General features: G+C 53.8%; 42 protein-coding genes, 1 pseudogene and 1 riboswitch. Of the genes and pseudogenes, 22 read left to right on the top strand and 21 right to left on the bottom strand.

Annotated features, from left to right (window positions below):
- Positions 1-210 precede the first annotated feature (210 nt).
- Positions 211-1,026, top strand: coding sequence for a 23S rRNA (guanine(745)-N(1))-methyltransferase (rlmA, locus tag ACSZO4_RS09105; protein WP_437888594.1), 816 nt, complete (start codon positions 211-213; stop codon positions 1,024-1,026).
- On the opposite strand, the gene mntP is transcribed toward rlmA, so the two are convergent.
- The 5 genes from mntP to manX form a co-directional block, all read right to left on the bottom strand.
- Entirely contained in the window at positions 1,023-1,589 is a 567-nt protein-coding gene (gene mntP / locus ACSZO4_RS09110; RefSeq protein WP_437888596.1) for a manganese efflux pump MntP, read from the bottom strand. The genes rlmA and mntP overlap by 4 nt on opposite strands.
- A 6-nt stretch (positions 1,590-1,595) precedes the next feature.
- Positions 1,596-1,771: riboswitch (yybP-ykoY riboswitch) on the bottom strand.
- Between the two features lie 200 nt (positions 1,772-1,971).
- Positions 1,972-2,427, bottom strand: a complete 456-nt coding sequence (locus tag ACSZO4_RS09115; RefSeq protein WP_437888598.1) for a DUF986 family protein — start codon at positions 2,425-2,427, stop codon at positions 1,972-1,974.
- Between the two features lie 54 nt (positions 2,428-2,481).
- Complete coding sequence (locus ACSZO4_RS09120; RefSeq protein ID WP_437888600.1) at positions 2,482-3,333, bottom strand: PTS mannose transporter subunit IID; 852 nt, start codon at positions 3,331-3,333, stop codon at positions 2,482-2,484.
- A gap of 12 nt (positions 3,334-3,345) precedes the next feature.
- Complete coding sequence (locus ACSZO4_RS09125) at positions 3,346-4,143, bottom strand: PTS mannose/fructose/sorbose transporter subunit IIC (protein ID WP_437888602.1); 798 nt, start codon at positions 4,141-4,143, stop codon at positions 3,346-3,348.
- Between the two features lie 60 nt (positions 4,144-4,203).
- Positions 4,204-5,163, bottom strand: a complete 960-nt coding sequence (manX, locus tag ACSZO4_RS09130; RefSeq protein ID WP_437888604.1) for a PTS mannose transporter subunit IIAB — start codon at positions 5,161-5,163, stop codon at positions 4,204-4,206.
- A gap of 441 nt (positions 5,164-5,604) precedes the next feature.
- Between manX and yoaE the strand changes: the two genes are divergently transcribed.
- Positions 5,605-7,164: a CNNM family cation transport protein YoaE gene (gene yoaE / locus ACSZO4_RS09135; protein WP_437888606.1), complete on the top strand. Its 1,560-nt coding sequence runs from the start codon at positions 5,605-5,607 to the stop codon at positions 7,162-7,164.
- Between the two features lie 2 nt (positions 7,165-7,166).
- Here the strand turns inward: yoaE and ACSZO4_RS09140 are convergent.
- The 4 genes and pseudogenes from ACSZO4_RS09140 to pabB form a co-directional block, all read right to left on the bottom strand.
- Positions 7,167-8,763: pseudogene (locus ACSZO4_RS09140) on the bottom strand (EAL domain-containing protein).
- Between the two features lie 132 nt (positions 8,764-8,895).
- Positions 8,896-10,260 carry an L-serine ammonia-lyase gene (gene sdaA / locus ACSZO4_RS09145; protein ID WP_437888608.1) on the bottom strand — a complete coding sequence of 455 codons (1,365 nt, stop codon included), beginning with the start codon at positions 10,258-10,260 and terminating at the stop codon, positions 8,896-8,898.
- 181 nt (positions 10,261-10,441) lie between these two features.
- The gene (locus tag ACSZO4_RS09150) at positions 10,442-11,020 is read right to left on the bottom strand and encodes a CoA pyrophosphatase (protein ID WP_437888610.1); all 579 of its coding nucleotides are present in this window, start codon (positions 11,018-11,020) and stop codon (positions 10,442-10,444) included.
- Between the two features lie 5 nt (positions 11,021-11,025).
- Positions 11,026-12,387 carry an aminodeoxychorismate synthase component 1 gene (pabB, locus tag ACSZO4_RS09155; protein WP_437888612.1) on the bottom strand — a complete coding sequence of 454 codons (1,362 nt, stop codon included), beginning with the start codon at positions 12,385-12,387 and terminating at the stop codon, positions 11,026-11,028.
- 91 nt (positions 12,388-12,478) lie between these two features.
- Between pabB and ACSZO4_RS09160 the strand changes: the two genes are divergently transcribed.
- Both ACSZO4_RS09160 and ACSZO4_RS09165 read left to right on the top strand, forming a co-directional pair.
- Positions 12,479-12,664 carry a YoaH family protein gene (locus ACSZO4_RS09160; RefSeq protein WP_437888614.1) on the top strand — a complete coding sequence of 62 codons (186 nt, stop codon included), beginning with the start codon at positions 12,479-12,481 and terminating at the stop codon, positions 12,662-12,664.
- Positions 12,651-13,220, top strand: a complete 570-nt coding sequence (locus tag ACSZO4_RS09165; protein WP_437888615.1) for a DUF7716 domain-containing protein — start codon at positions 12,651-12,653, stop codon at positions 13,218-13,220. The genes ACSZO4_RS09160 and ACSZO4_RS09165 overlap by 14 nt, the downstream gene beginning before the upstream one ends.
- A gap of 35 nt (positions 13,221-13,255) precedes the next feature.
- On the opposite strand, the gene ACSZO4_RS09170 is transcribed toward ACSZO4_RS09165, so the two are convergent.
- Positions 13,256-13,600: a RidA family protein gene (locus ACSZO4_RS09170; protein WP_437888616.1), complete on the bottom strand. Its 345-nt coding sequence runs from the start codon at positions 13,598-13,600 to the stop codon at positions 13,256-13,258.
- 110 nt (positions 13,601-13,710) lie between these two features.
- Between ACSZO4_RS09170 and ACSZO4_RS09175 the strand changes: the two genes are divergently transcribed.
- The 5 genes from ACSZO4_RS09175 to rnd all read left to right on the top strand — a co-directional run bounded on the left by ACSZO4_RS09175 (position 13,711) and on the right by rnd (position 20,085).
- On the top strand, positions 13,711-15,621 hold the full coding sequence (locus ACSZO4_RS09175; protein ID WP_437888617.1) for an ATP-dependent DNA helicase: 1,911 nt from the start codon (positions 13,711-13,713) through the stop codon (positions 15,619-15,621).
- A gap of 59 nt (positions 15,622-15,680) precedes the next feature.
- The gene (gene tsaB, locus ACSZO4_RS09180) at positions 15,681-16,376 is read left to right on the top strand and encodes a tRNA (adenosine(37)-N6)-threonylcarbamoyltransferase complex dimerization subunit type 1 TsaB (RefSeq protein WP_437888618.1); all 696 of its coding nucleotides are present in this window, start codon (positions 15,681-15,683) and stop codon (positions 16,374-16,376) included.
- A 37-nt stretch (positions 16,377-16,413) separates the two neighbouring features.
- A complete protein-coding gene (locus ACSZO4_RS09185; protein WP_437888619.1) occupies positions 16,414-16,995 on the top strand; it encodes a Slp family lipoprotein in 582 nt (193 codons plus the stop codon).
- A gap of 205 nt (positions 16,996-17,200) precedes the next feature.
- The gene (fadD, locus tag ACSZO4_RS09190) at positions 17,201-18,886 is read left to right on the top strand and encodes a long-chain-fatty-acid--CoA ligase FadD (protein ID WP_437888643.1); all 1,686 of its coding nucleotides are present in this window, start codon (positions 17,201-17,203) and stop codon (positions 18,884-18,886) included.
- 71 nt (positions 18,887-18,957) lie between these two features.
- A complete protein-coding gene (rnd, locus tag ACSZO4_RS09195) occupies positions 18,958-20,085 on the top strand; it encodes a ribonuclease D (RefSeq protein WP_437888620.1) in 1,128 nt (375 codons plus the stop codon).
- Positions 20,086-20,184: 99 nt separating this feature from the next.
- On the opposite strand, the gene minE is transcribed toward rnd, so the two are convergent.
- The 3 genes from minE to minC are packed head-to-tail and all read right to left on the bottom strand — an operon-like array spanning position 20,185 to position 21,985.
- Positions 20,185-20,451 carry a cell division topological specificity factor MinE gene (gene minE / locus ACSZO4_RS09200; protein ID WP_437431572.1) on the bottom strand — a complete coding sequence of 89 codons (267 nt, stop codon included), beginning with the start codon at positions 20,449-20,451 and terminating at the stop codon, positions 20,185-20,187.
- A 3-nt stretch (positions 20,452-20,454) separates the two neighbouring features.
- Entirely contained in the window at positions 20,455-21,267 is an 813-nt protein-coding gene (gene minD, locus ACSZO4_RS09205) for a septum site-determining protein MinD (protein WP_437888621.1), read from the bottom strand.
- Positions 21,268-21,289: 22 nt separating this feature from the next.
- Complete coding sequence (gene minC, locus ACSZO4_RS09210; RefSeq protein WP_437888622.1) at positions 21,290-21,985, bottom strand: septum site-determining protein MinC; 696 nt, start codon at positions 21,983-21,985, stop codon at positions 21,290-21,292.
- A 123-nt stretch (positions 21,986-22,108) separates the two neighbouring features.
- Between minC and ACSZO4_RS09215 the strand changes: the two genes are divergently transcribed.
- The 5 genes from ACSZO4_RS09215 (at position 22,109) to ACSZO4_RS09235 (ending at position 25,079) form a co-directional block, all read left to right on the top strand.
- On the top strand, positions 22,109-22,375 hold the full coding sequence (locus ACSZO4_RS09215) for a YcgL domain-containing protein (protein ID WP_437888623.1): 267 nt from the start codon (positions 22,109-22,111) through the stop codon (positions 22,373-22,375).
- 151 nt (positions 22,376-22,526) lie between these two features.
- The gene (locus ACSZO4_RS09220) at positions 22,527-23,186 is read left to right on the top strand and encodes a fumarylacetoacetate hydrolase family protein (protein ID WP_437888624.1); all 660 of its coding nucleotides are present in this window, start codon (positions 22,527-22,529) and stop codon (positions 23,184-23,186) included.
- Between the two features lie 93 nt (positions 23,187-23,279).
- Positions 23,280-23,726 (top strand): YcgN family cysteine cluster protein, encoded by a 447-nt coding sequence (locus tag ACSZO4_RS09225; protein WP_437888625.1) that lies wholly within the window; start codon positions 23,280-23,282, stop codon positions 23,724-23,726.
- A 396-nt stretch (positions 23,727-24,122) separates the two neighbouring features.
- On the top strand, positions 24,123-24,449 hold the full coding sequence (locus ACSZO4_RS09230) for a hypothetical protein (RefSeq protein ID WP_437888626.1): 327 nt from the start codon (positions 24,123-24,125) through the stop codon (positions 24,447-24,449).
- 249 nt (positions 24,450-24,698) lie between these two features.
- Positions 24,699-25,079 carry a hypothetical protein gene (locus ACSZO4_RS09235; protein WP_437888627.1) on the top strand — a complete coding sequence of 127 codons (381 nt, stop codon included), beginning with the start codon at positions 24,699-24,701 and terminating at the stop codon, positions 25,077-25,079.
- Positions 25,080-25,372: 293 nt separating this feature from the next.
- Here the strand turns inward: ACSZO4_RS09235 and ACSZO4_RS09240 are convergent, their stop codons facing one another.
- A complete protein-coding gene (locus tag ACSZO4_RS09240; protein ID WP_437888628.1) occupies positions 25,373-25,714 on the bottom strand; it encodes a DUF1971 domain-containing protein in 342 nt (113 codons plus the stop codon).
- A 222-nt stretch (positions 25,715-25,936) separates the two neighbouring features.
- On the opposite strand from ACSZO4_RS09240, the gene ACSZO4_RS09245 reads away from it, so the two are divergent.
- Genes ACSZO4_RS09245 through ACSZO4_RS09255 form a run of 3 tightly spaced genes read left to right on the top strand, consistent with a single transcriptional unit; the run spans position 25,937 to position 28,886 of the window.
- Positions 25,937-26,698, top strand: coding sequence for an SDR family oxidoreductase (locus tag ACSZO4_RS09245; RefSeq protein ID WP_437888629.1), 762 nt, complete (start codon positions 25,937-25,939; stop codon positions 26,696-26,698).
- A 40-nt stretch (positions 26,699-26,738) separates the two neighbouring features.
- The gene (locus tag ACSZO4_RS09250; protein WP_437888630.1) at positions 26,739-27,935 is read left to right on the top strand and encodes an MFS transporter; all 1,197 of its coding nucleotides are present in this window, start codon (positions 26,739-26,741) and stop codon (positions 27,933-27,935) included.
- 15 nt (positions 27,936-27,950) lie between these two features.
- On the top strand, positions 27,951-28,886 hold the full coding sequence (locus ACSZO4_RS09255) for a GlxA family transcriptional regulator (protein ID WP_437888631.1): 936 nt from the start codon (positions 27,951-27,953) through the stop codon (positions 28,884-28,886).
- A 90-nt stretch (positions 28,887-28,976) separates the two neighbouring features.
- Here ACSZO4_RS09255 and dsbB read toward each other — a convergent pair whose 3' ends face one another.
- A complete protein-coding gene (dsbB, locus tag ACSZO4_RS09260; RefSeq protein ID WP_437888632.1) occupies positions 28,977-29,507 on the bottom strand; it encodes a disulfide bond formation protein DsbB in 531 nt (176 codons plus the stop codon).
- Between the two features lie 356 nt (positions 29,508-29,863).
- On the opposite strand from dsbB, the gene fadR reads away from it, so the two are divergent.
- Positions 29,864-30,583, top strand: coding sequence for a fatty acid metabolism transcriptional regulator FadR (fadR, locus tag ACSZO4_RS09265; protein WP_437888633.1), 720 nt, complete (start codon positions 29,864-29,866; stop codon positions 30,581-30,583).
- 49 nt (positions 30,584-30,632) lie between these two features.
- Here fadR and ACSZO4_RS09270 read toward each other — a convergent pair whose 3' ends face one another.
- Together ACSZO4_RS09270 and ACSZO4_RS09275 are read right to left on the bottom strand one after the other, a co-directional pair.
- Positions 30,633-32,165: a SpoVR family protein gene (locus ACSZO4_RS09270; protein ID WP_437888634.1), complete on the bottom strand. Its 1,533-nt coding sequence runs from the start codon at positions 32,163-32,165 to the stop codon at positions 30,633-30,635.
- 42 nt (positions 32,166-32,207) lie between these two features.
- Positions 32,208-32,429: a hypothetical protein gene (locus ACSZO4_RS09275; protein ID WP_437888635.1), complete on the bottom strand. Its 222-nt coding sequence runs from the start codon at positions 32,427-32,429 to the stop codon at positions 32,208-32,210.
- 11 nt (positions 32,430-32,440) lie between these two features.
- Here ACSZO4_RS09275 and ACSZO4_RS09280 point away from each other — a divergent pair, with 11 nt between their 5' ends.
- Entirely contained in the window at positions 32,441-33,781 is a 1,341-nt protein-coding gene (locus ACSZO4_RS09280; RefSeq protein WP_437888644.1) for a D-amino acid dehydrogenase, read from the top strand.
- 14 nt (positions 33,782-33,795) lie between these two features.
- Positions 33,796-34,866, top strand: coding sequence for a catabolic alanine racemase DadX (gene dadX / locus ACSZO4_RS09285; protein WP_437888636.1), 1,071 nt, complete (start codon positions 33,796-33,798; stop codon positions 34,864-34,866).
- Between the two features lie 15 nt (positions 34,867-34,881).
- Here dadX and ACSZO4_RS09290 read toward each other — a convergent pair whose 3' ends face one another.
- Together ACSZO4_RS09290 and ldcA are read right to left on the bottom strand one after the other, a co-directional pair.
- Positions 34,882-36,615, bottom strand: a complete 1,734-nt coding sequence (locus tag ACSZO4_RS09290) for a potassium/proton antiporter (protein ID WP_437888637.1) — start codon at positions 36,613-36,615, stop codon at positions 34,882-34,884.
- Between the two features lie 141 nt (positions 36,616-36,756).
- On the bottom strand, positions 36,757-37,668 hold the full coding sequence (ldcA, locus tag ACSZO4_RS09295) for a muramoyltetrapeptide carboxypeptidase (RefSeq protein ID WP_437888638.1): 912 nt from the start codon (positions 37,666-37,668) through the stop codon (positions 36,757-36,759).
- A gap of 98 nt (positions 37,669-37,766) precedes the next feature.
- Here ldcA and emtA point away from each other — a divergent pair, with 98 nt between their 5' ends.
- The gene (gene emtA / locus ACSZO4_RS09300) at positions 37,767-38,378 is read left to right on the top strand and encodes a membrane-bound lytic murein transglycosylase EmtA (protein ID WP_437888639.1); all 612 of its coding nucleotides are present in this window, start codon (positions 37,767-37,769) and stop codon (positions 38,376-38,378) included.
- Here emtA and ycgR read toward each other — a convergent pair whose 3' ends face one another.
- The gene (gene ycgR / locus ACSZO4_RS09305) at positions 38,379-39,110 is read right to left on the bottom strand and encodes a flagellar brake protein YcgR (protein ID WP_437888640.1); all 732 of its coding nucleotides are present in this window, start codon (positions 39,108-39,110) and stop codon (positions 38,379-38,381) included. It lies immediately after the preceding gene.
- A gap of 212 nt (positions 39,111-39,322) precedes the next feature.
- Between ycgR and ACSZO4_RS09310 the strand changes: the two genes are divergently transcribed.
- Positions 39,323-39,577 (top strand): GlsB/YeaQ/YmgE family stress response membrane protein, encoded by a 255-nt coding sequence (locus ACSZO4_RS09310; protein WP_437888641.1) that lies wholly within the window; start codon positions 39,323-39,325, stop codon positions 39,575-39,577.
- A gap of 69 nt (positions 39,578-39,646) precedes the next feature.
- Here the strand turns inward: ACSZO4_RS09310 and ACSZO4_RS09315 are convergent, their stop codons facing one another.
- Positions 39,647-41,338 (bottom strand): alpha,alpha-trehalase, encoded by a 1,692-nt coding sequence (locus ACSZO4_RS09315; RefSeq protein ID WP_437888642.1) that lies wholly within the window; start codon positions 41,336-41,338, stop codon positions 39,647-39,649.
- Positions 41,339-41,805 lie beyond the last annotated feature (467 nt).

Genomic DNA, 41,805 nt, shown 5'->3' on the forward strand with positions numbered 1-41,805 from the left:
AATCTGAACCAGATTTAATCTGACAGACACCTGTATAAATAACCGGTAACTGTCAGATCAGGTCTGAGCTAGTACAGGTGAAACGCAGTGCCGCTCCGCTTAAGTGAACGGCATTACGCACTTGTGCGGGGCTTTTTAATTTCTGCTTCGCATTCCCCGGGGCGACGAATGGCGGTACACTTTCGCCCTTTATCGAGTTCCGGAGTTGTTATGCCCTTCAGTTGCCCGCTTTGTCACGCGCCATTGAGTCGCTCTGAACGTAGTTTTTCCTGTAGCAATCGCCATCAGTTCGATATTGCGAAGGAAGGGTATGTCAATTTACTGCCCGTTCAGCATAAACGTTCCCGCGATCCTGGTGACAGCGCTGAGATGATGCAGGCGCGCCGCGCGTTTCTCGACGCAGGGCATTATCAGCCCTTACGTGACGCCATTGCGGAAAAACTACGTGCCTCATTGCCGGTGGATGCGGATGCCATTCTCGACATTGGCTGTGGGGAAGGGTACTACACCCGTGCTTTTGCTGATGTGACGGCAAGCACCGGTGCCCGGACCCTTGGGCTGGATGTCTCCAAAGCGGCGATCCGTGCGGCCGCTAAGCGCTATCCGCAGGTCATGTTTTGTGTCGCCTCCAGCCACCGTTTACCTTTCCAGGAAAACAGTATCGATGCCATCGTGCGCATCTATGCGCCCTGTAAAGCTGAAGAGTTAATGCGGGTGGTCAAACCGGGTGGAATGGTTATCACCGCCGCACCAGGGCCGCGTCATCTGCTGGAATTAAAGGGACTAATCTATAAAGAGGCGCAGTTGCATGCGCCTGACAGCGGTGAGATAAGCGGTTTTCAGGTTATCGAACAGCAATCTCTTGCTTATGAGATGAATTTGACCGGCAAAGAGGCGGTGGCATTGCTACAAATGACCCCGTTTGCCTGGCGGGCGAAACCTGAAGTGTGGGAAGCGCTCGTAGCGAAAGAGCGCTTCAGCTGCCAGACAGACTTTACTCTGCACTGTCTGCGCCGTGCCGACTAAGGGGCGAAATGCCCCCACAGGATCTGCACGCCAATACCGATAAGCACCACGCCGCCAAGGATTTCGGCACGCTTACCCAATAGCGGGCCGATAAAGCGACCAAGCATCATACCCAGCGTTGACATAATAAGCGTGGCGCAACCAATCGCCAGGGCCGTGGTCAGGATGTTGACCTGCAGGAAGGCAAGGCCAACACCGACGGCCATTGCATCCAGGCTGGTAGCGACAGCGGTGGTAACCAGTAACCAGAAGCCATGACGACGCGGGGCGTCTTGCGGATCGTCACCCTCGCCACGAAAGCCTTCCAGTACCATTCTTCCACCGAGGAAAACGAGTAATACAAAGGCAATCCAGTGATTCCACTCGAGCACGAACTGGCTGGCCAGCATGCCCATTCCCCAGCCGATAAGCGGAGTTAAGGTTTCGATAACGCCAAAGATAAGACCGATACGCAGGGCTTCGGAGAATCTGGGTTTATGAAGAGTCGCGCCTTTGCCTATTGATGCGGCAAACGCATCCATCGACATGCCAAAAGCGAGAAGAATTGTTGCGGATAAATTCATGCGAGCGTCCTGACCGGGAATTCCATATAACACACCACTACCCCCAGCAAACAGTAGTCAGTGTGTCTATGGTCTCGCCTGACTGATTGATTTCAGTCCGTACGTGCCACGTTTTTCAACGAGTATGTTGACACGCACATTTCCAGAAAATAAGAAATTGGCTACTCCCCAACGACGGACGCAACCTTAACATATTTTTAGAATATAAAACAACAACAGAAATTTATAATCCTGTTTACTAATTGATAACGATTTTCATTTAGATTTGTTGGTAAAAATAACGTTAAAAAAGATAAGTACTTTCGTCGTAAATAAGATAGCACAGGCTATAAGTGTGCCTAATAAATATACAGATAACGTTGTTGTGGTTATGGCTATCTATCTAATTTTTAACCATAAATTTATATATTTTCTCAAGATCATCAATATTTTTCACCCGGATAAGCACCCGCCGTTGTTCTAATTGCACAACCAGCACACCATCCTCGGATAAATTCATCTCTTTTATACGGTTATATTCAATCCAGACACTGGAATAGTAAAAGCCCTGAGCTTTAAAGATTATCTTCGGAACCCGGATCCAGAAAAGGTATATTGCCAGCAACGATAGCGCACATAATAACCATGTGGTTAAAGATGTTCCGTTATTAGTGACATTGTTATAAATGAGGATAACCAGCAAACCAACGAAAATGGTGGCATCGACACGACTGCGGCGCAGCAGGGGAAGGGTCAGCAGGGGCTTACCGTTGCGGTGGGGCAGGATCAGTTCATCGTAAATGGCCCAGGCCAGAAGGGCGGTAATAAACAACACCAGTATGCTGTCCGTAAGCGTCATTTTTTCTCCTGAGAATAAAAAACCGGGGCCAGGCCCCGGTTATAGCACAACTGATTACAGGCCTAACAGGCCAACGGCGTAACCTACGATACCGATGACGAAGAAGCCAACGATTATCCACAGCGGGTTAACTTTTTTACGCAGCAGCCACATACAGGCAAAGGTCAGCAGCAGCGGCACCAGCCCCGGCATCAGCTGGTCGAGAATGGTCTGCACGGTGGTGACATTCTCTTTGCCCGTCTGGTCAGTAATGCGGGAAACGACCAGCGGAATATTGACGTGCGTCCACTTGTTAACCAGCGCCCCCATAACAAACAGGCCAAGGATTGACGCCCCCTCAGTCAGTTTTTGCAGGAAACCGCCGCCCATATCTTTAACAATATCGATCCCTTTGCGATAGCCGTAAGCCACGCCGTAGTAGCGGGTCGCCAGACGGACCAGGTTAAACAGTACGAAGAACAGCAGTGGCCCAAGCAGGCTTCCGCTCATCGCGATCCCGGCGCCGAGTGCGGCGAATACCGGACGTACGGTCCCCCAGAAGATAGGGTCGCCGACGCCCGCCAGCGGGCCCATCAAACCGACTTTGATACCGTTAATCGCACCATCGTCAATTTCCGCACCGTTAGCACGCTGCTCTTCCATCGCCAGGGTCACACCCAGGACAGGGGCGGCGACATAAGGATGGGTGTTGAAAAATTCCAGGTGACGTTTGATTGCCTGGCGGCGCGCTTCGTTATTTTCCGGGTACAGGCGTTTAATGGCCGGTACCATAGAGAAGCAGAAGCCCAGCGCTTGCATACGTTCGAAGTTCCAGGATCCCTGAAACAGGTTAGAACGAATGAACACGCCACGAATATCACCCGGAGTGAGTTTTTTCTCAGTGGTAGTTTTAGTCATATCAACCATGTCGTTCACCTGTTAGTCCAGTTCGTTATCAAGATCGTTGGAACCCGCAGCCTGCGCCGGAGCCGCTGAGCGGTTGTATTTCGGGCTAAGCTGGATATAGAGCACCGCCATTACCGTACCGATAACGCCCAGTGCCACGAGGTTGAAGTTGGTGAACGCCGCAGTGACGAAACCCAGGTAGAAGAACGGCATCAGGTAGCCGGCGCGCATCATGTTGATGACCATGGCGTAACCTACCACCACAATCATGCCCCCGGCGATGTTCAGACCGCTGGTGACCACTTCCGGGATCGCGTTCAACATACTCTGCACTTCGCTGGTTCCCACGGAGACCGCCACAATCACAGCCGGAATGGCGATACGCATGGCCTGCAGGAAGAGGGAAGAGACATGGATCCAGGAAAGCGCCGTCAGGTTACCACTTTCTGCCGCTTTATCCGCTGCGTGCTGGAAGCCGACGGTGATGGTACGCACGATAATGGTCAGTACCTGGCCCGCTGCCGCCAGTGGGATGGCCAGCGCAATACCGGCCCCGATACTTTGGTTGCCGCCAATAACCAGAATGGTGGAAATAATTGAAGCCAGTGCGGCATCGGGCGCAACCGCCGCACCGATGTTCATCCAGCCCAGGGCGATCATTTCCAGCGTACCGCCGATAATGATCCCCGTTTTCATATCACCCAGGACAATACCGACCAGCGTACAGGCCACCAGTGGGCGGTGAAACTGAAATTCATCGAGTATCGATTCCATACCGGCGATACAAGCGACGACGAACACCAGCACAATCTGAAGAGTGGTAATCTCCATTGTACTTCTCCTATGCTAAAACAAACGTAATTGTGGAACCGGGTCAATCAGCTGGTGCGATCAGTTCGCCACCTTGCTGATTAAATCCATCATTTTCAGTTTCGGATCGTTTGAAACCTTGCGGACTTCAAGCTCAATATTGCGTTCGTTGAGCTTTTTAAAGGCTTCAATATCTTTCTCATCCACCGAAACGGCATTGTTTACCTGAGTTTTCCCCTGACGATAGGCCATGCCGCCGATGTTGATAGAGGTGATTTTTACCCCTTCTTCAACAATGCGCAGTACATCGGTTGGATTAGTAAACAGCAGCATTATCCGTTCACCGGCATACTTAGGGTTGTTGTAAACACGGATCATTTTGGCGACATCCACCACATGCGCCGTCACGCCCGGCGGGGCGACCTGAGTAAGAAGTGTTTTACGCACGTTGTCAGCAGCAACTTCATCGCTGACCACAATTATGCGCGTCACGTTTGTTTCTTTGGTCCAGCGGGTGGCGACCTGACCATGAATAAGGCGATCGTCAATACGCGCGAGACCAATAGTCATATAGTCGTTCGGTCCCATCGGTTTAGCGGGAGCCGCCGCTTTTGGCGCAACAACAGGCGCAGGCTTTTCAACAGGTTTGGCTTTCAGCGCTTTTACGCCTTCACGTCCTGTCTCTACGGCGACTGCGACCAGTTCATCAAACGTGGGGTTATCATCACGCGCCATCAGCGTTTCGACCAGCATCGGAATATTGACCCCGGCTACCACCTCATAATGCTCTTTGTCGACGACAATGCGACTGGCAGCGTTGAACGGACTGCCACCCCATGTATCAACGAGAAACAGCACGCCCTGATGGGTATCGAGCTTAGCCAGTTGCGCGTTGTACTTCTCAATTAACGTCTCGGCGTTTTCACCGGGAACGAAATCAATCCAGCCTACGTTTTCCTGCTCGCCTAACAACATTTCAGCGGTCTTGAGTAACTGTTCCGCAGCCCAACCATGTGTGCCTATCACAATAGCAATGGTCACTTGCTACCTCCTTCTTCTTGTCGTTAACACATCAATAACAGATGCATTGAGAATCTCTTCTGACGAGCGAATCGATTCAGATAAGGGATGAAAGCGAAGAATCTAATTGTTTCGTGAATTATTTTAGACAGTGAAAAAATAATTTATGTGATGCAGATCCGCAATTTAGCTTTAGCGGGGAGGAAATTTCGGGGCGAAAAATATCTTTGAATTGCAAATTCAGGTAAATCTTTGCCAAAGGTAAAGTCTCTCTGATATGTTTAGCTTCCGTTTAACATTTCAGGAGTATAGGGCTGTAGCCCGCCGTATGGACCGTCACCGACGTCAGTTCACCCTCTGGCAATCTTTTGCCAACCTTTTCCGTTTATCGTCCCCCCTTAATGTCATTATGCCTGTGCGCTCGTGCGCGCTGTCTGGCCTTATTTTGAGCAGGAGCTTGCCATGGAATTCTTAATGGACCCCTCAATATGGGCCGGCTTATTGACGCTGGTCGTTCTGGAAATTGTTCTTGGTATCGATAACCTGGTCTTTATCGCCATCCTTGCGGATAAACTACCGCCAAAACAGCGAGACAAAGCACGTCTGATCGGCCTTTCTCTGGCACTGATCATGCGTCTGGGCCTGCTCTCACTGATTTCGTGGATGGTGACGCTCACCCAGCCCCTTTTCAGCGTCTGGGACTTCACCTTCTCCGGTCGTGATTTGATTATGCTGTTCGGTGGTATTTTCCTGTTGTTCAAGGCGACCACGGAGCTACATGAAAGGCTGGAAAACCGCCAGCACGACGGTGGGCAGGGTAAAGGTTACGCCAGTTTCTGGGGGGTGGTCGTCCAGATCGTGATTCTTGATGCGGTGTTCTCCCTCGATGCGGTCATTACCGCCGTCGGGATGGTCAACCATCTGCCGGTGATGATGGCAGCCGTGGTGATTGCGATGGCGGTGATGTTGCTGGCATCCAAACCTTTAACCCGCTTTGTTAACCAGCATCCGACGGTGGTAGTGCTCTGTCTGAGCTTCCTGTTGATGATTGGTCTGAGTCTGGTGGCCGAAGGTTTTGGTTTCCATATTCCGAAAGGTTACCTGTATGCCGCAATTGGTTTCTCGATAATCATCGAGCTGTTTAACCAGATTGCCCGCCGCAACTTTATTCGCCATCAATCCACGGTGCCGCTGCGTGCACGTACGGCCGACGCCATTTTGCGTTTAATGGGCGGTAAGCGTAACGCCAGCCAGACTCAGGATGCGGAAAGCCCGACAGCCGTACCGGTGCCGGACGGCGCCTTTGCGGAAGAAGAACGCTACATGATCAACGGCGTACTCACCCTGGCTTCCCGCTCGCTGCGCAGCATTATGACGCCGCGTGGTGAAATCAGCTGGGTCGATGCCAGCCTGAGCGTGGATGAAATTCGCCAGCAGCTGCTCTCCTCGCCGCATAGCCTGTTCCCGGTATGTCGTGGCGAACTGGATGAAGTGATTGGTATCGTGCGCGCCAAAGAGATGCTGGTGGCGCTGGAAGCAGGGGCTGATGTGGCCGCCATTGCGGCAATGTCTCCGGCGATTGTGGTACCGGAAACCCTGGATCCCATCAAGCTGCTGGCGGTGTTACGGCGTGCGCGCGGCAGCTTTGTTATCGTCACCAATGAATTTGGTGTGGTGCAGGGGCTGGTCACGCCGCTGGACGTGCTGGAAGCCATTGCCGGTGAGTTCCCGGATGCGGATGAAACGCCGGAAATTATTGCGGACGGCGACGGCTGGTTAGTCAAAGGTGCGACCGACCTGCATGCGCTTCAGCACACGCTGCAACTGGATACGCTGGTCAACGATGAGCAGGACATCGCCACCGTTGCCGGTCTGGTGATTGCAATCAATGGGCAGATCCCGCGTCCGGGCGATGTGCTGGAGCTGAAACCACTGCTTATCACCGTGGTGGAAGCCAATGACTACCGTGTTGACCTGGTGCGTGTTGTTAAAGAGCAGCCGCTTGATGATGAAGAAGAGTAATCTCAAAGCGGCATAAACGGCATTATCAGTCGGTTGCGTCTGACGGGGGGGCGACGTCCATCCCGCCAGCCAGCGAGGAAACTCTTTAATCGGCATCGGTTTTGCGTACAAAAAACCTTGTAAAACATGTACTCCCCGCTGGCGTAGGTGCTCTGCCTGGCGGGGATTCTCAACCCCCTCCGCCACCAGCTCTATATGCAGGCGCTGCCCCAGCGAAATAATCATATCGGTCACCGTTGAGTTGATGGCATCGGTACCAATGGCGGTGGTAAACGACTTATCAATTTTCAGCACATCAGGATGTAACCGCTCCAGCCAGGACAGAGAACTGTTGCCAGTGCCAAAATCATCAATCGCAATTTTGACCCCTTTACGGTGAAGCTCACGCACCATCCGATAATCCATATCCTGCAGGGCGTCCCGTTCCGTCAGTTCAATGGTTAACTGTTGCACGGGATGGGCTTTGAACCAGTAGCGGTTCAGGTCTCTTAGCAACATGCCGCGGCGTAAATGGCTAGGCGCCACGTTAATCCCAATCTGGAACTGACTATCCGCCGGGAACAAGCTCAACTGGCGTTGAGTCTCCACCATCACGTACCGCGTGAGCGGGGCAATAAGATTGTGTTGCTCCGCGATGGGTATAAAAACTTCCGGTGAGATCCACCCCTGGCGGGGGTTATTCCAGCGCAGCAATATCTCAACGCCGACACAGGTATTGTTGCTGGCATCCAGCAGCGGCTGACAGAAAAGCTCAAATTCCCGCGCGGCCATCCCCAGATTAATTTCCCAGGAAAAGCTCATCCGACTGGCCGTTGCCAGCCAGGCGATATAGCCCGTCAGTAAACTTAACAGCAGGGCCAGCGGTACCTGGGAAGGCAAATAGCGCAGTGCAATACTGGTCGCGCCGGGGCTGGTCACGGAAATATTATAGGCAAAATGCTCGGAGGGGCGCTGGAAGTGTTCCTCGCTCTCCTCGGGTGACAAGGATTGGATCTCGCCACTGCCGTAAAGCAAGTAATGTTGCCCAATGTTCAGACCGGCACGGGCGATCAGCGGCGAATCGGGTTCAAGAGTCAGATTGATTAACAGCCCGATATTAATGATTTCGATGATCCCGTTTTGACCATCTGGCGTGGTCGGGAACCAAAAAATCATCACCGGGGTATTCTTGAGCAGTGAGTGGTCGGTGGTGAGCAACAGCAAGGGTTTCGCCGACGGGAGCGCGGGTTGAAGCTGGTTTATGGGGATATCCCGGTAACCAAAAATACTGGAACAGTAGAGGATCCCCTCTTTGATTAAACCAATGGAACGCACCGTCTGCAGGCTGGCCGCCTGTTTTCGCAACACAAAATGGGCATTGGCGCAGGGTTGCCCCACCAGCGGAACAATATCGCCACGTTTTTGTTCAAGAGGTAACAGCAACTTATCGAGGGATTGCACGGCATGGCGCGTAAAAGCGCTGATCCTGTCCTGATTTAAATTGCGCTCCAAAATAAATCGGCTCGCCAGCGTGGCGAAAAACACCGCCAGAGCGATTAATACGCAGAGAATAACCCGCTTGCGCCGATAACCTGAAATAATCCGCTGTGCTGTTTGCATGCCGTGACCGCCTGTAAAGCGACTGGCCCGGGAAAATTGCCAGAACAAAGAAAGTGTAGTGGGGAAATGGTAAAAGCGAGGAGAAAGCACCATAAAATAGCCCTTCCGTTGCAGAAGGGCTGAAAAGAAGTCTTAGTCGCACTGAACCTTGATGGCAAGACCGCCGCGGGAGGTTTCGCGGTATTTCGCGTTCATATCTTTGCCGGTCTCATACATAGTTTCGATAACCTTATCGAGTGAGACACGCGGCGCGCTGGTACGGCGCATTGCCATACGGGAGGCGTTAATCGCCTTCACTGAGGCAATCGCGTTACGTTCGATGCAGGGCACCTGAACCTGGCCTGCCACCGGGTCGCAGGTCAGACCAAGGTTATGCTCCATGCCGATTTCAGCCGCCACGCAGACCTGTTCCGGGCTGGCTCCCAGCAATTCGGCCAGGCCTGCCGCCGCCATCGAACAGGCGACGCCCACTTCACCCTGGCAACCGACTTCCGCACCCGAGATGGACGCGTTCATTTTATACAATGCGCCGATAGCGCCGGCCGCGAGGAAATAGCGAATATAGATATCCGGGCTGACGGATTCGATAAAGTGATCGTAATAGGCCAGTACCGCAGGCACGATCCCGCAGGCGCCATTGGTCGGCGCGGTGACCACGCGCCCGCCGGCGGCATTTTCTTCATTGACCGCCAGGGCAAACATATTCACCCAGTCGACCACGTTCATCGGGTCATTAGAAAGCTTATCGCTGGCGACCAGCAGGCGGCGTAATGCCGAGGCGCGACGAGGTACCCGCAGGGGGCCTGGCAGTACGCCTTCGGTATTCATACCCCGGTCGATACAGGCGCGCATAGTTGCCCAGACCTGGCCGAAGTAAGCTTCAATCTCATGCTTGCTATGCAGCGCCAGCTCGTTCTGCATCACCATCCCGGAGAGAGACAAACCGGTCTGCTGGCAATACTCAAGCATCTCACTGGCGGATTTGAACGGATATGGGACGCTGACGCTTGCAACGGTATCTTTGCCAAAATGCTCTTCATCGACGATAAAACCGCCGCCGATGGAGTAATAGGTTTTACTGTAGATCTCTTTCTCACCGCTCCAGGCGTGAATGCTCATCGCATTTTCATGCAGCGGCAGATTATCGCTATGGAAACGCATACCATCGTTCGGCGGGAAATCTACTTCCTGGCGGCCGGAGGCCAGCAGCAGGCGTCCGCGCGCTTCAACATCGCGAATAAACGCCGGAATGGTGTCAATATCCACGGTGGCAGGCTCATTGCCCGCAAGGCCCATAATAATGGCGATATCGGTGTGGTGACCTTTACCCGTTAATGACAGCGAACCGTAAACGTCCACTGCAACCCGGGTAACGCGCTCCAGCAATCCCTTTTCGACCAGGTCATCGACGAACTGTTTTCCGGCCTTCATCGGGCCAACAGTGTGGGAAGATGACGGACCAATTCCCACTTTGAACATGTCGAATATACTAATCACTTTAACACTCCTGACAGGGCTACTGGGGTTCCGGTAACGATGTAATCACTGCGCATAGTGTAAGAGGGAAGTAATTTCACAGTTGAATTATTCACATGAATTAAACTAATGAATGACACTGATTTTACTAATGCCTGGTGCTGAATCCATTCATGTTATCAATGCGTTGTCTGGGGTTATATCAGGGGCGATAGCCAATCTGTAGCGACAGTTCGCGAATAATGCCAGCCGTCATGCCCCAGACAAAGTAATGCTGATACCAGGAGAGCCATACCCGGTGAGCATTGCCGTGGCGATGCACATCCAGCGGGTGGTAGCGACCCAGACGCAGAGCTTCCGCCAGCGGCATTTCAAACACCGAAGCCACTTCATCTTCGCTGGCATGGTAGTGCAGATCCGCAGGAATAATGCCGACGACCGGCGTCACGCGAAATCCGGTTACGCTGTCTACCGGCGGCAGCACCCCGATCACTTCCACCGCCTGAGGGGGGATCGCCACCTCTTCTTCAGCCTCACGCAGGGCGGCGGCAATCAGTGACGCGTCGGTCGCATCCACCGCACCGCCAGGAAAAGCGACCTGCCCGGCATGTTTGCGCAGTCGCGCCGAGCGTTGGGTTAACAGCAGACCAGGCTCTTTACGGCGCACTACCGGTACGAGCACGGCCGCCTGGCGCGTATTGGCGCTGGTGGCCGTCAGTTGCGGGCGTAAAAGTTGAAAGCGGGAGATAAAATCGTCCAGAGTCAGTGCGGAGTGCGCCATGAAATTTACTTCTCCAGTTGTTGCAGTATGCGGTTAACCTTATCAAAGGTTTCCTGATATTCCGCGTCTTCATCACTGTCAGCGACGATCCCGCCGCCCGCGGAGCAGTATAGTTGACCTTGCCAGGCGGTCAGCGTGCGGATAGTGATACTGGTATCCATATTGCCGCAAAAACTGATGTAGCCGATGCTGCCGCACCAGGCATTGCGCCGCTGCGGCTCCAGTTGGTCAATGATTGCCATGGCCCGAATTTTGGGCGCGCCGGTGATAGACCCGCCCGGAAACGCGGCGCGAAGGACGTCGCTTGCATGCAGTGTGGCCGGTAATTTCGCCGTTACCGTGCTGACGAGGTGGTGTACGGCGTGGAAGGGTTCCACCACAAACAACTCCGGCACCCGCACACTGCCGGGTTCGGCAACACGGCCAATATCATTGCGCATCAGGTCAACGATCATCAGGTTTTCTGCCCTGTCTTTTGGCGATGCCGCCAGTTTCCGGGCCTGCAGGGCGTCTTCCTGCGGATCGGGCAAACGCGGCAGCGTGCCTTTGATTGGCCGAGTCTGAATGATATCGCCAGCGATCTGAATAAAGCGTTCAGGGGAAAGGCTCAAAATGACGCCATCTTCAAGGCGCAAGAACGCGCTGAACGGGGCGCGGTTGGAACGGTTAAGCTGGCAAAATGCCTGCCATTCATCACCTTCATAGGCGGCCTGAAACCGCTGGGCAAGATTGACCTGATAACAGTCGCCACTGTGCAGCCAGGCCTGTACCTGGCGAAATTTCTCCCCGTATTCCTCGCGGGTCATATTGGCCCGCCACGGCGACGTTAAGCGAAACGGCAACCCGCAGGCGGGAGACTGCAGCATCAGCCAGGCGTAGCGCGCATTGACATCTCCCTGGCTTAACAGGGTCACGGTCTGTAGCTGATGGTCAACAATCAGCGCCCAGTCATAAATGCCCACCGCCATATCCGGCAGCGCAATATCCTGACCGGCGACGGTCGGCAGGGTTTCAAAACGACGGCCCAGGTCGTAGCCGAACAGACCCAGCGCGCCGCCCTGGAACGGCAGGTCAGGGTGACTTTCAGTGTGAATGGACATCGCATCCAGCGCTGACTGAAGCAGCATCAGCGGATCGTCGGTGGTGCTGCGTTCCCCTTCGCTGTCGCGCACCCGGGTGATGGCCCCCTCGGTGACGAGGGTAGTGCGCGGATCGGCCACCAGAATATCAAACCGGTTATAAGCATGTTCGGCATGGCCGGAATGTAACAGCATCGCCCATGGCAAAGTCTGGATGCGGGAAAAGTACTCTTCGGCAGCGTCCGGACGCCAGGGTAAATTGATCAAACGTGATGACAAGGTGTGCATTGATTCTGACTCTTTACGTCATACTGCGTGCAATAGTGCATAATGACGGTGCGTGAAATAATTTGCGCGAATAATTTAGCAGGAGTTCCCCATGTTTGCAGGTTTACCTTCCCTTAGTCACGAGCAGCAACAAAAAGCCGTTGAGCGTATTCAGGAGCTGATAACGCAGGGTATGAGCAGTGGGGAGGCCATCAGCCTGGTGGCGAATGAACTGCGCGCCAGCCATACCGGCGAGCGGGTGGTGGCGCGTTTTGACGACGAAGATGAAGACGAGTAACACGGACTGGCAGGCGGGACGCCTTCTCATCACCGATATTGGTCCGCAGAAACTCAAGGTGGTCCACGCCCTCCGAAAAGCGCTGAATTTACCGCTTGCCGGTGCATTGAGCTTTGTCGCCAGCCTGCCGGTTTGTGTGGGCGAGGATTTTCGCCTGCGCTTGCGCCCTCTGGAGCGAGAATTACAGGCCACTGGCGCAACCGTGATTTTTCAGCCGGCAGGCCCGGCGCTTGAAACCCTGCGACTGAATATGCCGATCGGCATCGAAGCGCTCATTGCCTGTGTGAAAGCCGGGCAGGGGACTGAGCTCTACTACAGCCTGTATTCAACACATGACGGGAGCATTCAGGTGGGCGATGTGCTCTATGTTGTCGGCAGCGATGACGATGAAGCCGCTGTCTTGACGGGGGATTACCGCGAATTCGCCTGTATGGGCGAGCATTTTCAGTCGGTGGTCGAACTGGCTGTTCAGCAAAAGCCCGACGCCAGCGACGATGAAATCATTCGCGCACTCAACCATTACCTTGAGCACGACGACTTTCTGGATATGGAATAAATTTCGGCGCGGGATACGCGCCGGGCGGCGTCCTGTCAGACGGCGGCAACAATCTTAATTTCGACCTTATATTTAGGGTTCATTAACCCGGCCTGAACGGTACAGCGTACTGGCGCATGCCCGGCAACCACCCATGCATCCCAGGCTTTGTTCATCGCGGCAAAATCGCTTTTCTCCACCAGGAAGATAGTGACATCGAGGATCCGGGTCTTATCGCTGCCCTGTTTTGCCAGTACGGCATCAATTTGCGCAAGGGTATTGGCGGTCTGCTCGAAGGCATCTGCATCCAGGTTTTCCGGAACGCCGGTGTAATACAGCGTCTGGTTGTGGATGACGGCGTCAGACCAGCGGGCGTCAGCGTCAATGCGGGTAATTGTCATACTTTTTTCCTTATCGTTTTTATCGGGACTGCGGGCAAGACTGCCACAGACTGGCGAAAAACCCAATGCCCTGACATAATCGCTGGCGATTTATCCAGTGTGGGGGCAGTGTGACAGACGATTTTGCAACAGACGGTCAGTTGGCCAAAGCGATACCGGGATTTAAGCCGCGTGAACCGCAGCGTCAGATGGCGCATGCCGTCAGCGAAGCGATTGCGCGGATGGAACCGCTGGTGGTCGAGGCGGGTACCGGGACCGGCAAAACCTATGCCTACCTTGCGCCAGCGCTGCGCGCCGGTAAAAAGGTGATCATCTCTACCGGATCCAAAGCGTTGCAGGATCAGCTCTACAGTCGCGATCTGCCGACGGTGGCAAAAGCGCTGGCCTTTAGCGGGCGCACCGCTCTGCTCAAAGGGCGGTCGAACTATCTGTGCATTGAACGGCTGGAACAACAGGTGCTGGCCGGAGGCGATCTGCCGGTGCAAACCCTGAGCGATGTCATTCTGCTGCGCTCCTGGTCCAACAATACTCAGGATGGCGACATCAGCACCTGCGTAAGCGTAGCCGAGGACTCTGCCGCCTGGCCGCTGGTGACCAGCACCAACGACAACTGTCTGGGCAGCGATTGCCCACTCTACAAAGATTGCTTTGTGGTGAAGGCGCGCAAAAAAGCGATGGATGCCGACGTGGTGGTGGTCAATCATCATCTGTTTCTGGCGGATATGGTGGTGAAGGACAGCGGATTTGGCGAGCTGATCCCCGAAGCTGAAGTAATGATTTTCGATGAAGCCCACCAGCTTCCGGATATTGCCAGCCAGTATTTTGGTCAGTCGCTGTCGAGCAGACAACTGCTGGATCTGGCCAAAGATTTCACCATTGCTTACCGCACGGAATTAAAAGATACCCAGCAGTTGCAAAAATGCGCCGACCGGCTGGCGCAAAGCACTCAGGATTTCCGCCTGCAACTCGGTGAGCCTGGCTATCGCGGCAATCTGCGCGAACTGCTGGCGGATGCCCATATTCAGCGCGCATTGCTGTTGCTGGATGATGCGCTGGAGCTGTGCTACGACGTGGCGAAATTGTCCCTGGGGCGCTCGGCGCTGCTCGATGCGGCTTTTGAACGCGCAACGCTGTATCGCGCCAGACTTAAGCGTCTGAAAGATTATAACCAGCCCGGCTACAGCTACTGGTATGAATGTACTTCCCGCCACTTTACGCTGGCCCTGACGCCGCTGTCGGTGTCGGACAAATTTAAAGAGGTGATGGCGCAGAAAAAAGGGAGCTGGATTTTCACCTCTGCGACCTTATCGGTGAACGACGACCTGCATCACTTCACCGCCCGGCTGGGGATTGAAGAGGCCGGGGCGCTGTTACTGCCCAGTCCTTTTGACTATGCGCGCCAGACCCTGCTCTGCGTGCCGCGCAATCTCCCACAGGCGAATCAACCCGGCGGCGCGCGTCATCTGGCCGCGATGCTAAAACCGATCATCGAGGCTAACAACGGACGCTGTTTTATGCTTTGTACTTCGCATGCGATGATGCGCGATCTGGCCGAGCAGTTCCGCGCCACCATGACATTGCCGGTGTTGCTACAGGGGGAAACCAGTAAAGGGCAACTGCTCCAGCAGTTTGTCAGCGCCGGTAACGCGCTGCTGGTGGCAACCAGCAGTTTCTGGGAAGGGGTGGATGTGCGTGGCGATACCTTATCGCTGGTGATCATCGATAAGCTGCCGTTTACCTCGCCGGAGGATCCGCTGTTAAAAGCGCGGATGGAAGACTGTCGTCTGCGCGGCGGCGATCCCTTTGACGAGGTCCAGTTGCCCGATGCGGTGATCACCCTCAAACAGGGCGTGGGGCGTCTTATTCGTGACGTTGACGATCGCGGGGTACTGGTCATCTGTGACAACCGACTGGTGATGCGTCCTTATGGCGCCGTGTTTCTCTCGAGCCTGCCACCATCGCCCCGTACCCGGGATATTCAACGGGCAGTCGCCTTTCTTGCAGTCAGCGAAGCGGAGTAATTTGCCGCAGACTGTGTTAAGATGCGCGCCATTTTGTTTTACCGGGACTGCTAATACCCATGCGAATTCTGGCTATTGATACCGCCACCGAAGCCTGCTCCGTTGCACTGTACGACAACGGAGCGAACTTTGCTCACTTCGAACTCTGCCCACGCGAACATACCCAACGCATTCTGCCTCTGGTTAATGACGTTCTCACCGAAAGCGGCGTTGCGCTCACCGACCTCGACGCACTGGCGTTCGGGCGCGGACCGGGCAGTTTCACCGGCGTACGTATCGGGATTGGTATCGCGCAAGGACTGGCGCTGGGTGCCGCGCTGCCGATGATTGGCGTTTCAACCCTGGCCACCATGGCGCAGGGCGCATGGCGTCTGACGGGGGCAACACGGGTGCTGGCCGCCATCGATGCCCGCATGGGGGAAGTCTACTGGGCGGAATATCAGCGGGATGAAAACGGCATCTGGCACGGCGAAGAGACCGAAGCGGTACTGAAGCCGGAAGCGGTAGCTGCGCGTCTTGCCGGGCTTGAAGGCCACTGGGCGACGGTGGGGACCGGCTGGGCGGCCTGGCCGGAAATGCTCGCAACGGCGAACGTGGAATTGACGGACGGTAATGTCACCCTTCCTGCAGCTGAAGATATGTTGCCCATAGCGCTGCAACTGCTGGCTGAAGGCCAGGCGGTGGCCGTCGAGCAGTCGGAACCTGTTTATTTGCGTAACGAAGTGGCCTGGAAGAAACTTCCGGGCCGTGAATGAATCTCAGTAGTACGAACTGAGTGTAAGGAGTTGCATCATGGCAAGTCTGAATAGGGCTGTACGTTGGCTGGTGGCCGGTATGACCGTAGTGGCGTTAAGCGGTTGTGTCTCGGTGCCTGACGCGATCAAGGGAACCAGCCCCACGCCGCAGCAGGATCTGGTGCGAGTGATGAACGCCCCCCAGCTGTATGTCGGGCAGGAGTCACGTTTTGGCGGCAAGGTGGTGAAGGTCGCTAACCAGAAAGGCAAGACCCGCCTGGAGATTGCCGCAGTCCCGCTGGACAGCGGCGCACGGCCAATTTTGGGTGAGGCCTCCGTCGGGCGTATTTTTGCCGAAGTAAACGGCTTTATCGACCCGGTGGATTTCCAGAACCAACTGGTGACCGTGGTTGGCCCGATTACCGGCGTCCATGAGGGCAAGGTCGGCGGGGCGCCTTATAAATTCCTCGTCATCAATGTCGAAGGCTACAAACGCTGGCGTATCGCTAAGCAAGTTGTGATGCCGCCCATGCCAATGGATCCCTGGATGATAGGGCCGCATCCCTGGCGGTACGGCTACGGCGGATGGAGCTGGTTTAACCCCGGTCCCGCTCAGGTGCAAAGTGTTGTAACAGAGTAAAGTTCTGTTCCACAAAGCAAACGAAACAGCGGCTGGTCCGCTGTTTCTTTATTTAGCATGACGATAACAAAAATAATTAGTGACGCGCTTCGCAACCTTCAGTTAGCACAATTAATAAACTGGTACGCTGAGTTAATATTATGTTAACAGTTTGTTTATTGCAGGGGTTGTGATGACGTCGAATATCCATTTTAGAGGTGATGCATTGAAGAAGGTCTGGCTAAACCGTTACCCCGGCGATGTGCCTGCGGAAATCAATCCCGATCGTTATCAATCCCTGGTTGAACTTTTTGAACATTCGGCAGCGCGCTATGCCGATCAGCCTGCGTTCGTCAATATGGGGGAGGTGATGACCTTCCGTAAACTGGAAGAACGCAGCCGGGCATTTGCCGCCTACTTACAGCAAGGCCTGGGGCTGAAAAAGGGCGATCGCGTGGCGCTGATGATGCCAAACCTTTTACAATATCCGGTTGCCCTGTTTGGTATTTTGCGGGCCGGGATGATCGTGGTGAACGTCAACCCGCTCTACACCCCGCGCGAGCTGGAACATCAGTTGAATGACAGCGGTGCGGCGGCGATTGTGATTGTCTCCAACTTTGCCCATACCCTGGAAAAAGTGGTGGATAAAACCCAGGTTCGCCACGTGATCCTCACCCGCATGGGGGATCAGCTCTCTCCGGCGAAAGGGACGCTGGTCAACTTCGTGGTGAAATATATCAAACGTCTGGTGCCTAAATATCACCTCCCGGACGCCATCTCCTTCCGCCGCGCGCTGCAAACGGGCTATCGCCAGCAGTACGTTAAGCCTGAGGTTTCGACCGACGATCTTGCATTTTTGCAATATACCGGCGGAACCACCGGGGTGGCGAAAGGGGCGATGCTGACTCACCGCAATATGCTGGCCAACCTCGAACAGGTCAACGCAACCTATGGTCCGTTACTGCATCGCGGTACGGAGCTGGTGGTGACCGCACTGCCGCTTTACCACATTTTTGCCCTGACCATGAACTGCCTGCTGTTTATCGAGCTTGGCGGACAGAATTTACTGATAACCAACCCGCGTGACATTCCGGGGCTGGTAAAAGAGCTGGCAAAATATCCGTTCACTGCGATGACCGGAGTGAACACGCTGTTCAATGCTCTGCTTAACAATGAAGAGTTCCGCAAACTGGATTTCTCGTCTCTACATCTTTCCGCGGGCGGCGGGATGCCGGTGCAACAGGCCGTTGCTGAGCGTTGGGTGAAGCTGACCGGGCAGTATTTGCTGGAGGGCTATGGCCTGACGGAATGTTCCCCGCTGGTGAGCGTCAATCCGCATGATATCGACTACCACAGCGGCAGCATTGGCCTGCCGGTACCTTCAACGGATGTGAAGCTGGTGGATGATGAAGGCAATGAAGTGGCTCACGGCGAACCAGGCGAGCTTTGCGTCAAAGGCCCACAGGTGATGCTGGGTTACTGGCAGCGCCCGGATGCCACCGACGAAATCATCAAAGATGGCTGGTTGTATACCGGCGATATCGCCGTGATGGACGACGAAGGCTTTATGCGCATTGTCGATCGCAAAAAAGATATGATTCTGGTGTCAGGTTTTAACGTGTACCCCAATGAAATCGAAGATGTGGTCATGCAGCATTCGGGGGTTCAGGAAGTGGCCGCCGTCGGCGTGCCGTCTGAAAACAGCGGTGAAATGGTTAAAATCTTCGTGGTGAAAAAAGATGCTGCGCTGACGGAAGAGGCGCTGATCGCGTTTTGTCGCCGCCAGCTCACCGGTTACAAAGTGCCGAAAAAGGTAGAGTTTCGCGCGGAATTGCCAAAATCGAATGTTGGCAAAATATTACGACGAGAATTACGTGACGAAGCCCGCAGCAAAGTGGACAATAAAGACTGAGCTATGCGTGAGTCGCCTGAACGCCGGTTAATCCGGCGTTTTTTATGGGCGCAAACTAAAGAGAAAATGATTTGAATTACCAGATGATCACCACCAACGAAGCACTGGCCGCGCTCTGTGAGACTGCGGGTGCGAAAGATGCTGTCGCCCTGGATACTGAATTTGTTCGCACGCGCACCTACTACCCGCAACTGGGATTGATCCAGCTGTTTGACGGCGAACAACTGGCGTTGATCGATCCGCTGGCCATTACCGACTGGGATCCGTTTCGCCAGTTGCTCGGCGACACGCGGGTGACCAAATTTCTCCATGCCGGAAGTGAAGATCTTGAGGTGTTTCTCAATGCATTTGGCATGCTGCCTCAGCCGATGATTGACACGCAAATCCTCGCGGCATTTTGCGGCCGCCCGCTCTCCTGGGGCTTCGCCTCGATGGTGGAAGAGTTCACCGGCCTTGCGATTGATAAGAGTGAATCCCGTACCGACTGGCTGGCGCGCCCGCTGACAGAACGTCAGTGTGACTATGCGGCAGCGGATGTCTGGTATCTGCTGCCCATTGCCCATAAGTTAATGGCCGAGACCGTGCAGGCGGGCTGGCTGGATGCCGCGCTGGATGAGTGTCGCCTGATGATGCAGCGCCGTCAGGAGATTCTTGCGCCTGAAGATGCCTGGCGTGATATCAGCAATGCCTGGCAACTGCGTACTCGCCAGCTAGGCTGCCTGCGTCTGCTGGCTGACTGGCGTCTGCGTAAAGCGCGTGAGCGTGACCTGGCGGTGAACTTTGTGGTGCGTGAAGAGAACCTGTGGGCCGTGGCGCGGTATATGCCGGGCAGCATGGGCGAGCTCGACAGCATTGGTCTGTCAGGCAGTGAGATCCGCTTCCACGGTAAAACCTTGCTGGCGATGGTCGCCCAGGCGCAGGCATTGCCTGAGGAGTCGCTTCCGGAGCCGCTGGCGAATCTGGTCGATATGCCAGGCTATCGCAAAGCCTTTAAAGATATTAAAACCCTGGTGCAGGGGATTAGCGAAAACAGTGGTTTAAGCGCGGAGTTGCTGGCATCACGTCGGCAGATTAATCAGTTGCTTAACTGGCACTGGAAATTGAAAACCACCGCCAGCCTGCCGGAATTAATTAACGGATGGCGCGGGAAATTGATGGCCGATCCGCTGCAAACATTATTAGCGCAATATCCGCGATAACCCCTGTAAATAAAACCAGGGTTTTCCGTGAAAGATAATAAAAAAGGCAGAAAGATTCTGCCTTTTTTAATTATCGGGCAACCGCTGTTGCCCTGGATGTTATTTTGTCTCTTCCGGTTCCGGAAGGGTGACGTTAAGTTCCAGAATGGAAATATCATCACCTTTTTGCTCAAGCTGGACCGTGACCATTTCCGGATCAATTTGCACATATTTGCAAATCACCTCCAGAATATCGCGTTTCAGCTGCGGTAAATAATGTGGTTCTGCATCGCTACGGCGGCGTTCAGCAACAATAATTTGCAGACGCTCTTTGGCGATGTTGGCGGTGTTCTTTTTTCTTGAGAGAAAAAAGTCGAGTAATGCCATAACTTATCCTCCGAACAGGCGTTTGAGGAAACCTTTCTTCTCTTCTTCGATGAAGCGAAACGGGCGTTCTTCTCCCAACAGGCGATCCACAGTATCGGCGTAGGCTTTGCCGGCATCAGCGGCGGCGTCCAGAATAACTGGCTCTCCCTGGTTGGATGCGCGAAGCACTGACTGATCTTCCGGGATCACGCCAACCAACTTGATGCGCAGGATCTCCAGCACATCTTCCATACTCAGCATATCACCTTTGCTGACGCGCCCTGGATTGTAACGGGTCAACAGCAGGTGCTCTTTAATCGGCTCCTCACCGTTTTCGGCACGGCGGGATTTTGACGCCAGAATACCCAGGATGCGGTCAGAGTCACGCACCGACGAGACTTCCGGGTTGGTGGTGATAATGGCTTCATCGGCGAAATAGAGCGCCATCAATGCACCGGTTTCGATGCCTGCGGGTGAGTCGCAAATAATGAACGCGAAGTCCATTTTGTGCAGCTCATCGAGAACTTTTTCCACGCCTTCACGCGTTAAGGCGTCTTTGTCACGCGTCTGAGAAGCGGGAAGAATATAGAGATTCTCAGTGCGCTTATCTTTGATCAGCGCCTGGTTCAGCGTTGCATCGCCCTGAATAACGTTAACGAAATCATAAACCACACGACGCTCACAGCCCATAATCAGGTCGAGGTTACGCAGGCCAATGTCGAAATCGATAACGACGGTCTTGTTTCCCTTCTGGGCCAAACCGGTCGCGATGGCCGCGCTGGAGGTTGTTTTACCAACGCCCCCTTTACCCGAAGTAACAACAATAATGCGTGCCATAGGAGTTCCTTGTTAAAAGGGCTTAATCTAATGGTTGAATAGTCAAAGCGCTGCCTGCTAAACGTAAGCGGGCCGCTTTGCCATAATAATCGGCCGGGATCCTGTCACTCAGCCAGTATTCCCCTGCGATGGAAACCAGTTCCGCAGCAAGGTGAGTACAAAAAATTTGGGCATCCTGCGCACCGCTGGCACCTGCAAGTGCTCGTCCACGCATCATGCCATAAACATGGATATTTCCGTCGGCAATCAACTCAGCTCCAGCACTGACATGGCTGGTCACTATCAGATCACAGTCTGGCGCATAAATGCGCTGACCGGAACGAACTGGCGTATCAATCAAGCGTGTTTTTGTGACCGGTGTAACAACTGGCGCGGCCACGGCCGCTACGGGCGACGGGCGCGGCGCTTTTTCTTTCCCCTCGGTTAACAGAGGAAGACCCGCGCGTTCAATGTCGGCTTTAAGTTCGCTGTCCTGACAACCGCTGACGCCGACGACTCGCAGTCCGGTCTCCACGATGACTTTTTGCAGTTGCGACCAGTTAACCGGACTATTAAGACCGGAGACATTAATAACGATAGGGGCATGTTTTAAGAAAGCGGGGGCCTGCGCGATTTTGTCTTCTAACGCCTGGCGAATAACCTCGGGCTTTGCATCATGCAAATGAACCACTGATAAGGTAAAACTACTGCCTTTTAGCTCGATGGGCGTGTTTGACATCCTGACCTTACTCATTTTGCTATTATCACTGACAACCGAGTGATATTCCGAAGACTATTAAGCATGTTATAGTCACTATTATATTCAAGCAAGTAACCACCCATTAATTCAGAGTAATTAAGTATGTTTTGTGCGATCTACCGAAGTACCTTGCGTGACGACACTTATCTGTATGTCGAAAAAAAAGACGATTTCAGCCGCGTGCCGGAAGAATTAATGAAAAGCTTTGGCCGTCCACAGCTGGCGATGCTGCTGCCGCTTGATGGTCGCAAAAAACTGGCGAATGCGGATCTGGAAAAAGTGAAAGCCGCGTTAACCGCCCAGGGTTTTTATTTGCAGTTGCCGCCGCCGGAAGATTTGTTGAAACAGCATATTTCTTTAAACAGCTAAAACGGCCTGCCAGCAATGTGGTGGATCGATTCCGCCACATCGTGATTCCTCCTTCTGATATCTACGGTAAGACTTTGGTATTTGACAAACCGTCAGGCGGCGCGGATAGTCATTTTTCTCTCATCTTCAATGCGTTACTTAGGGGAAAACCATGTACCAACATCATAACTGGCAGGGCGCACTGCTGGACTACCCGGTGAGTAAAGTCGTCTGCGTGGGGAGTAACTACGCAAAACATATTAAAGAAATGGGTAGCGCTACGCCGGAAGAGCCGGTGCTGTTTATTAAACCTGAAACGGCATTATGCGACCTGCGGCAACCGCTGGCGTTACCGCAGGATTTTGGCTCTGTCCACCATGAAGTTGAGCTGGCGGTATTGATTGGCGCCACGCTGCGTCAGGCCACCGAAGAGCACGTACTGAAAGCTATCGCGGGCTATGGCGTTGCACTGGATCTGACCTTGCGCGATCTGCAAGGCAAAATGAAAAAAGCCGGGCAACCCTGGGAAAAAGCCAAGGGCTTTGATAACTCCTGCCCGATTTCCGGTTTTATTCCGGCGGCTGAATTTAACAGCGATCCGCAAAATACGCCGCTTGGCCTGACGATTAACGGTGAAGTGCGCCAGCAGGGTTCGACCTCTGACATGATCCACAAAATTGTGCCGCTGATTGCCTATATGAGCCGCTATTTCACCCTCAAAGCCGGTGACGTGGTGCTGACAGGCACCCCGGACGGCGTCGGGCCGCTGCACAGTGGCGATGAGCTGGAAGTGAGCTTTAACGGTCTGTCGCTGACCACCCGCGTACTCTGAATGCGTTTGCCGCTCGAAATGGGCGGCAAAACTTGCATCCCCCTGCCAGACTGGTTATAAGGTGCTCCCTGGTTTTTAATGGCGAACAGACTTATGAACGACACACCTTTCTGGCAAAGCAAAACTCTGGAACAAATGACGGACGCGGAGTGGGAATCGCTGTGTGACGGCTGTGGTCAGTGCTGCCTGCACAAACTGATGGATGAAGACAGCGATGAAATCTACTTCACCAACGTCGCCTGCCGTCAGCTCAATATCAAAACCTGCCAGTGCCGTAACTATGAGCGTCGCTTCGAGTATGAGCCGGACTGCATTAAACTGACCCGCGACAATCTGCCGACCTTCGAATGGCTACCGCCCACCTGCGCATACCGCCTGCTGGCGGAAGGGAATGCATTACCGCTCTGGCATCCTTTGCGTACCGGCTCCAAGGATATGATGCACAAACAGCGCATCACCGTCCGCCATATCGCGGTCAAAGAGTCCGAAGTCCGCGACTGGCAGGATCATATTTTGAATAAGCCTGAATGGGCGCGGTGAGACGTTGGTTTGAACGGTGTTTTGTCTTACTGATTTTGTTCCAGGGGCACTGATGGGGCACCATCTTCGACATTTACTGTTAAAAAGGTACATATGGCGATGCATCTCATCATGACTGTCTGAACCATTTTAGCCATCAGGAAGCGTGGGTTGGCGAAGGATAAAAAATAGATATATACCCAAAAAATTTGAGCCGCATCGCGGCGGCAAGCGAAGATATCTTAGGGAGCATGGATAACGATATGCCGGGGTGGCTAAACGTAGTCAGCAAAGAGGCAGCTTGAAGTATGATGGGGATACCCTCCATGTTATTTAGGTTAGGGAATGGATTTATTATTTTTTCATTAGAGTGGACATTGTTGATATCCTTAAGCCATCAACTCTGGAGATGATTCAGTGAAACAGAAAGTTTTTATTTTTATTTTGGGGATGATAGTTTCGGCTTTGTTGGGTGCGGCTGCCAATTATTTAGGCTATTTAAAATGGTCAACTAAGGTCGCAGCACAAAAAACGGTCTGCATCATAAGTGCGCCGGAGATGGCGATTAAAGAAGCGGAAATAATTCAATTAGAGGCGCTGGGAGAAACGGCTCAACCAGCCAGTGATGGTAAAACGCCCCTGAGAGAATTCAGTAAATGTCTGGAAAAAGTCGATCCGAAAATGAGCGACCTTGAATTCGCGAAAAAAATGTATAAAGAAAGTCAATCAAACCCAGTAAAATAAAGCCATCAGCCCACCAGTCAAAGGTTGGTGGGCGTGGTTAGAATTGTGCAATTGCCTGTTTTTTTTTATATGTTCTTCCTGAAAATAGGAACAGGAAACATATGGATAAATTGAAGCGGCAGCCCGGATACTGACTCCAGTGCCCGATAACAAATATCCACAAAATCCGCGCCTGCCAATAATGGTAGTCACTTCCTGAGCATATAGCAGTGTTAATATGTTTCCGATAACAATCAAAGGAAACAATAAATGAAAAAAGTGCTTATGGTCATGATGATTAGCGTTGCTTTAGCGGGATGTGCCTCAAGTGGTAATCAATCTCTAAAAAAAGAATCTGAAGCAAGCGTAAAGTCTAAAGTTGTTGAAGGTGTTACAACAAAGGCTGAAGTTAAGAAAATTTTTGGCTCACCGGCCAAAACGTCATTCACTGACGGTGGAAAAGAGATCTGGACCTATGAACTGGCAGATGTCTCTTTGGATGCCGTAAGCTATATTCCGGTTGTTAACTGGTTTGGCTCTTCTGCATCTGGCACCAAGAAAGAATTGGTTATTATGTTTGATGGAGATAAAGTCCAGCGTTATTCCATGTCAGAATCTCCTGTCTCAACAAAAACAGGGCTATTCAAGTAAGTATTATCTGTCCTGATTTATATTCGTCATATACCCAAAATATGTCGAGTTGCAGGACAAAAATGCGCTGGTGTTTTTGAACAACACTTTCGCTGGCCCTAACGGGGTGAGGCACTGGCCGGATAATGCGGCAATGCAGTGACAAATTTGAACAGCCGGAGCCTGCCTCTGATGAGGGACATGAATGGCCCTCACAAATCCCCAGTCACTTACTGCAGTAAGTGACTGCGGTGCGCAAATGTAGCTAATGCCCATGCAGTATGACGGGGATAGCTTTAACTGCGTGATATCTATCAACGCGGTTTTGTGTGAAACAACTCGTCGCTGCCGTTATCCTCTTCCACCCAAAAGTTGATATTAAACTGCGCATCATCGCTTAATTCGATGCGGTGCCAGTACTGCGGCGGGCTGGTAGCGAACTGTCCGGCGTTAATCACCACCATCGCTTCATGCTCTGTCGCCTGTTCGTTGGCGAACCCAAAATATGTCACCGTGCCTTCCATCACCACAAGTTGCCCAAACACTCCGGCGGCAGTGTTGTGATGCGACAGCAGCGCTGCCGGGACGGTTGCTTTAGTAAAGAAAGGGGTGGAGCGTTTGACTTTCCAGTTGGCGGGAATGCGTAAGTGCGACATAAATTTCTCCTATAAAGTTGCATTTAATATACATCTTTAAGATTGGGTTTGCCATGACAGCTTTAATCCTTTGATGTCCCAAATCACTACCATTAACGTCATTTAAGACGTCCTGATCTCCATTATGCTCCTGTCATCGCATCACTCAGCGGATGTGCCGACACGCTTTCGGCACAACCTGAATTGAGGATGTCCACTGTCTCTCTTAAGAGGAATAACAGCGTGAAACTAACAGGAAACACGATCTTTATTACTGGCGGTACATCGGGTATTGGCCGCGCGATGGCGGAAAAATTCCAGCAACTGGGTAACAAAGTGATTATCTCTGGCCGACGTAAAGCCTTACTCGACAGCGTCACGGCGGCGAATCCGGGGATGGACTCGGTCCTGCTGGATGTCACCCAGGCGCAGAGCATTAACGCCGCTGCACAAGAGGTCCTTACGCGTTATCCGGCGTTGAATGTGGTTATCAACAATGCGGGGATTATGCCCTTTGATGATGCTGCGGGTGAACTGGATGACGAAATGGCCACCACGCTGCTGAATACCAATTTACTCGGCCCCGTGCGGGTGAGTGCGGCATTTGTCGCCCATCTGAAACAACAACCCGATGCCGTCATTATCAATAACAGCTCCATTCTGGCTTTCCTGCCGCTGGCCAGCAATGCGCTCTATTCCGCGACAAAGGCGGCCATTCACTCTTACACCTTATCCCAACGTTTTTTGCTGCGTGACAAGGGCGTTAAGGTCATTGAAATTGCACCGCCCTGGGTCGATACCGATCTTATCTACAGAAGCGGCGATCCCCGGGCGATGCCGCTGGCGGATTTTATCCAGCAGACCTTCGAGAAGCTGGGGACCGATACTCCGGAAGCTATCGTCGACAGCGTTCTTCCCGCCCGCGCTAATCCCGGCGCGCAGGAACATACGCTGGTGGACGCCTTCAATCAGTCGATGATTGACAGCCCCATACCTGTTGCATAAGAGGCTCAGGGGCAGGCGACTGCCCCTTTGAGAAATGACCATGAAAAATCATCTTTCCCGCTCGCAAAGACATGCGCTCTGGGCCCTGAGTCTGGCCTATTTTGTGCAGGCTACCGGCGCATTGTCGGTTGCGGGCAGTCTCGCCCCTATAGCTGATGAATGGGGATTAAGCGACGGGCAAAGCGCCCGATTGCTGTCCATTTTTGGTCTTACCTTTGCGCTGGGAGCGCCGCTGGCGCAGGTCTTTTTTGGTAAGATTTTTCGCCGGGATCAGGTTCTGGCTGGCATGCTGGTTTTCGGGCTGGGCGCGGTTATCTTCGCCATAGCGCCTGACTACCGGGTGCTGGTTATCTCACGCATCATTATGGGGCTGGGCGCCTCTCTGATCGGGCCGGTGCTGGTGGCCCTCGGTGCTGAGCTGGTGGTGCAGAAGGAGCGGGGGAGTGCGATTGCCATGATTTTGCTGGGCGTCTCTCTTGCCAGCATGGTGGGGATTCCTCTCGCGGCCTGGATTGCCCATGCGTGGGGGGCCCGCATCCTGTTTATCCTCGTTGCAGCCACCAGCGGCATTACGGCTTTGGGCGTGTGGGTCTTTGTCCCTAATATCGTCAAAGGCGTTGATGTCCGCCTCGGCAATATTGTTGACGTTCTGCTTGAGGGGAAATCGCTGGCGGCATTTCTGGTGGTCTTTTTTATCACCTCCGGCGTGTACGACATGTACGCCTTTATTTCGCCGATTATCCGCGATAGCTGGCATGGCGATACCCCTCAGGTTTCGCTGGCCCTGGCGATTATTGGTGCGGCCGGTATTGCCGGGAATCTGTTTGTCGGTCGCGCTGCCCGGCGTTACAGCGCGGAACGGTTGCTGGTTGCCGGGATGACGCTGCTGGTAGCGGATATGTTGATAATCATGCTGTTACCGGGACACCTGGCTCTGCTCTATCTGTTGCTGGTGTTTTGGGCCTTCGCCACCGATCTGTTATGGCCGACGCAACAACGGCGTATTGTCGAGATCTCAGCGCCAGAGACGCGGGGCATTTCACTGGCGCTAACCAGCGCATTTATGTTCTGCGGCATCGGTTTTGGCTCTGCGGTGGCATCGTACCTCTACCCGTTATTTGGCTTTTATGGTGTGATGCTGAGTTCCGTGTTCTTTTTATTGCTGGCGCTGGCGAGCTTAGGGATCTCCGAACGCCTTCGGGGGCGTACCCGCGAGTTTCAGATAGTCAGCCAGTGATGTTATGGAGTGGCTATGCACCGAGTCGGGATAATTATTTCTGACCACTTTCAGATGCTGGCGCTGTCGACTCTGACGGTGCTGGAGTTTGCAAATTATGCGAATGGCAAAACCTTTTACCAACCGCAGGTCTATTCAGAATCTGGCGGCACGGTGCGTTCCTCGCTGGGGATCGGCGTCGAAACGCTGCCATTGGGGCCTGACGCCCTTGCCGATACCTGGCTTGTGGCCGGTGTGGTGTCGCCGGTCCAGGAACCTGCCAGCGATGGCGTAGTGCATTTTTTGCAAACCACTGCGCGCAATGCAAGGCGGGTTGCCGGGATCTGTACCGGCGCTTTTGTACTGGCGCAGGCCGGGTTACTCAATGAAAAACGGGCAACAACCCACTGGGCGCATGCCCGCAGCCTTGCGGTTATGCATCCAACCGTGCAGCTCGCCGAGGACCGTATTTTTATCATCGATGATCGCATCTGGACCTCGGCAGGAATGACCGCAGGGCTTGATATGGTGCTCGGCATGGTGGAAAAGGATCTGGGGGCCGACATTGCGCGGGTTGTCGCCCACCGGCTGGTGATGAGTCAGCGACGTTCCGGCGGGCAGACCCAGCATTCGGAAATTCTGGCGCTGGCTCCGCGTTCCGATCGACTCCAGCGGGCGCTGGAATATGCCCGAAGTCATCTGGGGAAAACGCTGACCGTCGAACTGCTGGCAGAGGCCGTGCATTTGAGCCCCCGTCAGTTAAGTCGCTTGTTTCGTCAGGAAACAGGGAAATCGCCGGCCAAGGCCATTGAGGGGCTGCGTCTGGAGGCCGCAAGGCTGATGATTGAGGAAAGCCGTCTTTCTCTCGACGCCATTGCCCACGAAGCAGGATTCCGTGACGGACGCCATATGCGGGAGGTGTTTATTCGCGGCTATGGTATTCCGCCACAGTCTTTACGCAGCGGGCGTTAGCTCGCTCTTTCATACAGGCATAAAAAAATCCGCCGGTGTTTTTAACACCAGCGGATTTTTATCGGGTAACCACTCAGCCAAAAGTGAGGCTTAACGGCTGAACAGATCGCGTCTTTTCGGTTTGAAAGGCTGGGCAATAAGCACCAGGGCTGCAACCACAAAATAGGCGGCAAAGATACCCAGTAACCACTGCGGCATCTCCAGAGACAGGAACTGCCACTGTTTTTCAGCGCAATCGCCGGAAGCAACAAAGATTTGCGGCAGCCATTTATCCAGCGGCAACCATGTCGGGAAACGGGCTGCGAAGTCGCAGGTCGCAAAAGGAGAGGGGTGTAACTGGATCATTGTATGTTCGTATGCCAGCTGGAATCCGCGCCAGGCGCTGTAAAGCCAGATGAAGATCGCGACATAGCGTAAAGGTGTTTTCGGTGCAATCGCACCCACAATTCCCGCTCCCATCACACCAAAAAGCGCGGAACGTTCGTAAATACAGAGGACGCAGGGTTTCAACAGCATAACGTGCTGGAACCACAGCGCCACGAGTTCAAGCGCAAGTGCAGTGAACGCCATTAACAGCCAGGCGCCACGCCCGCGAGAGCACTTGTTTAAGAATCGCAACATAATCATTTCCCTGGGACACGCATAGACAAAGCAGTGTAAACGAATTCACCACGCAAGCCACTATCACAAAAGAAAATAATACGTAATTGAATGTTTATCCGGCATCAGGTTAAAGGCTGTCGCGAACTATGTAATTAAAGCGCTAAAGCCAACCCGTTTTTTGATGACAGGAAGCAGATCCTGGCAGATAAAAAAAGGATATCCCCACAAGCATTATGGCAATGAACCTTGAAACTTATTGAATATATTAAAATGGGTAGCCGATCCCCTTTTTCTTCGCCCCGCAAGCTATCTGCCCCTGAGCGGGTCTGGTATGATGATTGATCTTTGCTGAGTTGTTTAATGGAAATCTCACTATGGTCATAAAGGCGCAGAGCCCGGCGGGTTTCGCAGAAGAGTACATTATTGAAAGTATCTGGAATAGCCGCTTCCCTCCGGGATCGATTCTTCCGGCAGAACGCGAACTTTCCGAACTGATTGGCGTCACCCGTACCACACTGCGTGAAGTGTTACAGCGTTTAGCCCGTGATGGCTGGCTGACTATTCAGCACGGTAAACCCACGAAAGTGAATAACTTCTGGGAAACGTCAGGATTAAATATTCTGGAAACACTGGCGCGTCTGGACCATGAGAGTGTTCCGCAGCTGATCGACAACCTGTTGTCGGTGCGCACCAATATCGCCACTATCTTTATTCGCACCGCGTTTCGTCAGCACCCTGACCAGGCGCTGGAAGTGCTGGCGAAGACGCGTGAAGTGGAAGATCACGGGGATGCGTTTGCTGAGCTGGATTACAATATTTTCCGCGGCCTCGCATTTGCCTCAGGCAACCCCATTTACGGCCTGATCCTCAACGGGATGAAAGGGTTGTACACCCGCATCGGGCGTCATTACTTTGCCAGCCCTGAAGCGCGTAGCCTTGCTCTGGGCTTCTATCATCGTCTGGTTGAGCTTTGCGAGCAGAAGCTCCATGACCAGGTGTATGAAACTGTGCGTAAATACGGGCATGACAGCGGTGAGATCTGGCAGCGGATGCACAAAAATCTGCCGGGTGATTTAGTGATGCACGGGCGATAAAGCAAAGAAAAACCCCTCATAACCAGATGGCGAGGGGTTTGAAGGGCGATTAAATCGTATTAGCGCGGGCCGGGCAGCGGTCCAGTAATTCCACACTGCCATCCTCATTTTGCTGTTCCAGGGTCACATCAAATCCCCACAACCGGTGTACATGCTTAAGCACTTCCCGACGGCCTTTATCCAGCGGCGCGCGGTTGTGCGGAATATAGCGCAGCGTCAGCGAACGGTCACCGCGCAGGTCCACATTCCAGACCTGAATATTCGGCTCCAGGTTGCTCAGATTGTACTGTGACGACAGCTTGTTGCGAATTTCACGGTAGCCCTCTTCGTTGTGAATGGCGGCAATCTCAAGATAGTTATTGCGATCGTCATCAAGCACGCTAAAGAGGCGGAAATCACGCATCACTTTCGGCGACAGGAACTGGCTGATAAAGCTCTCATCCTTAAAGTCGCGCATGGCGAAATGCAACGTCTGCAACCAGTCGGACCCGGCGATATCAGGGAACCAGTATTTGTCCTCGTCAGTGGGCGACTGACAAATACGCTTGATATCCTGGAACATCGCAAAGCCCAGGGCGTAAGGGTTGATGCCGCTGTACCACGGGCTGTTATATGGCGGCTGGAACACCACATTGGTATGGCTATGCAGGAACTCCAGCATAAAGCGATCCGTCACTTTGCCTTCGTCATACAGGTGATTAAGAATGGTGTAATGCCAGAAGGTGGCCCAGCCCTCGTTCATGACCTGAGTCTGTTTCTGCGGATAAAAATACTGGCTGACCTTACGCACTATGCGCAAAATCTCACGCTGCCAGGACTCCAGCAGCGGGGCATTTTTCTCCATAAAATAGAGTAAATTCTCCTGCGGTTCGGACGGGTAGCGACGGGCCTCAATAACGGCTTTCTCTTCCTCACGTTTCGGCAGGGTGCGCCACAGCGTGTTGACCTGGCTTTGCAGGTACTCTTCCCGGCTTTTTTGCCGCGCTTTCTCCTCCTGTAAGGAGATTTTCTGCGGACGCTTATAGCGATCCACACCGTAGTTCATCAGGGCATGGCAGGAGTCGAGGAGTTTTTCCACCTCTTCAACGCCATAACGCTCTTCGCAGTCGGTAATGTATTTACGGGCAAAAATCAGGTAATCGACAATCGAGCTGGCATCGGTCCAGCTGCGGAACAGATAGTTGTTTTTGAAAAACGAATTATGGCCATAGCAGGCGTGCGCCATCACCAGCGCCTGCATGGTAATGGTGTTCTCTTCCATCAGATAGGCGATACAGGGATTGGAGTTAATCACAATCTCATACGCCAGCCCTTGCTGACCATGCTTATACAGGCGTTCTGTTTCGATAAACTTCTTACCGAATGACCAGTGAGGATAGTTAATCGGCATCCCGACGCTGGAGTAGGCATCCATCATCTGCTCGGAGGTGATGACTTCGATTTGATGCGGGTAAGTCTCCAGGCGGTAAAGCTTCGCCACCCGGTCGATCTCGGCGAGATACACATCCAGGAGATCGAAGGTCCAGTCAGGTCCATCACTGAGACGTATGGTGTCCTTATTCATGGAATCAATCGTAGCCATTAGCGCGCCCTCGTTGTTTGAACCCTCTCTGTATGGAAGGTCTCATTTCAATGATAGATCACGCAATAAAAACTGTAAGTCAGTGATGTTTTTTTCTTCACGATATCTTGTGGTTGAATAGCGGGAAAGACGTATCTTGTCAGCATATTGTACTGCCGGAAAAGGCCGTGCAGCAGGAGATGCCAGCGCGGTAAGTCCCTTTATATCGGGAAAGGTGTGAGAAATATCACCATAAAAAAGCCATATGTTGAATAACATTTTCATCTGGGTTATCAATTTGTAATCAGACGATTGTGCTTTACATACAGGAGCAGGCTATGCGAGTTGTGGTACTGGGCGGCGGCGTGGTGGGAGTCACCAGCGCGTGGTATTTATGCCAGGCGGGACACGAGGTGACGTTGATAGACAGAGAGCCAGGGCCGGCTCTGCAAACCAGTGCCGCGAATGCGGGGCAGATCTCACCCGGCTACGCGGCGCCCTGGGCCGCACCAGGCGTACCGCTGAAAGCGGTCAAATGGATGTTCCAGCGTCATGCGCCACTGGCAATAAGCCTTGATGGCAGTACATCCCAGTTGAAATGGATGTGGCAAATGCTGCGTAACTGCGACAGTCGTCACTACATGGAAAACAAAGGCCGGATGGTGCGTCTGGCTGAGTACAGTCGTGACTGCCTTAAGCTTCTGCGTGATGAGACCCAAATCCAGTATGAAGGGCGACAAGGGGGCACGCTGCAACTGTTCCGCACGGCTGAACAATACGAGAATGCCACTCGTGATATCGCCGTACTCAAAGATGCGGGCGTACCTTACCAGTTGCTGGAGTCAGCCCGTCTGGCTGAAGTGGAACCGGCGCTGGCCTCCGAGGCCCACAAACTGAGCGGTGGCCTGCGCTTACCGAACGACGAAACCGGCGACTGCCAGCTCTTTACCCAAAGGCTGGCGGAAATGGCCGCCCAGGCCGGGGTAACCTTCCGCTTTAATACCCCGGTCGAGAGGCTGTTATATGAAAACGGGCAAATCTACGGGGTGAAATGCGGCGAAGAGGTTGTCAAAGCCGACGCTTACGTGATGGCATTTGGCTCTTATTCCACGGCTATGCTGAACGGCATTGTCGATATTCCGGTTTATCCCCTGAAAGGCTATTCACTGACCATACCCATTGCGGATGAGGCGGGCGCGCCGGTTTCAACTATCCTCGATGAAACATACAAAATTGCCATTACCCGCTTTGACCAGCGGATCCGCGTTGGCGGCATGGCGGAAATTGTCGGGTTTAACACCGCATTACGTGAACCCCGACGCGCCACCCTGGAAATGGTTGTAAAAGATCTCTTCCCGCGTGGCGGGCACATTGAGCAGGCAGCATTCTGGACGGGGCTGCGCCCGATGACACCCGATGGCACGCCGATTGTGGGCGCTTCACCGTTTAAAAACCTGTGGCTCAATACCGGACACGGTACCCTTGGCTGGACGATGGCCTGTGGTTCTGGTCAGCTACTCAGCGACCTTATCTCAGGCCGCACACCGGCCATTAGTTGGGAAGATTTGAGCGTGACAAGATACCTTCCGGGTTTTCATCCGGCGCAACCACAGCACCTGCATGGTGCGCATAACTAAAGTAAGGAGACAGCATGTCACGTCCTGTTCAGGCGGTGATAGATTTGCAGGCGCTGCGCAACAATTTGCAGGTCGTACGCCGCACCGCACCCGCATCACGCGTCTGGTCGGTGGTCAAAGCAAATGCTTATGGTCATGGGATCGACCGAATCTGGCGGGCGCTGGAAGGCACTGATGGTTTCGCGATGCTGAATCTGGAAGAGGCCATTTTGCTCCGGGAGCGCGGCTGGAAAGGGCCGATCCTGATGCTCGAGGGCTTTTTTCATGCCGATGAGCTGCCGCTGTTTGATAAATACCGTCTCACCAGCAGTATCCACAGTAACTGGCAGCTAAAAGCGTTGCAGGATGCCCGGTTACACGCGCCGCTGGATGTCTATCTGAAGATAAACAGCGGCATGAACCGGCTGGGCTTTTTGCCTCAGCGGGTGCCAGGCATCTGGCGACAATTGCGGGAGCTCGCCAACGTCGGCGATATTACGCTGATGGCCCATTTCGCCAATGCCGAACATCCCGATGGCATTACCGATGCCGTGGCCCGCATAGGGCAGGCTTCAGAGGGGCTGGAGTGCCCGCGTTCACTCGCTAACTCAGCGGCAACGCTCTGGCACCCTGAGGTGCAGGCGGACTGGGTGCGGCCAGGTATTATTCTGTATGGCGCTTCGCCCTCAGGCCAGTGGCAGGATGTGGCAAACAGCGGTATTCGCCCGGTGATGACCCTGACCAGCCAGATTATCGCCATTCAAACGCTACAGGCGGGCGATTGCGTCGGTTACGGCAGCAGGTATTGCGCAAGCCAGGAGCAACGTATCGGCATTGTGGCCTGCGGTTACGCGGATGGTTATCCCCGGCTGGCGCCCACCGGGACGCCCGTTATGGTTGATGGCATTCGTACCGGCACGGTAGGGGCGATTTCGATGGATATGCTGACCGTCGACTTAACGCCCTGTCCGCACGCCGGTATCGGGACACCGGTTGAGCTGTGGGGAAATGAGGTCAAAATTGATGAGGTAGCTTCTGCGGCGGGAACCGTGGGCTATGAGCTGATGTGCGCCTTAGCGCCACGGGTTCCTGTTGTGACAGTGTAACTTTGTGCGAGGCGGTTATTCCGCCTCGTCTTCTGCGACCCGTACCCCCACTTTCAGCACGGCATTCTCTGCTTTTTCCGCTACCGTCCAGATCATTCCGGCAAACTCCACCTGATCGCCAACTACCGGGGCTGCCCCCAGCAGTTGCTGGACAATTTCACCCAGCGTCTGCTGTTTTTCGCGGTAATCCATCCCCTCTTCAAGCCCGTAAATCAGTGCCACATCAGCAAATTTGGCATTGGCTTCAAGAATAAAATCACCAAAGAAGCGCTGATCGAGAGCGACCGGCGGCGTCTGGCTAAACAGCTTGCCGAGTGCCGGCAGATCGCGTTCACGGCCAATCACGCAGAGCACGTCGCCCTCGCGTAAGCGGGTGCTGCCGCTGGGATGCAGCAGGGCATTATCGCGAAACAGGGCGGCAATACGGGTTTCTGCGGGCATATGTAAATCGCGAAGGGCTGCCCCAACGCACCATTTGTCGGCACTGAGCTGGTAGACAAACTGCTCCCACGGGTTATCGGGGTGGATATCAAGACCCAGCCGGGAGACCGGCATCCCCACCGGTGGAACCACGACCCTGGCTTTCTTCGCCGCCCAACTGAGAGAGGTCCCCTGGAACAGGAGTGAAATTAACACCACGAAGAAGGCAAGATTAAAGAACAATCGCGCATTATCAAGGCCGGCCATCATCGGGAAGACCGCGAGAATAATCGGCACTGCGCCGCGTAGTCCGACCCAGCTGATAAAAATGCGTTCGCGCAGATTAAACCCGCGAAACGGCAGCAGCCCGGCGAAGACCGACAGCGGACGGGCGACAAAAATCATCCACGCGGAGAGGAGCAGCGCCGGAACGGCAATAGGCAGCAGGTCGGAGGGCGTGACCAGCAGCCCCAGCACCAGGAACATCCCAATCTGCGCCAGCCATGCCAGACCATCAAAGTTTTGCTGGATGGCAAAGCGATTGCGGATCGGCCGGTTACCGAGCACAAAGCCGCACAGATAAACCGCCAGAATGCCGCTGCCATGAATCGCCGTGGTGACGGCAAACACCAGAATGCCGCCGCTTAACGCCAGCAGAGGATAGAGGCCGGGCGGGAGATCGATACGGTTAACCATCTGCAGCAGCAGGTAGCCGCCGCCGAGGCCAAGTAAAATCCCCAGACCAAACTCCTGCACGATATGCACGGCAAACATCCAGTTCAGCCCGTAGTGGTGCTGCTGGATCATCTCAATCAGGGTGATGGTTAAAAACACCGCCATGGGGTCGTTACTGCCGGATTCGATCTCAAGCGTAGATCCCACACGTTCGTTCAGCCCCTTGCCGCCAAGCAGGGAGAAGACCGCGGCCGCATCGGTGGAGCCGACAATCGCGCCAATCAGCAGGCCTTCTATCAGATCGAGGTGGAACAACCAGGCCGCCATCATCCCGGTAAGACCAGAGGTTATCAGCACGCCCACGGTTGCCAGCGACAAGGCCGGTCCGAGTGCAACGCGAAAGGAGCTGGCCTGGGTGCGCATACCGCCGTCGAGCAGGATCACCGCCAGCGCCAGGTTACTGACCAGGTAGGCGAAAGGGTAGTTATCGAACGGGATGCCGCCAATGCCATCAACGCCTGCCAGCATACCAATAGCAAGGAAGATGACCAGGATAGGAATACCAAGACGGGAAGAAAATGAACTTAATAAAATGCTACAGGTTACAAGGACTGAACCCAAAATAAACAGACTAATTACCGCCTCAGCGTCCAATGTCGTACTTCTCCTCTCGACGTCGCTTCACTTACAATCCGCGCACCACCACGTGCCTGGCACAACCAGACACTCCAGTATGAATATCATTATTATATTAACGGCAGAAAAGTTGAATTAATCAGTCTGATGTATATTTTTTTATGCTGACAGCACCGGATGCCCACTAATTGTCAGCTGCGTCTGCTCAGCATGATGCAAAACGGCCCGCGCGCCCAAAGGCAAGGTTACCGTCTGCTGCTCATGACCAAAGGCCAGTCCCGTTATCACCGGGATAGTCAGCCGGCTTCTCAGGTAATCCACCATCCGGGAAAGATTGTAGCCCGCATCATAATCATTTTCCCCGGCATGGCTGAAACTGCCCAGAATCAGCGCCTTTTGCCGCGCCAGCACCCCTGCGTGCAGCAACTGCAACAACATCCGCTCTACGCGGAACGGATGCTCATTAATGTCTTCCACCACCAAGATGCCGCCGCTGATATTCGGCAACCAGGGCGTCCCCACCAGCGACACCAGCATGGCAAGATTCCCGCCCCACAATGTCCCTTCAGCCTGACAGCGCGGCCCGTCGCCTGCCCACTCAATGGTGAAGCGCTCATGGCGCAGCGCCCGCCAGAAATGTTCCATCGTAAAGTCGTTGAGTTCAGGCGCGCCGAAATTGGCGGCCAGCATCGGTCCGCTGAAGGTGATCACATTACTCTGGGCGAGTAAACCACACTGCAGGGCGGTGAAGTCACTGTGACCGCATATCAGCAACGGATTTTCACGCTGACGCGCCGCCAGCCCTGACCAGTCCACCTGCTCCAGCAGACGGCTGGCACCGTAACCCCCGCGCACGGGCAACACAATCACATCGCTCCCCTCGACGTTGACCAGCCCGTCAAGATCGCGGAGGCGCTCGGCATCGCTACCGGCAAAACGTTGTTCCCGGCGGGCGATCACCTGCTGGTTATCTACCTGATGTCCTTGCGTCTCCAGGCGCTGCACCCCAAGGGCTGCCGCTGACTGATTAATGCAATAGCCGGAGGGGGCAATTAAATGAAACCTGGACATGGTAATTCCTTGCTGACATCTGATCGGAAACCGTTATCATGCCGCTAACCCTGTTCGTTGTCATCCGTAGAGATGCGTTCATAAAAGAAGGATTGCGCGTGAAATTAAGATGGTTTGCATTTTTAGTCGTATTGCTGGCCGGTTGTAGCTCGAAACAAGATTACCGCAAGCCGGACTGGAACCCGGAAGTGCCCGTTAAACGGGCGATGCAATGGATGCCGATCAGCGAAAAAGCAGGAGCGGCGTGGGGCGTCAGTCCACGTCTGATCACCGCCATGATCGCGGTTGAATCGGGGGGCAATCCTGCGCTTGTCAGCAAATCTAACGCCGTCGGGTTGATGCAGTTAAAGGCCTCAACCGCAGGGCGTGAAGTCTATCAGCGCATGGGATGGAGCGGTGTGCCGAGTACCAGCGAGCTGAAGAACCCGGAGCGTAATATCTCCATGGGGGCGGCTTATCTGAGTATTCTCGAGCACGGACCGCTGGCCGGAATTGAAAACCCGGAAGTGATGCAATATGCGCTGGTGGTCTCTTACGTCAACGGCGCGGGGGCGTTGCTGCGAACCTTCTCATCCGACAGAAAAAAGGCCATCAACGAGATTAATGATTTGAGCGCGAGCGAATTCTTCGAACACATCGTGGATAACCACCCTGCGCCTCAGGCGCCGCGCTACATCTGGAAAGTACAAAAGGCACTGGATGCGATGTAATTAGCGCACCCGGTTAGCGCGTTCGCGCGCTTCGCGCTCCAGCGAGAAAATAATGCGCTGGAGTTCGCGCTCCACCCCTGGGCTGACGTTTAGGAAACGGAAGCTCAGGCGAGGCGTGGTAATTGTCTCGTTCTTGCCATCCACCACTTTACGTTCACCAATGGCGATAAGCTGGGCATCAAAGTAGAACTGCCCCCAGGATGCCATATCCAGCTCAATCTGCGAAAAACGCATTCCGGCCTGTAAACCTTCCGGCAGCGCGCCATCCAGTAAGGCGCCCATTCCACCCAATGACAGGTCGAAAAGACGAAAACGCAGCTCTGCTTTATTGGGCATCAGCGCTTTGCAGAAATAAGCCGGATGAAGCGGGGCGTTGATACGAAAATATTCCCGGCGCTGAATAAAGTAGAGCATGTCGGGCAAGTGGGTGATAAAGGCTGGCAAAGACTGCCAGGTGCCGCTTTCGAGTTTCGGCAGCGTAAATTCTACCTTCGCTCCCTGGGTTTCCGCCGAGAATGTGACTTTAGCGGCGCGCTGCACGGAAGCGTTATCTGAGTCCTGGCTACCAAAGTCCAGCACCAGTGCTTCAGGGGTAACTTCAAGGATCTTGCTGATGAACTGCCCGCTTGCCCAGGTGATACGCACCGGGACATCATTCTTTTGCAGGTCACGGATCACGCCGAGCACCGCTAAGGGGTTATTTTTCAGGAACTGCTCACTGTATTTACTCACGCCGAAAGGCTCCCTGGAAACTTTACAGACCGTATGCACCGTTTATCGGCATTTTGCGATATTTCTTAAGACAAAAGCGAAATTATTTTACGTCAGATTTCGATTAAGTCAGTGAGATGAAAATGGTTTTCACTACGTCGCCTATACTTAACGCAGCGCATCGCCATCGTGGCTGACGCGTTTGTATGACGATTGAGCAGGAGAGAGCAAAAATGGGCATCATTGCGTGGATTGTTTTTGGCCTTATCGCAGGCATTATAGCCAAGTTCATCATGCCAGGCCGGGACGGCGGCGGCTTTATTCTGACCTGCGTTCTCGGGATTGTTGGTGCGGTTGTCGGTGGCTGGCTTGCCACCATGCTTGGGATGGGCGGCGACGTGACCGGTTTCAATTTCCACAGCTTCGCCGTTGCGGTGGTTGGTGCGATCGTGGTACTGGGCGTCTTCAGGATGATCCGCAGGGACTGAGCGATTTCCTGCATCTCACCCCATTTATGAAAAACCCGGCAGAAAGCCTTCTGCCGGGTTTTGTTTCTCTTACTGCGCGACTTTTTGTTGGGCAGGTCCGGCGTCGACGACGGGCTGCGTGGCCGGCAGGCTGTCACAGGGGTTCTCTTTCGGGCAGACTAAATCCAGCATACTGAGGGTCACCCCGTTGGTCCAGCCAAAGCCATCCTGCAACGGATACTCACCGCCGCCCCCGCCGGTGCCGGTGGTGCTGACATCGTATTTCTCAACCAGTTTTTTCTCGCGATCCCAGGTATGTTGCACGTTGGAAAGGAAGCGCCAGGTGACATCCATAGCCAGTTTTTGCTGGTCGTAATTCTTAAGCCCGGCGGTGGCAACCCACTGTAATGGCGCCCAGCCGTTCGGGGCATCCCACTGCTGACCGCTGTTAACCGTGGTGGTGGTCAGCCCGCCGGGTTTGAGTAAGTGAGCCTGGGTTGCGCTCGCGACTTTATCCGCACGATCTCTGGCGGCGGCATTCACATACAGCGGGAAGAGGGCGGCAGCGGTTAACTGGTTACGGACTTTCTTCGTTTTCAGATCGTAATCCGCGTACCAGCCCTCTTTGTCGTTCCACAGATTCGCCTCCATCGCTTTCTGGCGCGCCATAGCGAGTGCTTCAAACTTTTGCGCCTTAGCGCTGTCGCCGGAGGCCTGGCTTGCGCGGGCGATCACCTTCTCCAGCTTGAACATCAGTGCATTAAGGTCAATGGGCACAATGCTGGTGGTGCGAATAGTGCCCAACTGTCTGGGATCATCCATCCAGCGGGAGCTGAAATCCCAGCCGGAAGCCGCCGCCGAACGTAAATCACGGTAGATGTCGGTCGCCGGGCGATTAGGATTGTTTCTGGCGGTTGTCACATCATCGAGCCAGGATTCCGGACGGGGCGTATCTTTATCATCCCAGTAGCGGTTGAGCACCGATCCGTCATCCAGTTTCACCACCCGCTTATTAGCCTGTCCGTTTTGCAGGCCATCTGCGCCATCCATCCAGTACTGATATTCCTTTTCCAGCTGCGGCAGATAGTTTTTCAGCACCTCGTCTCCCTTCTCCGATGCCAGCAACTCAACCATAAAGGCAAAGAACGGCGGCTGTGAGCGGCTCAGATAGTAGCTGCGGTTGCCGTTGGGGATATGTCCCCAGTTGTCAATTTCCCAGGCAAAGTTCGCCACCATATCTTCGACCTTATCCCAATGGCCGCTCTCTGCCAGTCCCAGCATTGTGAAATAGCTGTCCCAGTAGTAAACCTCGCGAAAGCGTCCGCCGGGGACCACATAGGGTTTGGGCAACGGCAGAAGCGAGTCCCAGCGGCTGGCCTGATCGGTGGTGCGGGTCAGGACCGGCCACAGCCCATCAATGTGTTCCCGCAGGCTTTGTCCTTCCGGCGGTACATAAGTCTCGCCCTCTTTCGGCAGTTCAAAGTTAACGTTCACAAAATGGCGCAAATCAAAGCTGGTTTGAGTCCGTTGCATCCGGTAATCCGCCAGAATCATCAGCGGGTCGCCCTTGGGGATGGCGTCAGCAAAGGTTTTCTGATCGGGGAACAGTTTTGCACTCTGTACATCACTGAAAAGTGGCCCCAGCACCACATCAGGTGACTGCCTGATATTCTGCGGTTCAGCCGCATAAACAGAGGGGAGGAGGGTGAGTAATGCGCCACCGAGCGCGATTTGCATTGCAAGGAACACCGGGCGCTGACGGTGCAAATCAGGTCTTATCATTAATGATTCTCCTTAGCGGGGGAAACGAGCCGCGTAATTCTGACTTCTGAAACCTTAGCCCAGGATGAAAAGCACAGGGCGACAGATCTGTCATTTTTCGTGCTTCCAGATAATTTACCTCGCGCACACAGGTGTGCTCACCAGCATCTTCGACCACCGGGCAGCGTCATCGTCATAGGCGTTTCTTATTTAAATAATGACAGAGATAAAAGCTGAATAATGTCAGCCGGGTAATCTGGGTGTTTTTTGAATAAAAATGATCGATATGATCAAAATTACTTGTTAATAACAGGTAGTAATAATTGATTCAAATCAAAAAAGCTGAATTGATTCGGTTATTGGTTATTTAATCCGCGTAAGCGGTGCTGAACTATTTCGTCGTGGGAACATTTAATTAAGTCCGGTAAACCCCCGGCTTTGCCGGGGGACTCCGAAAGGTTTGACCTTTAAGTCAGTCGCGCGAATCT

It is taken from the genome of Phytobacter sp. V91, from assembly GCF_965644225.1.
In the GTDB taxonomy this organism is placed as follows: domain Bacteria; phylum Pseudomonadota; class Gammaproteobacteria; order Enterobacterales; family Enterobacteriaceae; genus CBFFRJ01.

Bases quoted from the DNA above. Each gene is read 5' to 3' on its own strand.
- ACSZO4_RS09310 (WP_437888641.1), top strand. From the start codon at position 39,323: ATGGGCATCATTGCGTGGATTGTTTTTGGCCTTATCGCAGGCATTATA.
- minC (WP_437888622.1), bottom strand. From the start codon at position 21,985: ATGTCAAACACGCCCATCGAGCTAAAAGGCAGTAGTTTTACCTTATCA.
- minE (WP_437431572.1), bottom strand. From the start codon at position 20,451: ATGGCATTACTCGACTTTTTTCTCTCAAGAAAAAAGAACACCGCCAAC.
- ACSZO4_RS09235 (WP_437888627.1), top strand. From the start codon at position 24,699: ATGAAAAAAGTGCTTATGGTCATGATGATTAGCGTTGCTTTAGCGGGA.
- ACSZO4_RS09185 (WP_437888619.1), top strand. From the start codon at position 16,414: ATGGCAAGTCTGAATAGGGCTGTACGTTGGCTGGTGGCCGGTATGACC.
- ACSZO4_RS09255 (WP_437888631.1), top strand. From the start codon at position 27,951: ATGCACCGAGTCGGGATAATTATTTCTGACCACTTTCAGATGCTGGCG.
- minD (WP_437888621.1), bottom strand. From the start codon at position 21,267: ATGGCACGCATTATTGTTGTTACTTCGGGTAAAGGGGGCGTTGGTAAA.
- ACSZO4_RS09240 (WP_437888628.1), bottom strand. From the start codon at position 25,714: ATGTCGCACTTACGCATTCCCGCCAACTGGAAAGTCAAACGCTCCACC.
- rlmA (WP_437888594.1), top strand. From the start codon at position 211: ATGCCCTTCAGTTGCCCGCTTTGTCACGCGCCATTGAGTCGCTCTGAA.
- ACSZO4_RS09165 (WP_437888615.1), top strand. From the start codon at position 12,651: ATGAAGACGAGTAACACGGACTGGCAGGCGGGACGCCTTCTCATCACC.
- tsaB (WP_437888618.1), top strand. From the start codon at position 15,681: ATGCGAATTCTGGCTATTGATACCGCCACCGAAGCCTGCTCCGTTGCA.
- fadR (WP_437888633.1), top strand. From the start codon at position 29,864: ATGGTCATAAAGGCGCAGAGCCCGGCGGGTTTCGCAGAAGAGTACATT.
- dadX (WP_437888636.1), top strand. From the start codon at position 33,796: ATGTCACGTCCTGTTCAGGCGGTGATAGATTTGCAGGCGCTGCGCAAC.
- ACSZO4_RS09215 (WP_437888623.1), top strand. From the start codon at position 22,109: ATGTTTTGTGCGATCTACCGAAGTACCTTGCGTGACGACACTTATCTG.
- ACSZO4_RS09150 (WP_437888610.1), bottom strand. From the start codon at position 11,020: ATGGCGCACTCCGCACTGACTCTGGACGATTTTATCTCCCGCTTTCAA.
- ACSZO4_RS09160 (WP_437888614.1), top strand. From the start codon at position 12,479: ATGTTTGCAGGTTTACCTTCCCTTAGTCACGAGCAGCAACAAAAAGCC.
- ACSZO4_RS09120 (WP_437888600.1), bottom strand. From the start codon at position 3,333: ATGGTTGATATGACTAAAACTACCACTGAGAAAAAACTCACTCCGGGT.
- ACSZO4_RS09115 (WP_437888598.1), bottom strand. From the start codon at position 2,427: ATGACGCTTACGGACAGCATACTGGTGTTGTTTATTACCGCCCTTCTG.
- ACSZO4_RS09315 (WP_437888642.1), bottom strand. From the start codon at position 41,338: ATGATAAGACCTGATTTGCACCGTCAGCGCCCGGTGTTCCTTGCAATG.
- ldcA (WP_437888638.1), bottom strand. From the start codon at position 37,668: ATGTCCAGGTTTCATTTAATTGCCCCCTCCGGCTATTGCATTAATCAG.
- ACSZO4_RS09220 (WP_437888624.1), top strand. From the start codon at position 22,527: ATGTACCAACATCATAACTGGCAGGGCGCACTGCTGGACTACCCGGTG.
- ACSZO4_RS09225 (WP_437888625.1), top strand. From the start codon at position 23,280: ATGAACGACACACCTTTCTGGCAAAGCAAAACTCTGGAACAAATGACG.
- ACSZO4_RS09125 (WP_437888602.1), bottom strand. From the start codon at position 4,143: ATGGAGATTACCACTCTTCAGATTGTGCTGGTGTTCGTCGTCGCTTGT.
- dsbB (WP_437888632.1), bottom strand. From the start codon at position 29,507: ATGTTGCGATTCTTAAACAAGTGCTCTCGCGGGCGTGGCGCCTGGCTG.
- pabB (WP_437888612.1), bottom strand. From the start codon at position 12,387: ATGCACACCTTGTCATCACGTTTGATCAATTTACCCTGGCGTCCGGAC.
- ACSZO4_RS09275 (WP_437888635.1), bottom strand. From the start codon at position 32,429: ATGAAAATGTTATTCAACATATGGCTTTTTTATGGTGATATTTCTCAC.
- ACSZO4_RS09270 (WP_437888634.1), bottom strand. From the start codon at position 32,165: ATGGCTACGATTGATTCCATGAATAAGGACACCATACGTCTCAGTGAT.
- ACSZO4_RS09170 (WP_437888616.1), bottom strand. From the start codon at position 13,600: ATGACAATTACCCGCATTGACGCTGACGCCCGCTGGTCTGACGCCGTC.
- mntP (WP_437888596.1), bottom strand. From the start codon at position 1,589: ATGAATTTATCCGCAACAATTCTTCTCGCTTTTGGCATGTCGATGGAT.
- ACSZO4_RS09250 (WP_437888630.1), top strand. From the start codon at position 26,739: ATGAAAAATCATCTTTCCCGCTCGCAAAGACATGCGCTCTGGGCCCTG.
- yoaE (WP_437888606.1), top strand. From the start codon at position 5,605: ATGGAATTCTTAATGGACCCCTCAATATGGGCCGGCTTATTGACGCTG.